This window comes from Sinorhizobium sp. 7-81, assembly GCF_030124405.1.
GTDB lineage: Bacteria > Pseudomonadota > Alphaproteobacteria > Rhizobiales > Rhizobiaceae > Sinorhizobium > Sinorhizobium psoraleae.
The window spans coordinates 150,398-206,493 of record NZ_JASKLT010000001.1 but is presented as its reverse complement, the minus strand read 5'-3'; the positions used below and the strand labels follow the sequence as shown (position 1 = coordinate 206,493).

The following is a 56,096-nucleotide window of genomic DNA, read 5'->3' as shown; positions in this document are numbered from 1 at the left end:
GCGTGCGCGCGATCCGACGTCACGGAATAAACCAAACAAGACAAACGTTTATGGAGCAGGGACAAACCGGAAAGCAAGTCTTTCGGAAAGTGAGGAAAAATGACGGGATTTCGGAATTTCGTTATGAGCTGCGCGCTGGCGGCCGCCTCTATGATCCCCCCTGTCGCGCCCGCCCAGGCCATGCCGCGTCCGGTGCTCGATATAGCAGTCGGGTCATCCGCAGATGTCCAGACCGTCACCCATCGCGGCCGGGGCTATTATCCGCGCTGGCGGGGTGGTTATTATGGCGGCTGGCCGGGCTATCATCCCGGCTATCGCCGGGCCGGCATCAGCTTCTATTTCGGGCCGGGCCCCGGATACTATCCGCGGCGCTACTACTACGGGAACCGGTATTATTACGGGACCCGCTATTACGGTCCGGGCTATTACCCCGGTTACTACCCCTACCGATATAATCGCGGCTACTATCCGTACCGATACCACGGCCCCGGTTATTACGGCCATCGGTATTACCGGCCTGGCTATTATGGGGGCTTCGCCCCTGGCTGGTAACGCTCGCTCGAACGAGGCGCGGCGGCAGCTTTCGCCGGGCCTCGTTGGTTTTTGAAGCTACGAACGGGCAGACTGCCGCGTCGGGCATCGCAGAAGCGCGGTCTCGAGGCGGGTCGTGACCGCCTTCGGAAGGCCGTAGCTGCGCATCGCGGCTGTCGCGCATGCCGCACATCCCGCGCTGTGCCGCTTCCTGAAGGCTGACATCATTAAGGCGCAGTTAACTTCGGCCGCCTATCGTTTCAGACCGGTACAATCAGATGGCGGATTGAAACGATGCTGCTTCCGACACAGCAGGCAAGCGCGACCGTCTCGACCACACTCGTGGGTTCGATCATCGAGGACATCGAAAAGCGTCGCGCAGAGGAAGAGGAAAAGGCGAAAGCCACCAAGGAGGACAAGATCCTCAAGGCGCGGATCAAATCGGACGAGGCGCAGAAGGCTGCCAACGACAAGATCAACAATCACTTCTTCAATCGCGCCGTGGTCGACGTCACCGAGCTCAAGCTGGAACTGATCGGCAAGCTGGGCGAACTCCTCGACCTCGAGCGCGCGGATGGTCAATCCGCCTATGCCTATGGCCGCCAACTCGAAGAGGCGCTCTCCGGCCTGCAACCCGAGCAGGTCCGCATGGTCGAGAAGACGCTCGGCCTCGACGCGCTCGACCTCTCGCTTGCGGCGTCCTGGCCGCGATCAAGAACCCCTATGGCACGGAAGACGACAAGCTTGAGGCCGCGCTGCAAACCAAGACGCATGATGGTGGCCTCACCGCCATCGAAACGGCGAAGGTCCTGCAGCGGTTGAAGGATGCCGCCAATCCGAAATCGCTTGAGGAACTGAAACTCGAACGGACCGAAAGCGATCCGACGCGCGTCGAGGATGAGGAAACCCATGCCGAGCGCGAAAAGGCGATCCGCGCGCTCGAGGCGAAGGACAATCTCGACGACGTCAAGGAGCTTCACGAGGCTGTAAAGAAGCGGAACGAGGTTGCCGCCGACATCGACGCCGGGAAGACCCCGCCAGACGGGCAAGGCGTCGATGCGACCGAGATGCTGACGGTTCTCGCCGCTGGGGCCGAGGTCGCCGAAACGCAGGCGCGAAACGACGGTAGCGACCACCGGCAGGCCACGCTGGAGAGCCAAGGCAGCGAGCGCGACAATGCCGGCATCACGGAGGAAGAAGCGAGCCTCATGGCAGCACTCCACGAGGACGGCTCACAGCAAACCCAGCGGGCGACGGAGGCCCGGGATTTGTTCGTTCTTCACGTCGACGAGGACGGCATCTACGATTTCATCAGGCGCAAGTTGGCTGGATCACAATGATGCTCGCATCGAGCCGATCGGCAATATGATTGCTTCTGACGCGCCTGGCCCGATCATCGCTTCCTGACGATCCCGACACGAGCCATGACCTCCTTCGGAATGCCGTAGCGGCGCACCGCATCTCGACTGTCGCGCAGGCCGCATATCTCGCGTTGTATCAGGAAAGCCCAGACGGCATCCGCCGCCTCGTCGAGAAGCCTCTGGCGGGCGGACGGCCCGTGCTTGCTGGCATCGTAGCCATTCAGCGCCGCAAGTGCCTTCTCCACCTTCAAGCCATGACGACCCAGCGCGTCCGCACGCTCCGCCATCAGCTCATATTCGAGCACGTTCACACCGCCTCTGGCGGTATCGAATCGGCTCAGCGATTGCGGTGGGCGAAATGTCATTGGCAGCTCCGTGAAGGCTACTGCATGATTCCTTAAATCGGATTCGATTTAAGGAAAAACATGCGGCAATTCAAAGTGCTACAGCGATCTTAACGCGTCCGGTCGGATGCGTGGCGCTGTAGGGGCAGCATGGACCGGCAATGGTCTTCACGCAAGTGGCCGGCGGCCCCCGGCTCGTTCGGCACTATGGTTAAGATTTCATAAACTTCTTCAGCTTAGTCTTTGCGATCATGCCCCGATTATCCACGGCCAGCCGTGGCTGGCCCGGCCGACCGGCCGTTGCGCGCATGAGGCGCTCTCCGACAGCAATCATGAAAGTCCGCCAGCATCGGGGTGACTGCAGCGACCTTTAAGCATCCGAAGCGGTGCGAGGCGCCGCTTGAAAGATATGACATTGCTGCGGCGAAGTGGAAACCAGAATGCTGCCCATTCTCACGATCAGAAACGCGGCCGGCCCACGCGACGAAAGCACCGTGCAGGCTCGCCATGCGGCGCTTCCATCAGGTCAGCGCGCCGAGGCAATCCAGAAAATTCTCGATGCGCTCGGCCGTCATCTGTCCGACAAGGAGGTTCTGTCCAGGGACGCGCTGGTGCGGCTGATGGAGGATCTCGCGCGCATCCTCAAATTTCCACCCTTGCCGCAGGAAAGCGGCCGCGATTTCGTCAAACGCCTGATCGGCTTTCTCGAATCCATGCCGATGCCGGAGCGACTGCTCCTGGAGCGGCAACTCGGCGGGCGTAGCCTCGCGCACCGCATCGCCGTCCTGACCGCGGTGTCGAACCGGGGCCAAGCATCCGCATCGATAGCCGCGGGCGGAATGCCCTCTTCACCTCAGCCGCAGGACGCGACCGCCATCCGCAACCTGCCGGTGCAAACCGCCGTTCCGCCCCAGTTCGCGGCGATAAAGGCGTCCGCATCGAGCGACCTCGTATTGCTTCAGTCGATCTTGAAGAAGACCTTCAGTGCCGACGAAGAAGGGGGGCCGGTCGAGGCGATGCTTGAAGGCGCAATGGACGAGATGCCTGAAGACGCGGCCGAGACGGGAGCTTCGAAGGCTTCGGAGCAACGCGCGCGCCCGCCCCAACTCTCAGCCGCTGCGAACAGGGAAGCGACGGCGGCGCTTGGGGGCGATCTCGCGCAGGATGAACTCGCCGCGTTCGATACGGCACTCCCGCTGCCGCAGCCAGAAAGCGAGGGAGCAGACACCGGAGGTGGGGCTGCGGAGACCCGGGGCTTGGCTGGCGAGCCAGTGAGTCCCGAGCCCGCTCCGTCCGATATGCCCCTCGCCGCCCAACCGGACGACACCGAACAAGTCGCACACAACACCGAGACGGGCTTGCTTGAGCAGGGGGCCGATGAAACCGGATACGATGACGGGCTCGAGGCGGACGGCACCTACGGCCGTCCCTTGCCCGACACGGAAGACGGCCGGCAGCAGACGCAGCCTCGGGCTTCGCGCGGAGAGCCAGGCGGCCAGTCCGCACGCTCCTTGGCCGACGCCATGAAGGTGATCATCCGCGACGGCATCGCCCTTCCGGAATTCGTCGACGAAGATGGAAGGCCGGCGGCGGAACCGGAAAGCGGCGACACTCGGCAGCAGCCGGCCGCGGCGCGATCTACGAGTGATCCGGCGGAACGTTCACGGGACGCCGGCATCCGCTCCCGTAACGGGACCGAAGCCCCATTGGCCGACCATGCCCCTACCGACGAGCCCGACAAGACAGCGCAACGTTCGCCGATGCAAGCTCGAGGTCAAAACCCCGGCAACGATCCGGCCATGCAGCAGATGCTCTCCAGGCTCGTCGAAACCGGACTCCCCCGGGAGGCGATACCCTTCGCCATGGTCCCTTATCCTCCCGCGAAGGCGGAGCTCGACGACGCAACGGACACGGCCGACCGGCGCGAACAGGCTGGCGACGGCGAGAGCGACACCGGAGCGGACGCAGAGGATGGCGAGGACGATCGCGAAGCGCCGGCAAAAGGATCCCCAGACGACGGAAATGGAGACCCGGGAGAGGAGCGCGGCGCAATCGACGCCTACGGCCTCTACAGAAAGCTCGGCGATCTCGGCTAGCTCCCTTTCTTCACCCGCTCAAAGAAAAAGCCCGCGGAGAGCGATCTCCGCGGGCTCGTTATTTCCAGTTCAGCAACGATTATTCGTTGGTCTGGCGGTTCTTCAGAGCGGCGCCCAGGATGTCACCGAGCGAAGCGCCGGAGTCGGACGAACCGAACTGAGCGACGGCTTCCTTCTCTTCCGCGATTTCCAGGGCCTTGATCGACAGCTGGATCTTGCGGTCCTTCTTGGAGAAGTTGGTGACGCGGGCGTCAACAACCTGGCCAACCGAGAAGCGCTCCGGACGCTGTTCGTCACGGTCACGCGACAGATCCGCACGACGGATGAACGCAGTGATGTCTTCGTGGTTGACGAGCTTCACTTCGATGCCACCATCGTTGACTGCGATGACTTCGGCCGAAACGACGGCGTTCTTGCGCAGTTCGCCGGAAGCGGCAGCTTCACCGACCGCATCCTTGCCGAGCTGCTTGATGCCGAGCGAGATGCGCTCCTTCTCGACGTCCACATCGAGAACGACAGCACGGACGACATCGCCCTTGTTGAATTCTTCGATGACCTGCTCGCCCGGACGGTTCCAGTCGAGGTCGGAGAGGTGGACCATGCCGTCGACATCGCCATCGAGGCCGATGAACAGACCGAATTCGGTCTTGTTCTTGACTTCGCCTTCGACTTCGGTGCCAGCCGGGTGGCTGTGCGCGAATGCCTGCCACGGGTTCTCGAGCGTCTGCTTGAGGCCGAGGGAGATACGACGCTTGGTCGGATCGACTTCGAGAACGACAACGTCGACTTCCTGGCTGGTGGACAGGATCTTGCCGGGATGAACGTTCTTCTTGGTCCAGGACATTTCCGAGATGTGGATCAGGCCTTCGATGCCCGGCTCCAGCTCGACGAACGCACCGTAGTCGGTGATGTTCGTGACGGTACCGGAGATCTTCTTGCCGACCGGATACTTCGCGCCGATGCCATCCCACGGATCGGACTCGAGCTGCTTCATGCCGAGCGAGATGCGGTGGGTTTCCTGGTTGATACGGATGATCTGAACCTTGACCTGCTGGCCGATGTTCAGGATTTCCGACGGATGGTTGACGCGACGCCATGCCATGTCGGTCACGTGCAGCAGGCCATCGATGCCGCCGAGATCGACGAACGCACCGTAATCGGTGATGTTCTTGACGACACCCTCGACAACCTGGCCTTCTTCGAGGTTCTGAACGATTTCAGAACGCTGCTCGGCACGGGACTCTTCCAGAACCGTACGGCGCGAAACCACGATGTTGCCGCGGCGCTTGTCCATCTTGAGGATTTCGAAGGGCTGCGGGTTGTGCATCAGCGGGGTCACGTCGCGGATCGGACGGATGTCGACCTGGCTGCGCGGCAGGAAGGCTACGGCGCCGTCGAGATCGACGGTGAAGCCGCCCTTGACCTGGTTGAAGATGATGCCTTCGACGCGTTCGCCGGCTTCGAACTTCACTTCCAGGCGCTGCCAGCTTTCCTCGCGGCGAGCCTTTTCGCGCGAAAGAACGGCTTCGCCGAGCGCGTTTTCGATACGCTCAACGTAGACTTCGACTTCGTCGCCGACCTTGAGCGAGCCGTCCTTGGCCTTGGCGCCGAATTCCTTCAGCGGTACGCGGCCTTCGACCTTCAGACCGACGTCGACGATGGCGACGTCCTTTTCGATCGCGGTGATGATGCCCTTGGCAACATAGCCTTCAGCAAGGTCCGTCTTGGCGAAGGACTCTTCGAGAAGCGCTGCGAAATCATCACGGGTGGGGTTGGTTGCAGACATAAAATCTCCTGATGCATCTCCTGAAGAGACGCACATGCGCCGGGGGTTAGCGTTAAACTGGCCTGAACCCAGTCCGCCCCATTTGAAGGAGCAATCCGGCGCGTGGACGGAATTTCAGGCTTTTCAAGAAGGCGATCCGGCAGGAGCCGATGATGGCTTTCTTCAAATCTTCTTTTGCAGGGCCGCGTCGATCAGCGTCTTCGCCCCCTGGAATGCCGCCTCTATACTCATTTCGGAAGTGTCAAGCAAGTGCGCATCCTCGGCAGGCCGCAAGGGGCTGTCGGCGCGGCCCATATCGCGCTCGTCGCGCTTTTTCACATCCTCGAAGATCGCGTCGTAGTCGGCCGAGCCACCGCCGGCAACGATCTCGTCGTAACGCCGTTTCGCCCTGACTTCGGGCGAAGCCGTCACATAGAGCTTCACGGCCGCGTCGGGGCAAACGACAGTGCCGATGTCGCGTCCGTCGAGCACGGTTCCGGGCTCCCGCCGCGAAAAGGCCCGCTGCGCCTCGACCAGCGCGCGGCGAACAGCCGGCATGACGGCGATCTTCGACGCCGCCTCGCCAATCGCGTGGGCGGACAGCACCGACCGGTCGAGACCGGCGAGTTCGACATTGCGCGCGATCTTCTCGGCAACCGCCTCGTCATCGAGCGGCAGCCCGGCATCGAGAAGCGCCTTGGCGGTGGCGCGATAGGTGAGCCCGGTGTCGAGATGGTGAAAACCATACTCCTCGGCAATCCGGCGCGAGAGCGTTCCCTTGCCGGCCGCCGCGGGTCCGTCGATGGCGATGGTGATCATGATTGGTCCTGCGCTCGAAAACTGTCGCAGTGCTGTAGATGAAAATAGCGGCGGATGCTACCGACGCGGACTCGTCATGCTTTCCAGCGAATACGGGCGACAACCGCCGACGCAATCCACGCCGCCAAAAGCGAGCTGGCAAGGAAAGCCCCTGCTGGTACTGTCGGTCCCATCGGGAGAGAACTGCGCTTGCCCCAATAGAACGCGACTCCCTCATTTAATTGTATCAACGTGAGGCCGCTTGCGAAAATGCCGAAGAGGGAAGCGCAGCCGAGTACCATCAGCATCAACACGGAGGCGCCTGCCACTTTTCGTCGAAGAACGGATGCCACCACAGACAATCTTTGTACGACCGATAGTGGCGGCTGCACTTTCGTATCGGAGGGCACAGCAGGCAAAGCATGCAACATTGCATGCCTTTTTCGGCGAACTCTCGCGATAAACAGCGCATTGAATGATAGCACTGCCATCAGGATAGCGATCGCCGTTCCGTTATTGATATCGCCGACCCACCGGTAGCCGTCCGTTAAAGCGAGAACTATCAGACTCACCAGGAAACTCACCAGCACATGCGTATTCTCGTTGCCGATTGCGGCAAACTGTTGAGCGGTCAAAACCACCGGCCTTGGCATGGTGCGCGACCAATAATGCACCGAGCCATCCTCCAACGTGTTCCAGCTTCGGGCATCACGCGGCGTCTTGTACGGCTCGGGCGCCTGCACTGATCGTCTTGCACCGGCAAGTATCCGCTTGATCCTGCGCTCGGCCGACCGGAAATAGGCGTAGAACAACGCCGCGCCGAGGAGGAACGCTCCGATGGGGACTGCGAACGAGACATGCCCATGGCCCGCGACCACACCGAGCGTTACGGCGGGAAGCAGCGTCACACACGACATCAGCGGGATCAGAAATCTGAATCGTAAGATCTGGCCGAGCGCGCGCTCATCAATGATGAAGGTCGGGTCGGATGGTGTGCGCTGGTAAAGGATCGCGCCGTCTTCCTGCCTTTCCCAGTTCAATCCGTGATCAAACATTCAAACTTCCCTTCAAACGTCGCCAGATCTCGCGCAGAAACAGGAGCAGCAACAGGACGATGCCGACCATCAGCAGCATCGGAAAGAGCGGACCATCCGAGGCTGTAGACAGTCTTTCGCTCGTTAAATGGTGCCACCACCACCGCGCCGCGCCGGACAAGCCGACGGAGTTCCAGCGGGCCCGCAGCGAATGGCAGTACCAGCGCCGCGGCGAGGCAGAGGGCTGAGACACCACCGATGTTGCTTACCCACCAATGGCCGTCGATCGCCTTAAGTCCGATCAACCCCGGAAGCGCTCCCAGGGCGAGCGAAAAGCACCATCCAATATCGGTCGCTCTCCCGCGTGGAAAGGCCCTCCAAGGGACTGCGGCGGAACCGCGGCGCTCCCCCTCGATCGGCGGCTTCTTCCAGATGATGGGACTGAATTTACGCCTGCGCTTCATCTTTCCGCCGACGCCGCTCCTTCGTCACCGCATAGAGATTGAGGGCGCTGAAAAGAGCTACGGCGGCAAGCTGATCCGGTTTGGCCAACTCTTGTGGTAGCTGACTTGACAGGCCGATCGTCACCTTCGCGAGCATACAGAGAGTAGCAACGAAGACTACGCCCCAAAAGAGGCTGTGGCCAAGCAGCTTTGCGTCCGAGACGTTCCGATAGGGATTGAAACCTATCTTCCTGAACTCAAATTCCGCCTTCGCCGGCTTGGCGTCGCGCAAAAGAAGGCGGAGTCTTCGTTTCACAGCCAGATGCACGGCAAGATTGGCGGCAATCAGCACGCCCGTGGCGGCTGCAGAGACGCCGATGCTCACCTTTCCTTCAAACCAAAATACCCAAAGCGGCAAAAGCGGAACGAGCGACATCGCGAAGACATGCTCGAAGGTTCTCAGCTTTCTGGCTGCCACCACGGTCTTCTCGGAAACATTTAGGGTTGGGGAACGCGTGTGCGTTCGCCAAAGATATGTTCCATCCGAAAGCTTCCGCCAGTTTGGGCCCTGGTCAGTGAGCGAGGTCACGCGCGCGGGTCCTTCAGCGATCCGAAGGCAGCTGAATCTAAGTCACGTAACAAGGCGTTTTCCCCCTTTGGATTCGAGGAATCCATAAGAGGGAAAGCTTAAGGTCGAGTACACGTATTTGGTGCAAATGTAACTTACTGCAGGGAAATCTCCGCGCCCAGCCCCGTCATCAGATCCATGAATTCCGGAAAGCTGGTTGCGATCATCGTCGCGTCGTCGACCGTCACCGGATGTTCGGAGGCGAGCCCCATGATGAGGAAGCTCATGGCGATGCGGTGGTCGAGATGGGTCTTGACCTCACCGCCAGAGGCATTGCCGAGGCCCTTGCCGCCGGGGCGGCCGCGCACCACCAGCGAGGCTTCGCCCTCGTCGCAGTCGACGCCGTTGAGCTTCAGGCCGTCGGCAACGGCGGAGAGGCGGTCGGATTCCTTGACGCGCAGTTCATCAAGGCCGTTCATCACGGTCGCGCCTTCGGCGAAAGCGGCAGCGACGGCGAGCACCGGATATTCGTCGATCATCGACGGCGCGCGCTCTTCCGGCACGGTGACGCCCTTCAGTTCCGAATGACGCACGCGGAGGTCGGCGACATCCTCGCCGCCGGCGAGCCGCGCATTCATGACTTCGATGTTGGCGCCCATTTCCTGCAGCGTCAGGATGAGGCCGGTGCGCGTCGGGTTCATCAAGACGTTCAGGATGGTGATGTCCGAGCCTGGCACGAGGAGGGCGGCCACCAGCGGGAAGGCGGTCGAGGACGGGTCACCGGGCACGTCGATCACCTGGCCCGTCAGCTTGCCGCGGCCTTCGAGGCGAATTGTGCGCACGCCGTCTGCGTCGGTTTCGACGGTCAGATTGGCACCGAATCCCTTGAGCATCTTTTCCGTATGATCGCGCGTCATCACCGGCTCGATGACCGTGGTGATGCCGGGCGTATTGAGGCCGGCGAGCAGCACGGCGGATTTCACCTGGGCCGAGGCCATCGGCACCCGATAGGTGATCGGGTTCGGGGTCTTCGGTCCATGCAGCGTGACCGGCAGCCGGTCGCCTTCTGCCGATTTCACCTGGACGCCCATTTCCCGCAGCGGATTCAGCACGCGGCCCATCGGCCGCTTGGTGAGCGAGGCATCGCCAATGAAGGTCGAGTCGAAATCATAGACGCCGACGAGGCCCATGGTCAGCCGGCAGCCGGTGCCGGCATTGCCGAAATCGAGAGGCGCCTCCGGGGCGAGCAGGGCGCCGTTGCCGACGCCGTCGATGATCCAGGTGTCACCCTCCTTGCGGATCTTCGCGCCCATCGCCTGCATGGCCTTGCCCGTGTTGATCACGTCTTCGCCCTCGAGCAGGCCGGTAATCCGCGTCTCGCCCGAAGCGAGACCGCCGAACATGAAGGAGCGGTGCGAAATCGACTTGTCGCCGGGAATGCGGACGGTGCCCTTGAGATCGGACGACTTGCGTGCGGTGGCGGGCTTCGGGCTCAAGCCATGCGACATGATATTTTCCTCTGACAATCCGGCTTCGACGGCCCGCAGATCGCCCACCCGGAATGCAGGCGCGGACGAACCGTCATCTGGCGCGCTCCCTAACATAAAGAGTGAAAGGGGTCATCTCCCGGCGCGAAGAAAATGAGGGGCCGGCCGGCGACGGAAGTTTGCCTTTGACAGATGCTGTCAAGACGATTATGGGGACCGGCTAATCATCATAAGCTTGATACCCTTTCCACCCGCCGGCTGACCGGCAAGAGCCGGCTCGTCCGGCCATTCAAGAGGCTTTGACTGTGGCAAAACCGGAACTTGGAACAAAGCGCATCGACCCGGAAACGGGGCGCAAATTCTACGATCTGAACCGTGATCCGATCGTTTCCCCCTATACCGGCAAGTCCTATCCGCTGTCCTTCTTCGAGGAGAGCTCCGTCGCCAAGGTGCTCGAGAAGGAAGAAGAGGAAGACGTAACGGAAGTCGACGCAGAGAACACCGAAGTCGAACTCGTTTCGCTCGAGGATGCCGACGACGAGGCATCGGGCGGCGACGACCTGCCGGATCTTGGCGATGACGACGTCGAAATCGACGGCGACGACGACGACACGTTCCTCGAAGCCGACGACGAAGACGATGACGACGATATGAGTGACCTCATCGGCGTCTCCGACGAGGATGAAGACGTCTGATAGTTTCGGGGACGTGGGCGGGGGAACCACCGCACGCATTTCCGCACTAAGCGTTTCAAAACACGCACGAAAGCTGCCCCGCCCGCTGCAACACCTCGCGGTCGGGGCGTTTCCCGGAACGAGAAATAAAATCGCACCGGCCTTGAATTTTCGGCTTGCCATCCGCGAAAAGCAGAAGTAATAAGCCGCCACTCGCCGGGCACAAAGCCCGACGATTTCCCGGAACCGGCATTGCCGGACCCTGATGGGGCTATAGCTCAGCTGGGAGAGCGCTTGCATGGCATGCAAGAGGTCAGCGGTTCGATCCCGCTTAGCTCCACCAAAATTCCTCTTACTAACTTAAGCAATTAGATTTTCGCGCAAGACCTTGCATTTCTTCGGGCAGCAGGAGCTCCGGACACAATTTGCCGAACGGCTGCGTCGTCCATGACGAGTGCCCAAATCCGTAGAGCCGCAGGGGCGGGCGTTGCGCGAGGAATGTGTTCGGATCTTGTTCGGGTGAGCCGAGGCGATCAGGGCGAGCTACACCGCCATCATCATGATCTGATCGATCACCCGCTCACGACGAGGGGGAGCGGTCAGAGGCCTGCCGCCAGCACAATCCCCGGCAGGCCTCGCCCGGAGCCGGAAATCTCACGTTCTCGCTAGTCTTTGCCGTACTTTCGTGCAGTCAACATCTGTATCAGCGACAGCTCGCCGCGGACGCCCTGCTGATACAAACTGAACAGCATCTTCCCGATGTCTAATCCCTGCTCGCTTTCGGGCTCCACATCGTTGATGCCGCATGCATGTGAATGAACCCTCTGGAGCATCGCAATTTCTTCGTCACCAATGGCCAGTTCTGAAAAGCGCAGATCCATTTCCACCTTGACCCTCCAATCAAAGTAGCTTTGTTGATGATCTGCAAAAATTGGTAATCACCCGGCACGATTCCAAGAGGGCGCTGTTTCAAATGACGAGCCATGGAATCGCGGGTCGCTTGTGCCGCGAATTTGCTGAATATTAACCAAGCGCCAGAACAGTCATCTCATGTTTCTTGCCTCCAAGATCTTCTGGCTCCTTGCCCAGCCGCTTTCGCTCGCTTTCTTCAGCGTCCTCATCGGCTTTCTGCTGGCGCTGCGGGGCCGCAGGCGCATCGGCGGTTTCTTCGGCTCGCTTGGGCTGACAGTGCTGTTCACCAGCCTGTTCACGACTGCCGGGTCCTATTTCCTGCAGATCCTCGAGGACCGGTTTACCCGCCCCTCGCCGGAACCCGCAGAACTCTCCTGCATCATCGTGCTTGGCGGCGCCTTCGAGAACGTGGTTATTGCCGGGCGCGGCGGGATCGAACTCAACCAGGCAGCGGAGCGCTTCGTCGAGACCGTCCGGCTTGCCAGGGCCCATCCTGGCGCGCGCATCCTCGTTTCCGGCGGGGACGGCTCCTTGAGCGGCGGCTATGCGGGCGACGCCGAGATCTCGAGGACTTTCTTCGAGGCGTTTGACATCGCCCCCGACCGCCTGATCCGCGAGGAGGAATCGCGGACCACCTTCGAGAATGCACGAAACACGAAGGATCTGCTGAACGCGAATGGGATGGAGCGTTGCGCGCTCGTCACCTCGGCCTACCACATGCCGCGCTCGATCGGCCTCTTTCGTTCGTTCGGCATCGACGTGATGCCTTGGCCGGCGGACTATCGAACGAGCGGCAACGTGCGGCTCGGTTTCGACTTCACCCAGCCCTCGCTCAATGCGCAACTGGCGACGACGGCGGCCAAGGAATGGACGGGACTGTTTGCCTACTATCTCCTCGGCCGGACGCAAACGATCCTGCCGCGATGACGCAGCGCCGGAGCAACGCTTGCTGCCCGCTGATTTGTTAGGAAGCTTGCGGTAAAAATCATGGAGCGCATCGATTCCGGATCGACGCGGCACAGAGCGGAGCATCCATGCCGATCCTCGAAATTCTTGACTATGCCGGTGTGGCCGTCTTCGCGGCGACCGGCGCGCTTTCGGCGTCCCGCAAGCAGCTCGATATCATCGGCTATCTCTTCCTGGCGTCGGTCACCGGGATCGGCGGCGGCACGATGCGCGACGTGATCCTGGGTGCCACGCCCGTGTTCTGGGTGCTCAACCCGACCTATCTGCTCGTTTGCGCCTCGGTGGGCCTGATCCTGTTCTTCACGGCCCATCTTTTCGACTCGCGCTATCGCATGCTGGTGTGGCTCGATGCGATCGGTCTTTCCGCCTATTGCGTCATGGGGGCAGCGAAGGGTCTGGCGGCGACGGGTTCGCCAACCGTCGCCCTTGTCACCGGCATGCTGACGGCGACCTTCGGCGGCATTCTCCGCGACCTGCTGGCGGGCGAGCCGTCCGTGTTGCTGAGGCCGGAGGTCTATGTCACCGCCGCGCTCGTCGGCGCCGGCGCCTTCGTGTTCGCCACAATGGTCGGCATGCCGCTCATCGCGACCTCGGCACTCGGCGTGCTCTCCGCCTTCGCGGTGCGCGGCGGCGCACTGAAATACGGCTGGACCTTGCCGACCGGCAGGGCAGGCCCGGGGCGCGACCCGAGCGACGTGATGTAGCAGGTAAAGGGTTAGCGGTCGGACTTGCGGCGCAGGCGGACCACGACGTCGACATGCGAGATCTCCATGCCTTCCGGAGGCTCCGGAAGATTGTCGATCTGGATGTTGCTCACCGGAATGTCGAGCACCTCATTCTGTCCTTCGATGAAGAAATGATGGTGATCGGAAACATTGGTGTCGAAGTAGGTCTTGGCGCTTTCGACCGCGAGCACGCGGATCATTCCCGCTTCGGTGAACTGGTGGAGCGTGTTGTAGACGGTCGCGAGTGAAACCGGAACGCCGGCTTCGACCGCCTCCTCGTGCAGTTCCTCGACGGTCAGATGACGGTCGCCCTTTGCGAAAATGAGGTCCGCAAGCGCGATACGCTGGCGCGTCGGGCGCAAACCCGAGTTGCGCAGCCTGTCCTGCGAACACATTTGTGGTGCTTTCGTCATGCGCAGCCGCTTCGGTATCCTGGCCAAATTCACAGATTATCTGTTTGCGATATAACTTCTGCTGGCGCCGCTTTCAATAGATTCCGAGCTTCCAGGAGCGCAAACGCCTGAAAATCGGCCCAAAGCGGGGGAAGGCTGGCATTTAACTCTGGTCGTGCCCACATTCATATTGTAAGCGACGGCGCAACGATATCGCCAATAAGAGCCGGATGAGAGAAAATGCGAAGCGGCATTCCGCCGGCATCCGTACTAACCTACTGCATGTTTCCTTAAATCGGAGCCGATTTAAGGATAAAACATTCAGCAACTCAAAGTGCTACAGTGCCCTTTGCGCGTCTGACAAGACGCGCGGCGCTGTAGGGGTCTCGCGGGAGCGCAAACTGCGACAGGCAGCATAGCCATTGGCGCAGGCCACGCTTCAATTTAACCCGAACTTGCACTAAAGCAGGTCGGAGAACATTCAGTCGATCGGGGAAACAACCATTCATGACGACCAGACAATCCAGCTTCAGCTATGAGGAAATCCTGACCTGCGGCCGAGGTGAAATGTTTGGCCCCGGCAATGCCCAGCTTCCGTTGCCGCCGATGCTGATGTTCAACCGCATCACCGATATCTCGGAAACCGGTGGCCCCCACGATAAGGGTTACGTCCGCGCCGAGTTCGACATCACGCCGGATCTCTGGTTCTTCCCCTGCCACTTCATGGGCGATCCCGTCATGCCCGGCTGCCTTGGTCTCGATGCCATGTGGCAGCTGACCGGCTTCTTCCTTGGCTGGCTCGGCGAGCCCGGCAAGGGCCGCGCGATCTCCACAGGCGAGGTAAAATTCACAGGCATGGTGACGCCGAAGAACAAGCTGGTCGAATACGGCATCGACTTCAAGCGCGTGATGCGGGGCCGCCTGGTGCTCGGCATTGCCGACGGCTGGATGAAGGCCGACGGCGAAGTGATCTACAAGGCCAGCGATCTCAGGGTCGGTCTTTTCCAGGAAAAGGCCGACTGAGCCGCAAAAGGCCAGGACGGGTTCAAGTTTAAGAAAAGGTCATTACCATGAGACGGGTTGTTGTCACGGGCCTCGGCATCGTTTCCTCGATCGGTAACAATGCCGACGAAGTCACCGCGTCGCTGCGCGATGCGAAGTCGGGCATCACGTTTTCCCCGGATTTCGCCGAGAATGGCTTCAAGTGCCAGGTCTGGGGCGCGCCGTCGCTCGACCCGACGGAACTCGTCGACCGGCGTGCCATGCGCTTCCTGTCCCAGGGAGGTGCCTGGAACCACGTGGCGATGAAGCAGGCAATCGCGGACTCCGGACTCGAGGCCGGCGACATCACCAACGAACGCACCGGCATCATCATGGGCTCGGGCGGTCCCTCGACGCGCACCATCGTCGAGGCTGCCGACGTCACCCGCAAAAACGTAAGCCCGAAGCGCATCGGCCCGTTCGCGGTCCCGAAGGCAATGTCGTCGACGGCGTCGGCCACGCTTGCGACCTGGTTCCAGATCCATGGCGTCAACTACTCGATCTCGTCGGCCTGCTCGACCTCGGCGCATTGCATCGGCAATGCCGCGGAAATGATCCAGTGGGGCAAGCAGGACGTGATGTTCGCCGGCGGCCACGAGGATCTCGACTGGACCATGTCCAACCTGTTCGATGCCATGGGCGCGATGTCCTCGAAGTTCAACGAGACGCCGTCGTCGGCCTCGCGCGCCTATGACGTCAACCGCGACGGTTTCGTGATTGCCGGCGGCGCCGGCGTGCTGGTGCTCGAGGAGCTGGAGCGTGCCAAGGCCCGCGGCGCCAAGATCTACGCCGAAATCGTCGGCTATGGCGCGACCTCCGACGGTTACGACATGGTCGCTCCCTCCGGGGAAGGCGCCGTGCGCTGCATGCGTCAGGCGCTCGCCACGGTGAAGGGCGACGTCGATTACATCAACACCCACGGAACCTCCACCCCGGTCGGCGACTCCAAGGAAATCGGCGCCATTCGCGAAGTGTTCGGCACCAATATGCCGCACATCCAGTCGACCAAGTCCCTGACGGGCCACTCCTTGGGTGCTGCCGGCGTTCAGGAATCGATCTATGGCCTATTGATGATGCAGGCCGGCTTCATCGGCGAAAGCGCGCATATCAGCGAGCTCGACCCCGAGTTCGAAGGCGTACCGATCGTTCGCAAGCGGATCGACAACGCGAAGATCGACACGGTTCTTTCGAACTCCTTCGGTTTCGGCGGCACGAACGCCACGCTCGTCTTCCAGCGCTACAACGGATAACACAATGAACGGACTGATGAACGGAAAGCGCGGCCTCATCATGGGTGTGGCCAACAACCATTCTATTGCCTGGGGAATCTCCAAGGCACTGGCCGCGCAGGGCGCCGAACTTGCTTTCACCTATCAGGGCGAAGCGCTCGGCAAGCGCGTGAAGCCGCTCGCCGCCGAGGTCGGTTCCGACTTCCTGCTACCCTGCGACGTCGAGGATATCGCCTCCGTCGACGCGGTCATTGCCGCCATCAAGGAGCGTTGGGGCCGGCTCGATTTCGTCGTCCACGCGATCGGTTTCTCCGACAAGAGCGAGCTGAAGGGTCTTTACGCGGACACCACGCGCGACAATTTCAGCCGCACCATGGTCATCTCCTGCTTCTCCTTCACCGAGATCGCCAGGCGCGCCGCCGAGCTGATGAGCGAAGGCGGCACGATGCTGACGCTGACCTATGGCGGCTCGACGCGGGTCATGCCGAACTACAACGTAATGGGTGTTGCCAAGGCGGCGCTCGAAGCCTCGGTGCGCTATCTCGCCGCCGACTACGGCACGCGCGGCATCCGCGTCAACGCGATCTCCGCCGGGCCGATCCGCACGCTCGCCGGCGCTGGCATCTCGGACGCACGCGCGATGCTTTCCTGGCAGCAGAAGAATTCGCCCTTGCGCCGCACCGTGACGATCGACGACGTCGGCAATTCCGCGCTATACCTTCTTTCGGACCTTTCGCGCGGCGTGACCGGCGAGATTCACTATGTGGATTCCGGCTACAACATCACCTCGATGCCGACACTCGAGGCGTTGCGCACGGCCGACGCGGAGTAAGATAGCTGATCCGGGTTGTCGCAACCCGGATCAGGCCGCTGTCCAAGCCCAAATCAATCCCAGCAGGATAGCCGCCAGCGCGAGGCCGACAATGGTGGACGTGCCGCGCATGTATTTCAGCCTTGCCGGCACCAGCGGCACGCGATAGAGACTGCGCAGGAACGGCAAGGGAACTTCCGCCGTAGCGCCATGTCCCTCGGCGTTCTTGATATCGCGCGCGATCACCTCTTCAACATCTTCCATCATAGGGGGTCGAGCGGGTCCAAATCCCATAGCCTGCTCCTCTACGGTCACCATGGCCGACATCAACATGGTGTGCCCGATCGTTCTTTCTGGCAACAGGAAAGCGGCGCGTCACAAGGAAGCGACACGCCATCCGGACAGACCGGATCAACCGCTAGCGTAACGCCTTAAATCGGAGTCAGACATACAGCAGCACTCCGCGCCCTTTGTGCACGCACGCCGCTGCAAAGCGGCGCAAGCCGACCTGAATTGCTCTACCGTTTTGCCCAGAGCACCTTGAAGCGCGCGTTGCGGCAGGTCTCGCCGCTCTCCTTGAAATTTTCCGCGAGAACCTGCTCATAGGGCAGGCCGCGATTGGCGACCAGCATCAGCTTGCCACCGTGCTTCAAAGCCTTGGCAGCGGACTTGATGATCGCGGCGCCGAGCGATGGTTCTGCGGCATGTCCCTCGTGGAAGGGCGGATTCATGACGATCAGGTCGTACTTGTCGCGCGTCTCCTCGGTTGTCAGGTCGTGCCAATAGAAGCGGGCCGGCGTCGAGGGTGCGTTCGCCATCATGTTGATGCGCGCCGCCTCCAGCGCTTCATAATCCGCCTCGAAGAGATCAATGCCCTTCAGCCCAGGCGAGGCATGGGCGAGCATCACCGACAGATAACCCCAACCGGCACCGAAATCCGCCGCATGGCCGGTAAGATCTTTGGGCAGGCGGGAGGCAAGAAGTTCGGAACCCGCATCTACGCGGTCGTGGGAGAACATGCCGGGCGACGCCTCGAACAGCCCATCGACACGCACCGGCACCTTGGCGAGCGCCGACGCGGCTTCCGAGACATCTTCAGGCCGCGTGAACCAGAAGGCAACGCCATGGTATTTCGGCAGAGAATCCCCGTCCCAGCCGAATTTGCCGATCTTCTTGCGCAGCGGCTGGATGCCGTCCTCCTTGCCGCCTGCCACCACGATCAGCGCGCCACCGCGGGTGCGCTTGAGCGCCTTGGCGATCCGGTCCTCGTTCTCGCCCTTGTGCTTGCCGCAGAGCACCAGTGCCGCGTCATAGCCCTCGCCCTCGGCAAGAGGCGTCACGTCGGCACGCGCCGCTTCCAGCGCGCGATAGAGAGACTTGAGCGGCTGCACGGCGGCGATCGACGCGGAAAAGTCCCGCGGCAGCCTGTAGCCCGCCTCCGCCCCGAGGAAAAGCACGCGCTCGCCCTCCCCCGGTGGATCGATGACACCGGTATCGAAGGGGTGGAACAGGGTTTTCAGTGCGTCGCGGCTCATGGGATCGAATCCGTTCTTTGCTTACAGAAAGGGGGCGCGAAGCCATCCGCTCCGCGCCCCCGAGCACCTTGGCGGGGCCGGCTTATTCAGCCGCTTCGCCGCCGTCCTTCTTCTCGGCCTTCTCGGCGACGACTTCCTTGCCGGTCGCCTGATCCACGACCTTCATGGAGAGGCGAACCTTGCCGCGCTCGTCGAAGCCCATCAGCTTGACCCAGACCTTGTCGCCTTCCTTGACGACATCGGTCGTCTTGGCGACGCGCTCGGAAGCGAGCTGCGAGATATGGACGAGGCCGTCACGGGCGCCGAAGAAGTTGACGAAAGCACCGAAATCGGCGGTCTTGACAACCGTGCCCTCATAGATCTGGCCGACTTCCGGCTCGGCGACGATCGAGTGGATCCACTTGCGCGCCGCTTCGATCTCCTTGGCGGAGGAGGATGCGATCTTGACCGTACCGTCGTCCTCAATGTTGATCTTGGCGCCGGTCTTTTCGACGATTTCGCGGATGACCTTGCCGCCCGAGCCGATGACTTCGCGGATCTTGTCGACCGGGATGTTCATCACTTCGATGCGCGGCGCGAATTCGCCAAGCTGCCCACGGCTCTCGGAGATGGCCTTGGCCATTTCGCCGAGAATGTGCAGACGGCCGCCCTTCGCCTGATTGAGCGCTACACCCATGATCTCTTCGGTGATGCCCTCGATCTTGATGTCCATCTGCAGCGAGGTGATACCGGCGTCGGTGCCTGCAACCTTGAAGTCCATGTCGCCGAGATGATCTTCGTCACCGAGAATGTCGGAGAGAACGGCGAAGCGGTCATCTTCCTTGATGAGGCCCATGGCGATACCGGCGACGGGCTTGGCAAGCGGGACGCCTGCATCCATCAGCGCCAGCGAGGTGCCGCAGACGGTGGCCATCGAGGAGGAGCCGTTGGACTCTGTGATTTCGGAAACGACGCGCAGCGTATAGGGGAACTGTTCCGCCGTCGGCAGCATCGGGTGGATGGCGCGCCAGGCGAGCTTGCCGTGACCGATTTCGCGACGGCCCGGAGACCCCATGCGGCCCGTTTCACCGACCGAGAAGGGCGGGAAGTTGTAGTGCAGCATGAAGTTTTCCTTGTACATGCCGGTCAAGGAATCGACATACTGCTCGTCTTCGCCAGTGCCGAGGGTCGCAACGACGATCGCCTGGGTTTCACCGCGGGTGAAGAGCGAGGAACCGTGCGTGCGCGGCAGGATGCCGACTTCGGCGACGATCGGGCGGACCGTGACGAGGTCGCGGCCATCGATACGGCTCTGCGTATCGAGAATGTTCCAGCGAACGATCTTGGCCTGCAGGTGCTTGAAGACCGAAGCGATCTCTTCGGCCGTGTGAGCAGGGTTCTCGATGCCTTCCGGCAGGAAGTGTTCCTTCACCTTGGCCTTGACGGCATCGACCGCGGCGTAGCGGGCGGCCTTCTCGGTGATCTTGTAGGCATTGCGCAGCTCGTCTTCGGCAATCGAGAGCATGGCGTTCTCAAGCGCGGAATGATCTTCCGGTTCGAATTCGCGCGGTTCCTTGGCAGCGACTTCGGCGAGCTTGATGATCGCGTCGATCACCGCCTGGAAGCCCTTCTGACCGAAGACAACAGCGCCGAGCATGATGTCTTCCGGCAACTCCTTGGCTTCCGATTCGACCATCAGCACGGCTTCCTGCGTGCCTGCGACGACGAGGTCGAGAGAGGATTCTTCCATCTCGTCCAGGTGCGGATTCAGCACATATTCGCCATTGATGTAGCCGACGCGGGCACCGCCGATCGGTCCCATGAACGGAATGCCGGAAAGCGTCAGCGCGGCGGAGGCGGCGACCATGGAAACGACGTCCGGATTGTTTTCCAGGTCATGCTGCATGACCGTGACGATCACCTGGGTGTCGTTCTTGTAGCCTTCCGGGAAGAGCGGGCGGATCGGCCGGTCGATCAGACGGGAAACGAGCGTTTCGTTTTCGCTCGGGCGGCCTTCACGCTTGAAATAACCGCCGGGAATCTTGCCGGCAGCATAGGTCTTTTCCTGGTAGTTGACGGTAAGCGGGAAGAAATCCTGCCCGGGCTTCGGCGCCTTGGCCGAAACGACGGTGGCAAGCACCACGGTTTCGCCGTAGGTCGCGAGAACGGCACCGTCAGCCTGACGCGCGATCTTGCCGGTTTCGAGCTTGAGCGGACGCCCTGCCCATTCGATTTCTACCTTGTGGGTCTCGAACATGTTCTGTCCTTCGTGTGCGGGAGACCTTCCGCGGCTGTTGCAGCGCGGATGATCTGAATGCCGCTTGGTGGTGGCGCATCACGGGCAAGACAACGGGAGGCTTCAAAAAGAACCGGCTCGTTACCGCTTTGCCGCGCTGCCCGTGTGGCAGCGCTCCGGCAAGCAGGCGCCGAAGCATCCTGCAATCCTGCCCCATGACGGGCCATCGGTTGATCCGCGATACCGGCCCATCCGGTCCGCTGGACGTTCTCTCCCGGTCCTGCGCCTCCGGCGCCCGAGGAGAGATAATCAAGGCGATCAAACGCCCTGCTGCATGCTTCCTTAAACCGACCGATCCAAGTACAAAACATGCAGCGATTTCAAAGTGCTACAGCGACCTTTGTGCGTCTGAAAAGACCCACGGCGCTGTAGAAAAAAAGCCGGCGGACCGCAAGCGGCCCGCCGGACAAAGTCGTTTAGCGACGGATGCCCAGGGCACCGATCAGCTTGGTGTAGCGCGCTTCGTCTTTCTTCTTCAGATAGTCGAGGAGCGAACGACGGCTGGAAACCATCGCGAGAAGACCACGGCGGGAATGGTTGTCCTTCTTGTGGCCCTTGAAGTGTTCGGTCAGGTTGTTGATCCGTTCCGTCAGGAGCGCAACCTGGACTTCCGGAGAACCGGTGTCGCCTTCAGCGGTCGCGAATTCCTTGATGAGCTGAGCCTTGCGCTCTGTTGTAATCGACATCGGATGATCCTTTCAGTTCGAGGATTTCGGGTCGCCGGCAGCCGGGATGTCGTCCAGCCGCGGCCGTTCATACGAAGAGGCAGCGCCTTTCGCTGGCGTGCCTATAAACGAAATGTATCGAAAAGGAAAGGGTCATGAAACCCGCGATACGAAGCGCACTCGCCATGCTTCAATTGCCGATTTGCCGCAGGAGCACGGGCTACAGCGCCGCACGTCTTATCCGACGCGCGAAGGACGTTCTGGCACTTCGAATTGCTGAATGTCTTCACCCTTAAACCGGCCAGGATCCAAGGAAACATGCAGGAGACCCAAGAGTTGAGGGCGTCGTCAATTTCCGGTTTCGGCCGCTCCGTCGTCCCTGCCGCCGCGCGGAATCCGGATGGTCCACTCGATGCCGTCGGGGTGCATGGTCCTTTCGAGTTCGGCTCCGAGCGCCATGCCGAGCATGCGCTCGAGCACGACCGTTCCAAAGCCCGTTCGCGCCGGCGCCTGCCCGGGTGCTCGCTTGGGCGGCGCGGCGATATTCGCCCCCTCCTCGCGCCAGCGAATGGCGATCATTCCATCCGACACTGACCAATCGAGCCTGATGACACCTGTCGCGTTGGCCAGTGCGCCGTGTTTGGTCGCGTTGGTCGCAAGTTCATGCAGCGCCATGCCGAGCATCTGCGCCACCTGTGTTTCCAACCGCAAGGCCGGACCGCTGAGGACGATGCGCTGCGGATCGTCGGGGGCAAACGGCTGCAGCTGGTTCTGCGCCAGTTCACGGAGATCCACGCCGAGGGCGGCGTTTGCGACCATCAGGTCGGTCGATCGGGCAAGGCCCGCTATACGTTTTCGAAATGCCTCGGCGAATTCCGATGCGTTCTCGGTGGAAGAGGCGGACTGGTTCAACATCGACTGAATGACGGTGAGCTGGTTCTTCGAGCGGTGCGCGACCTCTCTCATCAGAAAGCGGATTTCCCCTTCCGCCTTGCTGCGGGCCGCCGCCGCCCGGGCGAGAGCGCTCGATACGTCTTCGACCTCTGTGATTACGTATCGACGTGGCTTGATCGGCTCGCCGGCACCGAGACGTCGTGCGTCCATGGCAAGCAGCTTCACCCCGTGCGAGAGCAGGCGGGCGATGGTCAACGATCCCGCCACGGCGATGCTCGCGAAGATGATGCCGCCAAGCGACAGCCACAAGAACGACCACAATATCGGCGCGTCGACGACCGCACGCGGCGCCCAGGCGGCGATGCGCCAGCCGGTCACCACGGAAAATTCCGTCGCGACGCGATAGTCCGTGCCGTTTTCGCTGATATTGGCGACGCCGATGCTGATCGCCGGCAGCTTGTCCAGGAAGAACACTTCGCCCGATTTGACGGCGGCATCCGAAGAAACGATCACCTTGCCTTCGCCGTCCACCAATGCGGCATTCCAGCCGGGCGACAGCGTGTTGCGATTGACGGCCTTGGCCATGCCCGCGGCATTCTGCGTCAAGCCCAGCAGATAGCTCTCCCCTGTCGGTAAGCTCACCGGAAGATAGACGTTGAAGACCCATCGCCCGTCGGTATTGTCGAAGAACACGCCTGAGACGAGCGGACCCTTGTTCTTGAAGGCAAGTTCGATCGACTCCGGATCCGATGCCCGTCCAAGCGGTGCGCCAAAGGGAAGGCGCGTATTCAGTCTCTGATGGTGATTCCTGTCTATGACGACCAGATCGGAATCGCTGTCGGCCAAGGCGACCGAAGCCTGATCGTAGAAGACACGCATGTCGCGAAGCTCGATCGCACTCGATGCCGACAGCACCTTGAGCGTCGTCAGCATGCCCTCGATCTCGCGCTCGACGATGCGCGTCACTGAGCCCGTCGAGGCTTTCAGGAGCGATGTCACGACCTGCTCCTGCGCATCCACGCTGCGCTTCAGGATGACGAAAGCGAAGATGAACGAAGGCACGATCGCGATCAGCAGCAGCGAGATGAGGTAAAAGCTGAACGGCCGGCGCAGACGGTCCCGAACGAACGCCGCCGCAGCCTGCAGGCCGCCGCGCGAAGCTTCTCCCTGGTCTTTCCCTGACACCTCAGTCACCCGGGCCGCCTCTCACCGTCTGTTGTCGTGCCCCGGTGACCACGACAAGGTCCCGTGCACTCCACGCGTCGGCCATACAACCGCTACGGGTTGACGCGAATGGCGTAATCGCGATCTCGGATTGGCCTCGACTGCCACGAATGGCCATATCCGCAGCTTGCGCCGAACAGATCGAATCGTCACCCGCCGATCATGCGTCAGCGTTCCGCCAAACGCAAACCGTCTACAGCGGCGCGCGTCTTTTCAGACGCGCAAAGGACGCTGTAACACTTGGAATTGTTGCATGTTCAAGACGTGGCAAATACCCGCTTCGGTCGGAATTCGCCTTCGGCGACCTCGCCGATCGCCACGAGCTTGCCCCGCGCCGTCGCATAGGCCTCCGGAGTGGGCAGAGGTGCCTCGCGGCCGCGCAAGATGATCGGATTGCCCATTTTAAGGCGATGGGCCTGGTCATCGCTGACGGCAATGTGCGGCAATCCGGAAAGAGCTTGACCCGTCTCGATCAAGAAATCGTCCAGCGCCGCGAGCCGCTCGGCCTCGTCCTCGACCTTCTCCAGCGCAACGAGATCGGCAAGCGCCACCATGTCGTCCTCGCCGAAGGGGGCCACGAAAGTGCGGCGCAGCGAGGCGATATGACCGAAACAGCCGAGGTCGCGGCCCATATCGCGGGCAAGCGACCGGACATAGGTTCCCTTGCCGCATTCGATCTCGAAGTGCGCCAGATGCGGCGTGCATCCGATCAGTGAAAGCCGGAAGACCTCCACCTCGCGGGCCGGAATTTCGACCGCCTCCCCGTCGCGGGCGAGATCGTAGGCGCGTTCGCCGTCAATCTTGATCGCGGAGAATTGCGGCGGCACCTGGCTGATCACGCCGGTATATTTCGGCAGCAGCGCGCGGATCGCCTCTTCCGTCGGCCGTTCAGCAGACGAACGGGCGACTTCGCCCTCGAGATCGTCGGTTGTCCGCTCCTCGCCCCAAGCGACGGTGAACTCGTAGATCTTCCGGCCATCCATCACGTAAGGGACGGTTTTCGTCGCGTCGCCAAGCGCGATCGGCAGCATGCCGGAGGCCAGCGGATCAAGCGTGCCGGCATGGCCCGCCTTTTGCGCCTTGAACAGCCACTTGATCTTCGAAACGGCCTCGGTGGAACCAAAATCGAGCGGCTTGTCGAGAATAAGCCAGCCCGAGACCGGGCGCCCCTTGGGTTTGCGTGGTTTGGACATCGTTGCCTGTTCTATTCTTCGTCGTCGGCATCGGGATCGAGATCGCGGCTCACCTCGGGCGAGCGCAGCAGCGCATCGATCTTCTGATAGTTGTCGAAGCTCGTGTCGTCCCTGAAACGGACGTCCGGCATGTATTTCATCTGACGGAGCTGCGGTCCGAGCCGTCCGCGAATGAACTTCGCGTTGCGGTTCAATGCCTCGATCACCGCGCCATGATCGGTCATGCCGAGCGGAGTGACATAGGCGGTAGCGATCTTCAGATCCGGCGACATGCGAACCTCGGAAATGGAAATCACCGTCTTTTCGATCAACGGATCGCGCACCTCGCCACGCTGCAGGACCTGCGTGATCGCGGCGCGCACCTGTTCCCCGACGCGCAGCATGCGCTGGGAAGGAGCGGAGGATGTGGATTTGGTCATCATGCTTACCTCGGATCACGTCGTGGTCTTGGATTGAATTAGCTCAAAATCACAAACGGGATCGATATCTAATCAAACGCGGGATGCGGGCGGAGACCGCCCGCGCTTCTCGTCCCGCTCCAAAAAGCGCGAGCGCCGAAGCTCAGTCGGCGCTCGCACGATCTCAACCGGACGGATATCAGAGTGTGCGCGTCACATGTTCGACGCGGAAGCACTCGATCGTATCGCCGGCGCGGATGTCTTCGTAGTTCTCGAAGGCCATGCCGCATTCCTGGCCGGCCTGAACTTCCGAAACTTCGTCCTTGAAGCGCTTGAGCGTCTTGAGCTTGCCTTCGTGGATGACGACGTTGTCGCGCACCAGGCGGACGCCCACGCCACGCTCGACCTTGCCCTCGGTGACACGGCAACCCGCGACCTTGCCGACCTTGGTGATGTTGAACACCTCCAGGATCTCGGCATTGCCGAGGAAGGTTTCGCGCCGTTCGGGCGACAGCAGACCGGACATCGCCGCCTTCACGTCATCCACCAGATCGTAGATGATGTTGTAGTAGCGGATTTCGATGCCGGCGCGCTCGGCCGCATCGCGCGCCTGCTTGTTGGCGCGGACGTTGAAGCCGATGATCGCGGCGTTCGAGGCTTCGGCAAGCGAGATATCCGACTCGGTGATACCGCCCGCGCCCGAATGCACGATGCGCGCGCGCACCTCGTCGGTCCCGAGCTTCTCCAGAGCGCCGGCAATCGCTTCGATCGAGCCCTGCACGTCGCCCTTGATGACCAGCGGGAACTCCTTCATGCCGGAGGTTTGGAGCTGGGTCATCATCTGCTCGAGCGAACCGCGCGAGCCAGACTGGCGCGCAACCATCTTTTCACGCGCAAGCCGCTGGCGATATTCGGAAATCTCGCGCGCACGGCTTTCGTTCTCGACGACCGCGAACTTGTCGCCGGCGGCCGGCGTACCGGACAGACCGAGGACTTCAACCGGCGTCGACGGGCCGGCGGACTTCACATGCTCGCCCTTGTCGTTGACGAGAGCGCGCACGCGGCCCCACTGGTCGCCGGCGACGATGATCTGGCCGGGGGCAAGCGTACCCTTCTGGACGAGAACGGTGGCGACCGCACCGCGGCCGCGATCGAGCTCGGCTTCCACCACCGTTCCTTCGGCCGTCCGGTTCGGATTGGCCTTGAGGTCGAGGATTTCGGCCTGCAGCAGGATCGCCTCGAGCAGCTTGTCGAGGTTGGTGTGGTTCTTCGCCGAGACTTCGACGTCGAGAACTTCACCGCCCATCGATTCAACGAAGACTTCGTGCTGCAGCAGCTCGGTGCGAACCTTCTGCGGGTTTGCCGTCGGCTTGTCGATCTTGTTGATCGCCACGATGATCGGCACGTTGGCCGCCTTGGCGTGGTTGATCGACTCGATCGTCTGCGGCATCACGCTGTCATCAGCCGCCACGACGAGGACAGCAATGTCCGTCGCCTGGGCACCACGAGCACGCATGGCCGTGAAGGCGGCGTGGCCCGGAGTGTCGATGAAGGTGATCTTCTGACCGTTCTGCTCGACCTGATAGGCGCCGATGTGCTGGGTGATCCCACCCGCTTCGCCGGCAACCACGTTGGCGTGGCGGATCGCATCGAGCAGCGATGTCTTGCCGTGGTCGACGTGACCCATGATCGTGACGATCGGCGGACGTGAATCCATGTTCTCTTCGGTATCGGAGATGTTGAAAATGCCTTCCTCGACGTCGGATTCGGAAACGCGCTTGACCGTGTGCCCGAATTCGCCGGCGATGAGCTCGGCGAGATCGGCATCGATCAGGTCGCCCGGCTTCATCATCTGGCCTTCCTTCATCAGGAACTTGATGACGTCGACGGCGCGTTCGGACATGCGCTGCGACAGCTCCTGAATGGTGATCGTTTCCGGCAGAACGACTTCGCGCGAGATCTTCTCGCGGGTCTCCTGCATCTGGCTCCGCTTGAACTTTTCCTGCCGGCGACGCATCGCCGAGAGCGAACGTCCGCGCTGACCGCCGTCTTCGTCGACGGCAGCCGTCAATGTCAGCTTGCCCTGGCGACGGCCGTCATCGCCCTTGGGACGCGTGACCGGCTTTGCGGGTTCCGGACGCACGACCTTGCCTCGCACGGGACCGGCGCCGCGTGCACCGCGCTCCTCCACCTCCTCGTCACCCGCGCGACGGCCGCGAGGCGCGGCTGCGGCGGGCGCCGACGGCGCTGCGGGAGCCGGACGCGGTGGTTGCGGGCGATTGTCAGGACGGCGTTCCGCAGTGACGGTCGGTGCGGCAGCGGCCGGCTGCGCTTCCTCGACCTTTTCAGCGGCAACCGCCGGACGCGCGGCCTCTTCGGCGGCGCGGCGAGCAGCCTCTTCCCGCTCGCGGGCAGCACGCTCTTCTTCCTCGCGCCGACGGCGGGCTTCCTCTTCAGCGCGGCGCTTGGCTTCCTCGGCATCGCGAACCTGGGCTTCCGCCAAGGCGCGACGGCGGGCTTCCATCTCACCGGCGGAAAGATCGTTCAGCACAACGCCGACGCGCGGGCGGTTCTGCTCCTGGCGCGGCTGATGCGGTTGCGGCTGCGGCGCCGGGCGGCCGGACGGCTGCGGCGGCATGGGGCGCTGTTCCGGCGCACGCGCTGCAGGCGTGACGGGCGTAATCGGCCGTTCGTCTTCCGGACGGGAATGACGCCGCTTCTTGGTTTCAACCACTACCGCCTTGGTGCGGCCGCGGCCCATATCCTGACGCACTGTCCCCTGCTGAACCCCGGAGGGTTTCAGGGTCAGCGTCTTCTTGCCCGCTACGCTGATTGTCTTGTCGTCTTTGTTGTCGGTCATTCCGTTCCGTTCCTAGCGATCAGGGCCGGATACGAAACACCTGACCCTGTCTTCCAAATTGTCTCAAACAATGCTCGCGATGCCGGCCTTTGCCGGTGACGCGTGTCATTGCTGTGGCTTGCCAGCGCCGCCTTCGGCCCGGACCGGGACAGATCCTCGGTACTTTTCGAGCATGATTGCGCGCTTCACTACACCCTCACCCGCCTGCCCTGCAAGCGCTGCGGCATGGATAAAAGCATTACTTCCCAAAAGCCCGTCCATTTCTGCCCCCGTGAAGGGGCGGAATGCGGCTATTTCCTTTCCGTCTTCGGCGACGAAACTCATCGCCTTGCGGGCTTGATCGATCTTGCGCACCCCGTCGGCGGCGGCATCGATGGCGTGGAAGACGGCGAGCGCCGCGAGACCCCGCACCGCCTGTTCCGTCTTCGTCGCCCCGGAGATGAACTGGCCCGCCTTGCGCGCCATGTTCATCATTCCGGCAAGCTGCTCGGCGAGCAGCCTGTCGATATCGTCCGCCAGCGCGGCGTCGGCCTTGACGTCGGCCTTGAGAGCACGGGCGAAGAGCTTCTTCGCCACCGCCTTTTCGACAAGCGCCCGTTCCGCCTTGATCCAGCATCCGCGCCCGGGAAGCTGCCGCTTCAGGTCCGGCACGACGCGCCCGTCGGGACCGGCAACGAAGCGGATCAACTCGTCAGGCGACCCGCTCTCGCGGCTGACGATGCAGGTCCGGCTGCTGCCGCTCCGATCCTTCGGACCCTTGTCCGAAGGCAGGGTGTCAGCATCGGTTTCCGCAATCATCGTGATCAGGCGTCCTGCTCGGCGCCTTCGGCGACCTCGATCGGCTCTTCCGCCTCGCTCGCCAGATCCTCTTCGGTGATCCAGCCGGCGGCCAGACGCGCCTGGACGATCATCGCCTCGGCCTCTTCGCGGGTTACCTCGAACTTCGAGAAGATGCCCTCGAAGCGCTTGGTCTCGCCGTCCTTGCGCTCGGTCCAGCCGACAAGATCGTCGGCGGCGCAACCGGCGAAGTCCTCGACGGTCTTGATGCCCTCTTCGCCGAGCGCAACCAGCATCTGGCTGGTCAGCCCGTTGATCGTGCGCAGTTCATCGGCGACGCCGAGTTCCTTGCGCTTGGCGTCCATCTCCGCCTCGATCTTGTCCAGGTACTCGCGGGCGCGGGTCTGGATCTCGGTCGCTGTCTCATCGTCGAAACCATCGATCGACGAGATTTCGTCGAGCTCTACATAGGCGAGTTCGTCGACCTGGGCAAAGCCTTCGGAGGCGAGCACCTGGCCGACCATCTCGTCGACGTCAAGCGCTTCCATGAAGAGCTGGGTCCGCTCGTTGAATTCCTTCTGACGGCGTTCGCTTTCCTCCTGCTCGGTGAGGATATCGATATCCCAGCCGGTCAGTTGGGAGGCGAGGCGGACGTTCTGGCCGCGGCGGCCGATGGCAAGCGAAAGCTGCTCGTCCGGAACCACGACTTCGATGCGCTCGGCATCCTCGTCGAGAACCACCTTGGCGACTTCCGCCGGCTGCAGCGCGTTGACGATGAACGAGGCCGGATCCTGCGACCACGGAATGATGTCGATCTTCTCGCCCTGAAGCTCGCCGACGACGGCCTGAACGCGTGAGCCACGCATACCGACGCAGGCGCCGACCGGATCGATCGACGAGTCGTTGGAGACAACGGCGATCTTGGCGCGCGAGCCGGGATCGCGAGCAACCGACTTGATCTGGATGATGCCGTCGTAGATTTCCGGCACTTCCATCGTGAAGAGCTTGACCATGAACTGCGGATGCGTGCGCGACAGGAAGATCTGCGGGCCCCGCTGTTCGCGGCGGACATCGTAGACGAACGCGCGGACGCGGTCGCCGTAACGCATGTTTTCGCGCGGGATCATCTCGTCGCGGCGGATGATGCCTTCGCCACGGCCAAGATCGACGATGACGTTGCCGTATTCGACGCGCTTCACCGTGCCGTTGACGATCTCGCCGACGCGGTCCTTGAACTCCTCGTACTGGCGGTCACGCTCGGCTTCGCGAACCTTCTGCACGATCACCTGCTTGGCCGACTGCGCGGCGATGCGGCCGAAATCCATCGGAGGCAGCGGATCCGCGATGAAATCGCCGATCTTGGCGTCGGGATTGCGATCACGCGCAAGCTCCAGCGGGATCTGCGTCGAATAGTCGTCAGCCTTCTCGACCACTTCCAGAAGGCGCTGCAGACGGATTTCGCCGGTCTTCGAATTGATATCCGCACGAATGTTCGATTCCGAGCCATAACGCGAACGAGCCGCCTTCTGGATCGCATCCGCCATCGCGGCCAGAACGATCTCGCGGTCGATCACCTTTTCGCGTGCCACAGCATCTGCGATCTGCAGAAGTTCGAGCCGGTTAGCACTGACTGCCATGTCTTGTCTCCGTCTGGTTGCAGGGCCTTGAAGCGCGCCCTGCCTTATTCGATAGGTGAATCTTCGTCTTCGAAATTCTCGTTGGCGGCGCGCGCCGCCTTCGCCTTCTTGTCGGCCGTCAGCGCATCGCGGATCAGGTCGTCGGTCAGGATCAGGCGGGCATCCGAAAGCGCCGTGAACGGGATTGCGACAACCGCTTCCTCGCCATAGGCGGGCTGGTCCCGCTCGAGACGGAAGCCGTCCTCGTCCACCGACACGATCTTGCCGCGAAACCGCTTGCGACCGTCGACCATCACCGAAGTCTCACATTTCATCAGGTGGCCCTGCCAGCGGAAGAAATCGGACTTGCGCACCATCGGGCGGTCGATGCCCGGCGACGACACTTCCAGATGATACGCCTTGTCGATCGGATCTTCCACATCGAGAACAGGCGAAATGGCTTTGGAAACCTCTTCGCAATCCTCGACGGTCATGGTGCCGTCGTTGCGCTCCGCCATGATCTGCAGCGTCAAGCCGTTCTGGCCGGACATGCGGACGCGCACGAGGCGGAAGCCCATCTGCACGAGCACGGGCTCGATGATGTCTGCAACACGCTGATCGAGACCGGTTTCGGTGATCAACCGCGGTTCATTTGCGTTTTCAGCCGTTGTCTTATCGGACAAACGATCGTCTCCTCATCGGACCGGCTAATAAAAAAGAGCGGGTCCTGTCGGGCCCACTCTTCATCTAACCGATCAAGAATTTGAGGCTCATATACGCTTCATCGCCGCAAATTGCAAGGCTTGTGGCCGCGGCCCGGGGACGGCGGCCGAGAGCGGGGTCGCTTTCCCGTCCGATTGTAAATTTCAGCGGCTGGCACGCCACATTTCGCAGTCTATAAGGAAGCATCCGCTTCGCTACGCTTTGGTCAAACGAAAGAGAAGACGAGGTGACGAACCGCATGTCGCCCCTGGCCCCCTTCAAACACGACACGTTCCGGATCATCTGGATCGCCAGTCTTGCTTCCAATTTCGGCGGCCTGATCCAGGCGGTGGGCGCTGCCTGGCTGATGACCTCCATCTCGCAATCGGTGAATATGGTGGCGCTGGTGCAGGCCTCCACTGCGCTGCCGATCATGCTTTTCTCGCTGGTTTCCGGTGCGCTTGCCGACAATTTCGACCGGCGGCGGATCATGCTCATCGCACAGGGTTTCATGCTCAGCGTCTCGGCCGTGCTGACGGTCTGCGCCTATTTCGGCCTGATCACGCCGTGGCTCCTTCTGCTCTTCACTTTCCTGATCGGCTGCGGCACGGCGCTCAACAATCCATCCTGGCAGGCTTCGGTCGGCGACATGGTGCCGCGCGATGACCTGCCGGCGGCGGTGGCGCTGAACAGCATGGGCTTTAACATTACCCGCAGCGTCGGTCCGGCGATCGGCGGCGCGATCGTTGCAGCCGCAGGTGCCGCCGCAGCCTTCGCGGCCAACACACTCAGCTATTTCGCGATCCTCTTCGCCGTTGCCCGCTGGAAACGGGACATTCCGGAAAACCCCTTGCCGCGAGAAACACTCGGCCGGGCGGTTTCGGCCGGGCTTCGCTACGTCGCGATGTCGCCCAACATCGGCAAGGTCCTGCTGCGCGGATTCGTTTTCGGCCTGTCGGCAAGCGCCATCCTTGCCCTGCTGCCGCTTGTCGCCCGCGATCTGGTCGGCGGCGGTCCGCTCACCTACGGCATCATGCTGGGTGCATTCGGGCTCGGCGCGATCGGCGGCGCGCTCCTCAGCGCCAGGCTTCGCGAACACCTGTCAAGCGAAGCGATCGTGCGCTACGCCTTCGCCGGCTTTGCCGTAAGCGCGGCGGTTACGGCGATCAGCACTGAGGCGTGGCTGACCTCGCTCGGCCTCACCGTCTCCGGGGCCTGCTGGGTGCTGGCGCTGTCGCTGTTCAACACCACGGTTCAGCTCTCGACTCCGCGCTGGGTGGTCGGGCGGGCACTTTCCCTCTACCAGACCATGACCTTCGGCGGGATTGCCGGCGGCAGTTGGCTCTGGGGCGTTGCCGCCGAGCAATACGGCGCCGCCAACGCGCTCATCGGCTCCTGTCTCCTCATGCTTGCCGGAGCGGCCGTCGGCTTACGTTTCGCCCTGCCGGAATTCAGGTCGCTGAACCTCGACCCGCTCAACCGTTTCAACGAGCCGCCGCTCGAACTCGATCTCAAGCCGCGCAGCGGCCCGATCGTCGTCATGATCGACTACGAGATCCACGAACCTGACATTCCCGAATTCCTGACGACCATGGCGGAACGCCGGCGCATCCGCATCCGCGACGGCGCGGGGCACTGGGCGCTGATGCGCGACCTCGAAAACCCGACGACCTGGACCGAGACCTATCACGTGCCGACCTGGGTCGAATATGTCCGCCACAACCAGCGGCGCACGCAGGCCGACGCGGCGGTCGGCGACAAGCTGACGGCGCTGCACCGGGGCACCGCCCCGCCGCGCGTCCATCGGATGATCGAACGGCAGACGATCGTTCCGGAACACTATGAGCGCTACAAGCGGCCGGTCGAAATGCATTGACGGAGAACCGGAGCCGAATATCGGTTTCTACCGTGAGCTGCCTTTCGCCGATAGCACTCGCAATTTACGGTGGCCCCAAAGCGGTCCCACATCAAGGTGACGAACAAAGTCGCAAAGGTGGAAACGTGACAGCCCTCGTGCTAGGTCGACCTTGATCTGCACCGCGAACGTCAAATCACTGGAGAGCTGAGCCGAATGACCGATTGTCCGAGCTTTAAAGTGTCCAGGGGCATCTACGCAGACCCAGAGACTTTCGTTGTGGCCGAGGCGCTTGTTGTGGAGTCTGCAGTGATCGACGAAGAAGGATTAGTTGACGACCCGTGGGGCGTAGAAGCTATTCGGCTGAGCCTTATTCGTGAATACGGTGATCGGCTGCCAAAAGTCATCGTATACGTAAGAAGCCCCCACTAAAGGTTGGAACCGCACAAAATTAGCCGAAGTTCGATAGCCGCCTACAAAGGGTCAGGTTTTCAGACTCGATGGTCACCGCAGCTGCGATTTCAGCGAGGCGGCCGGGAAACAGGTGGCGGAGAGGCCGTTCTTCGCCTGCCAGTCGCCGAGCGACCGACGCGTCTTGTAGCCGGGCAGGCCATCCACCTTGCCGACGTCGTAGCCCTTGGAGACGAGCGCCTTCTGCATCGCCAGCACGTCGGAACGCAGCATGTTTCCGACAGCACCCCACTCTCCCCGAAAGGCGCCACCGCCGGAAGCGATGCGATCGGCCAGGTTGCCGATGAACAGCGCGTAGAGATCGGAATTGTTGTATTCCTTGATCACGTAGAAATTCGGCGTGACGATGAATTGCGGTCCATGGATCCCGGCCGGCACCAGCATCATGCCAGACGCCGAACGCTCCGCCGGCGGAAAAGCCTTGCCGGAGATGCGGGCGATGCCCATGCCGGCCCAGTCGGTGATCGGGCGCGCCAGGTCCGGCCCTTCCTGGGCGCAGGAAACGCCCTCGGGGATCAGGACTTCAAAGCCCCAGTCACGACCGCCCTGCCAGCCCTTCTTCGAAAGGTAGTTGGCGATCGAAGCCAGGCTGTCCGGCACCGAATTCCAGATGTCGCGGCGTCCGTCGCCGTCGAAATCCACGGCATATTTCAGGAAGCTCGACGGCAGGAATTGCGGCTGGCCCATGGCGCCGGCCCAGGAGCCGCGCATCTGCGTCTCCCGGACGTCGCCGCTTTCGAGAATGTGCAGCGCGGCAATCAGTTCGCGCCGAAAAAGCTCGGGCCGCGTCGACATGAAGGCCTTGGTCGCCAGGACGTCCATGATCGGATGCGGGATCTTCGCCCGCCCGAAGCCGGATTCCCGACCCCAGATGGCCAGCACGATCGGCCCGGGGACGCCGTATGTGCGTTCGATGCGCTTCAAGGTCGAGGCGTGGGTGGAGGCGAGGCTTCGGCCGGTCGCCGCCAATCCCTGCAGTCGCTTCTCCGAAAAGTAGGAGCCCGGCGACGAAAACTCCGCCTGGCTCTGCTTGCGCTCCTTCGCCTTCGGGAAACCGGGAGGCGCAAGATCGGGCAGATCCCAATTGAGCGTCACATCGGCAAAGGCCGCCTTGAAGGATGTCACCGAGATGCCGGATTTCTGCGCCTCGGGCCAGAGGTCGTTCTGCAGCCATTGCCGGAACTGCCCCTCCACGTCGGCTTTCGAAGCCGCGAAGGAAATACCGGCAAAGGAGGTCAGGGAAAGGATCAAGGCAGAAAGGAGTTTCAGCATCTGGCTTCCTGAAATGAGGTGTCGCGCACGAGGCGCGCAGCGTCAGATTGTGGTGCGCGCCCGCAAGGCGGCCGTCAACGTTCCCTCGTCAAGATAGTCGAGCTCGCCGCCGACGGGAACGCCGTGGGCAAGACGGGTGATCTTCAAATCCATGCCTTCGAGCTGGTCGGTGATGTAGTGGGCCGTCGTCTGCCCCTCGACCGTCGCATTGACGGCGATGATCAGCTCGCGCACGCCGCCCTTCGCCACACGATCCACCAGGCCCTTGATGTTGAGGTCGTCCGGTCCGATGCCGTCCAGCGGCGAGAGCGTGCCGCCGAGCACGTGATAGGCGGCATTCATCGCTCCTGCGCGCTCCAGCGCCCAGAGGTCGGCGACATCCTCGACGACGATGATAACCGACTGGTCGCGCCGCTCGTCGGTGCAGACCGTGCAGGGATCGATCGTGTCGACATTGCCGCAGCAGGAGCAGATGCGGACCTTGCGATGCGCCTCGCCCATCGCTTCGGCCAGCGGTCCGAGCAGTTGCTCCTTCTTCTTGACGAGGTGCAGCGCCGCCCGGCGGGCGGAACGGGGGCCGAGGCCCGGCACTTTCGCCAGAAGCTGGATGAGTTTTTCGATTTCGGGGCCGGTGACTCGCTTTGCCATGCCGGGCTTTTAGCTCAATTCATTGGCGAACGGAATCGATTTGACGCCGATCAGCGCACGGCGATTGCGACCGCAGCGCCGGCCATCGTGCCGGCGCTGGCGCGGTTGGCGATCCGGACAGCACGGCGGCTTCTCAGGAACTGGCGCGCCTTGGCGGCCATCACCACCCAGCCGAGATCGATCGCGACGAGCACGACGAACATTGTCGCCACCAGTTCCGTCCAGCCGAGGAAAGTGACCGAACCGAGATCGATGATCGACGGCAGCAGCGCCACGTAGAACATCATGATCTTGGGATTGCCAAGCGTGACTGTGAGGCCGGCGAAGAAGAGCTTCGACGCCGACCGGGTTTCCGGCAGGTTGTCGCCCGGCAGTTCCGGCTCAGCCGACCACATCTTCCAGGCGAGGAACAGAAGATAGGCCACACCCGCCCATTTGATTGCGACGAACATCCAGTGGAAGGTCTCGGCGATCGCCGCAAGGCCGGCAACGGCGAAGGAAAGCCAGATCGCCTCGCCAATCCACATGGCGGCGAGGAAGGGAAGCACGTCGCGCGCCCCCTTGGAAAGCACACGGGCGACAAGCGCCGCGATGCTCGGCCCCGGTGATCCGGCTGCAATCAGCAACGCTCCCGCAAAGACGAGCAGTGACGCAAGACTCACGGCCTGTTCCTCCCTCCTGCATTCCCTAAATCGCAGCCGATTCAAGGACACATGCAGCAATTCAAAGTGTTACAATGTTCCTTGCGCGCCTGATTAGGGCGGGCGGCGCTGTGGGCCGGCAAGGTAGCACGCTTTTTGCTTGTGCCACCACCCGCTCGGCGGAGTACCGTAGCCGCATACTTAGAAGAGCCGCTTAATCAGAAGGGCAGCTTCATGCCGGGCGGAATCGGCAGGCCAGCGGTCAATTCGCGGGTCTTTTCCGCCTGTACGGCCTCGGCCTTGTCCTTGGCATCCTTGTGCGCGGCGACGATCAGATCCTCGAGGATCTCGACATCGTCTTCCTTGAAGAGGGAAGGATCGATCTTCAGGCTCTTCATATGGCCCTTACCATCGAGACGGACGGTAACGAGGCCACCGCCGGATGTCCCGTCGATTTCGAGCGCGGCGATCTCCGCCTGCAGCTTCTCCATCTTGGCCTGCATTTCCTTGACCTTGCCCATCATGCCCATGATGTCGCGCATCGTCGTCTCCTGTCCTTCGTATTCTCTTCCAAGAAGCTACTGCGTGTCCTAGAATCGGAGCCGACTCAAAACATGCAGCGATTTCAAAGTGCTACAGCGACCTTTGTGCGTCTGAAAAGAGGCACGGCGCTGTAGTGGATTATTCGATGTCGTCGCCCGGGACGATATCGCCGTCTTCCGATTCGGCCGCTGCCGGAGCGACACTTTCGATTTCCTGTTCCGCCGCGCGGATGCGCACGTCGGTGATCCTGGCGCCCGGAAAGCGCGCGAGAATTGCCGCGACATCCGGGTCCTGGCGGGCGTCGTTGACCCGCTGCTCCTGCGCGCGCTGCTCCGCCTCGATCAATGTCGGCTCGCCCGTCTCGCGGCTGTAGCTGACGACCCAATGAATGCCGGTCCATTCCTTGAGCTTGACGGCGAGCTCGCCGAGCAGCGTTTTCGGCGCGTCGTCCGGCACGTTGACGTCGAGTCGGCCGGGCTCGATATGGACGAGCCTCAGGAAACCGCGCACCAGCGTCTTCAGCTTGATGTCCCTGTTCTTCCCGCAGAGATCGGCGATGTCGCTGATGGAGTTGACCGGAACCTTCGGCTGCGGCTTTGCGGCGCTCACCGGCGCAGGCCGCTCCTCGATGCGGCCGACACTCATCGGCTGAGGCGCTGCATCCGGCACGGCACGCAGCATGGTGGCGCCATTGCCCGACGATCGGTGAACGGGCGCTGCCTCAACGGAACGCGCCTGCGTGGAGAGGCCTGCCTGGGCCTGATTTCCGCCGCCATTGCTGCGTGGCATGGGGCGATCGCCGGCTCCCTCGCCGTCCGAAAGCTCAAGCAGCCGGCGTGCAGCGTCTTCCGGCGACGGCAGATGGGCAGCATGGGCGAGCCTGATCAGCACCATTTCCGCGGCACCCGCCGGGCGCGACGAGCTTTCCGCCTCCGGGATGCCCTTCAAAAGCATCTGCCAGATGCGCGAAAGTGCGGTCACCGCGACGTTCCCCGCGAATTCGGCGCCGCGCACGCGCTCGATCTCGCTCAGCGACTGGTCACTGGCTGCGTCGGGAACATATTTCATCCGCGTAACGAGATGGGTGAAGTCGGCAAGGTCGGTAAGCACGACAGTCGGATTGGCGCCCGCCTCGTATTGCGCAGCGAACTCCTGAAGCGCCGCCGTCACGTCGCCTTTGACGATATGCTCGAAAAGATCGACGATGCGGGCACGGTCGGCAAGTCCGAGCATGGAACGCACGGTTTCAAGCTCCACCGAGCCTCCGCCGTGGGCGATCGCCTGGTCCAGCAGGGAAAGGCCGTCGCGTGCCGAGCCTTCGGCCGCACGCGCGACCATGGCCAGCGCCTCGGGATCGAAAGGCACGCCTTCCTTGGCCAGGATCGTGGAGAAGAGACCGACGAGGTCCGACGCCCCGATGCGGCGCAGGTCGAAGCGCTGGCAGCGCGACAGAACAGTAATCGGAACCTTACGGATTTCGGTGGTCGCGAAGATGAACTTCACATGCTCCGGCGGCTCCTCGAGCGTCTTCAACAGGCCATTGAAGGCCTGCGTCGAGAGCATGTGCACTTCGTCGATGATATAGACCTTATAGCGGGCGGAAACCGGGCGGTAGCGCACCTGCTCGATGATCTCGCGGATATCGTCGATGCCTGTGTGCGACGCGGCGTCCATCTCGATCACGTCGACATGGCGGCCGTCCATGATCGCCTGGCAATGCTCGCCCGGCACGCGCAGATCAATCGTCGGCTTGTCGATCTCGGCGGTCTTGTAGTTGAGCGCGCGCGCCAGGATCCGGGCGGTCGTCGTTTTGCCGACGCCGCGGACACCCGTCAGCATATAGGCCTGTGCGATCCGGCCGGTCTCGAAAGCGTTGGTGAGCGTACGCACCATCGGCTCCTGCCCGACCATTAAATCGGAAAAGTCCTTGGGCCGATATTTACGCGCCAGAACACGGTAGGCGGCTGGCTTTTGTTCGGATGAAAAAGACGTTTCGTCGCTCATCGACCCTGCCGCTGCTCGAACTCTTGTCCCGACAGGACGGAGACACGAAGATAAGGTGGGAGGCTGGCACGATGACCCGTGCCGGGGCTCGTTAGGGCTGCTTCCTTCCGGACCTGACCCGGTTGGCGAGTGGCTCGTCCACCACCAACCTCCCGACTTTCATATCGGCAATATCGAAAGCAAATGCAAGCCAAGCCTTCAAAAAACTGGTATCGATATGCAAAACAAGGGCGAATCCGCGCCCTGGATCACGATGATTCTGGGTCGAAAACGGCCCAAAATCATAAACGTGCTTGGTTCTAAAGAGTTGACGCGGGATGCGGGCGGAAAACCGAACACACTTTCCTCATCCCGCTCCAGCCGAGGATATTCTGTTGACGACCTTTCCTCTCGACGAGCGACTTCAGCGCGACGGCATACCGATCGCCTCGATCGGTCTTTGCCAATTGCGGCTGATGAATGACCGCCGTTGGCCGTGGCTGATCCTCATTCCCCAGCGCTCCGACATTTCAGAGACTTTCGAGCTGACGCCGCTCGACCAGACGATGCTGACCTTCGAGACCAACATGGTGGCAGCCGCGCTGAAAAAGGTCACAGGCGCCGACAAGATCAATATCGGCGCGCTCGGCAATATCGTCCGGCAGCTTCATGTGCATATCATAGCCCGCCGGGAAGGCGATCCGAACTGGCCAGGGCCGGTGTGGGGCTTCGGCAAGGCCGAGCCGTGGCCGGCGGACGAGCATCAGGCATTCGCAGCACGCATTCTGGAAAATCTCTGAAGATGACGAAAACAATTTTTGACCTTCGAAGCCCGCATCCGGAGCCGAGCACCCTCGTCGCCTTTGCGGAAAACCACCTGGACCGGCAATCCGAGCACCGCCCAGACGATTGCGTCGAGGTGGCGTCGAGGCATCCGGGCGCGCATTTCCTCGCCTTTTCCGGCGCGAAGCTGATCGTCAAGCACGACGAGAAGATCATCGATCCGCTCTTCGCACCCTATGAACTCGAAGGTCTGGAGCCGGCGCTCGACGAGGCGATCCTGCTCGGATACCTGCCGAATGGCGAGCCGCGGCTGGCCGTGCCGTCAGGGCTGACCGAGGAAACGCTGCCCGGGCCGTTCAAGATTGCCGACGCGCGCACGCTCTACCGGCAGCAGATGCTGCCTGAAGAATTGCTCGGCCAGTTCGCACAGGGATCGAGCCTGATCGTGTGGAACGCCAACAACCGCTTTTGCGGCCGCTGCGGCGGGCCGATGGACGGCGCGGCGGGCGGTTACCGGCGCGTGTGCACGGCTTGCAACCACATGGTCTTTCCCCGCACCGATCCTGTCGTCATCATGCTGGCGATCGATCTCGAGCGCGATCTCTGCCTGCTTGGCCGCAGCCCGCATTTCGTGCCGGGTATGTATTCCTGCCTCGCGGGCTTCGTCGAGCCGGGCGAGACGATCGAGAACGCCGTGCGCCGCGAAACGCGAGAGGAGTCCGGCATCCGCATCGGCCGGGTGCGCTATCATGCCTCGCAGCCCTGGCCGTTGCCGCATTCGCTGATGATCGGCTGCTACGCCGAAGCGAAATCGACCGTGATCAAGCGCGACGAACAGGAACTCGAAGACGTCCGCTGGTTCACGCGGGCGGAGACCGAAGCGATGCTCGAACGCACGACTGGCGTGGCCGACACCGGCGACGAGCACATTCCGCCGCCCAAGGGCGCCATCGCCCATCAGTTGATGCGCGACTGGCTTGCCTGGCCGGAACGGAGCTGAATCGCGGGCGCGGATGCGACTACTGCTTCGTCACCCTCGATCCGGACGGAAATCGCCGGTGTCTGGCTTAACGACGAATGACAAGCCCGGAAGGGCACGGCGGTTTCTGAGGTATGAAAACACTCACACCCCGCGTGGGAGGCCGGCGGGGTGTGGAAGACTTGCAGCGCCGTGCGTCCTTTCAGACGCACAAAGTCGCTTTGAATGCTGCATGTTTCCATCCTGAAATCGGTTCCGATTTAAGGAAACATCCAGAGCGCCGCCCGCCTGCCTTGGCGCGCGGCATTTGTATTAGCGGCCGTAAACGGCAGCGTGAATCTGAGAACGGGAAATACCGATGTCGCTCAGCACATGATCGTCGAGAGCGTTCAGCTCGCGGACAGCGCGGCGCATCTTTGCGTATTCCATGATCTTCTGGCGGATCTTCATCTTTGACACTCCATATTTTGATGAAGGTCAAATAGGCATTTGCCTAAGATTTAAGTAGTTCCATGATTGCAAATTAGGCATGCACCAGACGCGTAGCCAGTTAACGAAATTTCGCCATCTTTCCGTCCGCGGGCCCTCGATTGCCAAAATCCTGGCGCAGTCCGGATCATGACAATTCAAGGGGGCAGGCATCGAGCCAGCTCGACGCTCCGAAATCGCCTGACGGCGCGGTGGTCCGCTTAGAGTACGCCGCGCATCGGATGCGCCCGGTAGGTGCCGAGGATGCGCACCTTCTCCGAGAAAAAGCGCAGCTCGTCCATCGCATGACGGACGGGCGTGTCGTCCGGGTGGCCCTCGATATCGGCGTAGAACTGGGTGGCGACGAACTTGCCGCCGAGCTGATAGCTCTCGAGCTTCGTCATGTTGATGCCGTTGGTGGCAAAGCCGCCCATCGCCTTGTAGAGCGCGGCTGGAATATTGCGCACGTTGAAAACGAAGGTGGTGATGATCAGTTCATCGTCCGAGGTCCGCGCGATCCGCTGCTCTTCCCGCGAAAGCACGACGAATCGTGTGACGTTGCTGTCGGTGTCCTCGACGTTCTCGGCGATGATGTCGAGTCCGTAGAGGTCGGCGGCGAGGCGCGGAGCCAGGGCCGCCATGGAGCGGTCGCCGGTTTCCGCTACCAGCTTTGCCGCACCTGCCGTGTCACCCGCGACCACCGGCTTCCAGCCGTTGGCGCGAACGATCTTGCGGCACTGGCCAAGGGCATGGATATGGCTGTGCACCGTACGGATCTCTTCGCGGGAGACGCCGGGCAGCACCATCAATTGAAAGCGAATCGGCATGAAATATTCGCCAACGATGTGCAGGCGCGATTCCGGCAGCAGGTGATGGATGTCGGCGACACGCCCGGCGATGGTGTTTTCGATCGGGATCATGGCGAGATCGGCGTCGCCGTTCTCCACCGCCACGAAGGCATCCTCGAAGGTCTGGCACGGCAGCGGTTCCATCGATGGGAACATGTCGCGGCAAGCCATATCGGAATTGGCACCGAAGTCGCCCTGGAAGGAAATCCTGTTGGTCTTGACGGTCACTTTTCGAATTCCTTCTCAGGCTTTGACGGAGAGAATGCGGCGGGCCTTTTCGAGATCTTCCGGCGTGTCGACACCGAGGGGGACCGAGTTGACGACCTCGACGTCGATGCGCATCCCTGCCTCCAGCGCCCGCAATTGTTCGAGCGACTCGCGCTTTTCGAGGACCGAAGGTTTCAGCGACACGAAGGTTTCAAGCGCCTTGCGCCGATAGGCGTAGAGGCCGATGTGATGGTAGAGCGGCCCGGGGCCGTGCGGTGCGGTCGCGCGGGTGAAATAGAGGGCGCGCAGACGGCTCTCGGAAATCGGCGAGCCGACAACCTTCACGACATTGGGATTGGTCTTTTCATGCTCATCGATGATCTCGACGGTGAGCGTCGCGATATCGGTCGCGGCGTTTTCGAGCGGCTTGAGCGCCGCGCGGATCGGGCCGGGCTCGATCGTCGGCAGGTCGCCCTGAACGTTGATCAGAATCTCGGCATTCCCGTCGGGGTCCGCCTTCAGCAGGGCTTCATGAATACGGTCCGAGCCGGACTGATGGTCGACCCGCGTCATGATCGCCTCGAAACCGGCATCGCTGACCGCTTCGAACACGTCGCGGTGGTCAACGGCGACGACGATTCGCCCGACGTCCGCTTCGGCCGCCCGCTTGGCCACCTGCACTATCATCGGCAAGCCGCAAATGTCGGCGAGAGGCTTGCCGGGCAGGCGTGTGGACGCCATCCGCGCAGGAATGAGCACGAGAGCTTTGGCAGAATTTCCGCGATTCATCGTCTAGCCTTAAAAAACCCCGCTGAAAGTGTCAAAAAGTCTCACTTCAGGGGCCATAATCTCTGTTGCAACGCAGAGCCAAAAGACATAGGTTCCGCGCGATTTCAAGATGGGCCGGGTTTTTGTTGACGCCGGTGGCAAAGGGAGCGTTTGCAGATGAATTCATATGTGAACATGGGCGTGGGTGCCTTGCTGGGTACGGTCTTCGTTCTGATGTCTGTATCCATTGCATCGGAAGGCATTTTCCATTCCGAAGCTCCCGAAAAGGAAGGCTTCGCCATCGTCGCGGAGGAAACCGCGACGGAAGCTGGTGGTGCGGGCGGCGAAGAAGCGCAGTCCGAACCGATCGCAGCGCTGCTTGCCAAGGCCGATGCTTCTGCCGGCGAAGCCGTGTTCAAGAAATGCGCGAGCTGTCACACCATTGAGAAGGGCGGAGCGAACAAGGTCGGCCCGAATCTCTGGGGCGTGATCAACCGCCCGGTCGCATCGCATGAGGGCTTCAGCTATTCCGCCGGCATGCAGACCTTTGCCGAAGGCGGCAAGGTCGTATGGGACTATGACCACCTGAGCTTCTTCCTCGAAGCACCGAAGAAACATGTCCCGGGTACGGCCATGGGCTTTGCCGGTCTCAAGAAAGGCGACGAGCGCGCCAACCTGATCGCCTGGCTGCGCGAACAGGCCGATAGCCCTGCACCGCTTCCGGACCCGGCAGCAGCCGGCGATTCCGGCTCCAGCGAAGCAAAGCCCGCGGAAGGTCAGACCGCTCAGGAAGGTCAGGCCCCGGCACCCGCACCGGCGAACTAACTCTCTGAAACGACGCAGTTCGGGGCGGAAAGCCGTTACGGAATTGCTCCAAGTCGCCAGACGAGAGATCTGATTTTGGAAGCCCGGCCTTTGGCCGGGCTTTTTCTTTTCCGGGTCACATCAGCAGATAGGCCCAGGCCGAAACGCTCAGCACGCCCAGCGCCGTCGTCAACGTGATCGTCGACGAGGCGAGCGCATGACCGACGTTGAAATGATTGGCGATCAGCCAGGCATTGACACCGGTCGGCACGGAGGAGGTCAGAACGAGCGCGGCCGTCCAGCTCTCGTTGAGCCCCAGCAGATGACAGGCGCCAAAGACGACCCCCGGCAGCACAAGCAGCTTCAGCGTGCTGGTGACGGCCGCAAGGCCGGTATTTCCGGCCAGACCATATTTGTCGAGCGCCATGCCGATCGACACGAGCGCGGCTGGCGCCGCCGTGCCGGCGAGCTGGTCGACGACGACCTTCGCCGGTCCGCCAAGCGGCTGCTCCAGGAGGTGAAAGAGTGCGCCAAAGGCGAGACCGATCACCAAGGGATTGCGAACGAGATTGCGCGCAACGCCGGCAAGCAGCTTCAAGGGGCTTTGCCCCGGCCTGCCGCTCGTTTTCCGGTCCGCGCGCTCCATCAACACCGTGCCGGCGATCATCATGACGGGCAGATGGACGGAGAGCAGGATCGACAACGCCACGACCCCATCCTCGCCGACCACGCGCGACACCAGGGGCAGCCCTATGAACACGGTGTTGGCGAAGGCCGACGACACACCCGCGAGCACTCCCATGCGCGCATCGCGGCCGAAGGCAAAGGTCGCCGCCAGATGGCCGACCGTCCAGGTTACGGCGACCCCGGAAAAATAGGCAACCCAGAGCGGCCAGGGCGATCCCTCCTTGAAATCGGCCTCGGCGATCGTGCGGAACAAAAGAACCGGCACCGCGACGCGAAAGACGAAGTCGCCGAGCGCATCGCCGACGGCCGGTTTCAGATAACCGAGCTTCACGACCAGCCAGCCGGTCAGAATCAGAACGAAGATCGGGAGAACATTCAAGAAAATATCGGACATGGTGAGCCTTGGGTGGGTGCTAGAGGCATAGACCCGTTCGATCGATCGAGGCAAGGGCGCATTCGTGAGGGCACACTCTCAAGGGCGCATTCCGGGACAGGCCGCGGCGCCGGCTCCGAGAGATATTGCAGGCGGAACATTCCGCCGGCGCAAGCGTTCCGAAAGACCACGGGAAAACGCTGATGGCGACAGATAAGTCCTTCTATTCGCATCGCGACGACGATCCGCATCTGACGGATGACGATCTGGCCGAGAAGGTACTGCGCTTCATTCGCTACGCAACCTTCGTGGACACGAGCGGGATTTCCGTCATGGCGCTTGGCGGCATGGTCGTGCTTTCCGGCAATGTCGCCGAAGAGGCAGACATTGCCTGCGCCGGAGAGGCCGCCGCCTCGGTCATCGGCGTCACGAGCGTCGAGAACCGGCTGACGGTGCGGCCGGACGAAACAGCCGACTGAGCACAACGGCCGCCAGACAGGTCGATACGAAAAAGGCAACCTTTTGGTTGCCTTTTTCGTATCGACCTGCGAAGATACTGGCAACCTGGAGGTTGCATCATGACGGATCGCATTCAAAAGAGTATCGAAATGGACGCGCCAGTCGAAAAGGTTTGGCATGCGCTCACGGACCACACGGCATTCGGCGAATGGTTCCGGGTAAGGCTCGACGGGCCCTTCGCCGTCGGAAAGGAAACAACCGGCGAAATGACCTATCCCGGTCATGAGGGCACAAAGTGGAGGTCGGTGACGGAGCGGATGGAGGCGCCGACACTGTTTTCCTTCCGATGGCCGCATGCGGAGAATCCCGACGCCGATCTCTCGACGTCACCCACCACGCTCGTGGAATTCCGCCTCGAACCCACGGCGAAGGGCACGCGCCTGACCATCGTCGAGTCCGGTTTCGAGACGCTGCCGGAGGATCGCCGCATGGAAGCGTTGCGCGGCAATGAAGGCGGCTGGGAGATTCAGGCGGGAAACATCAAGGCCTATGTCGAAGCCTGAGCTTGGCGATCCCGGCCCCGCCGAGGTCTTCGCCGCGCTCGGCGACCCGACGCGCCTTTCGCTTCTCACGAAGCTCAGCGATGGCCAAACGCGGTCGATCGCCACGCTTTCGGCCGACACGAAGCTGACGCGGCAGGCAGTGACCAAACACCTACACGTGCTGGAACGCGCCGGTCTTGTGGCAAGTGTCCGCGTCGGCCGCGAAAGCCAGTTCGGCTACCGCCCCGAGCTGGTAGCCGAGGCACGGTCGTATCTCGACAGAGTTTCCGCCCAATGGGACGAGGCCCTGGCGCGGCTCAAGGCGCTGGTCGAGCGATGATGGCGTCGGTGACCACTGCTCGCGTTTGGTCGCTGAATTCGAGCGGCATCCGGCTAAACCGTTGCCGGGCAGGCAATTAGCCGGGCGTGCGTCTGTTCGCATCGTACAGGCTCTTCCGGTCAAGTCCTGAACATCGTATACACCACCTTTTAGGACATGCAGGAGAATCCCGATGCATCGTCTCGGTTTCGTGGTCTTTCCCGGATTTCAGGTCATGAGCCTGTCCGTCCTGACGGTGTTCGAGGTGACGAACATCCATCTTGGCACACCCGCTTACGCGATCACATTGCTTTCGGAGAAAGGCGGACCGATGCGCTCGTCGGCGGGCTTCAGCGTCGACACAGAGGCATTCGGCGATGCGACGTTCGACACGGTCGTTTTCGGTGCCGGAACCGAGATCGAGCCTTCGTCGCCCGGCCTTGTGGCCTTGGTCCAGCATTCGATGGAAACGGCGCGCCGTATCGCCGCGCCCTGCACCGGCGCCTTCGTCCTCGCGGATGCGGGCGTTCTCAAGGGACGACGGGTAACCACCCACTGGTACTTCGCCCGCGACCTGCAAAATCGCTTCCCGGATCTGAAGGTGGAGGAAGACCGGATCTACCTGATAGACGGGCCGGTCTGGACCTCGGCGGGAATGACCGCGGGCATCGACCTTGCGCTCGCCATGGTCGAGAAGGATCACGGTCAGGACGTGGCGCGCGCCGTCGCGCGGAAACTGGTCGTCTATCATCGAAGGGCCGGGGGCCAGTCGCAATTTTCGACGCTGCTCGAACTCGATCCGAAGTCGGATCGGATCCAGAGCGCGCTCAGCCATGCCCGGCGGAATCTGCGGAACACGCTGTCGGTGGAGGAGCTCGCCGATGCCGCCCGCCTCAGCCCGCGTCAGTTCAGCCGCGCATTTCGTGCGGAAACGGGCCAGTCGCCGGCAAAGGCCGTCGAGCATCTCCGTGTCGAGGCTGCACGCGTCATGATGGAAGAAGGGCGTCATTCCATGGATGTGATCGCTCGCGAGGCCGGCTTTGCCGACCGGGAGCGAATGCGCCGGGCCTTTCTCCGGGTCCTGGGGCAGCCGCCCCAGACCGTCCGCCGCAATGCCAGGGCGATGGCCTGACTCAGAACCGCGTCGCCAGCCATCGAGCGAGGGAGCGTCGGCCCGTTCGGCGTCAGTCGCTCTGTCCCCTAGCGATTGAGGAACCAGAGGATCGCCGAAAGCACAATGCTGAAAAGCAGCCCGGTTGTGATGGGAATATAAACCGTAAAGTTCTCTCGCTGGATCAGAATATCGCCGGGCAGCCGGCCCAGGCCAATGCGCGTCAGCCACGGCCAGAGAATACCGACCGCGACGATAACAAGTCCGACAATGATCAGGATCCGGGACATGGCGCAGGCATGTTGTGTTTTGCGAATTCAACCGTCCGGCATGATGTTTGACTTCGCATCATATGACAATGCGATATGGCAACGCGCTCGTATTGCGGCAGCGACGGCGAGCCGATCTCTCCGCTGTCAGTCAGCCGTCGGGTATGTCTATTGATGCGAAGCCACGCGCCAGGCGCTGGTCCCGGATGAAGCGCCCCAGATGCTCGTTCCCCACCCGCGTAATGAGTCCTGGCTTCAGGCCAAGCCGGGCAGCACCGCAGGCGCTGTTGGGCGGTGGCAACAGTGATCGGGGTGCTTATCTCTATCTCGCGCATGCTGTGACGGCGAATGCTCAGTTGAACGACAACACTCAGACTTGGCGGGGGCGCCGCTGGCAAGTAATTACGTCATGCAAGTCGCTCGTACACACCCACTGCGGCCGCTTCGGCCTCGTTGAAAGAGCACGCGAAGAACCGGTTCTGCAGAAATGCGCAGCAGGCGAGGAATGGAGCAAAATGACCACGAATGTTTTGGCAGCCAGCGGCGGCGTTAAGCAAGTGATCTGCATCAATTGGGGAACGAAGTATGGAGCCCCATTCATAAACAGGCTTTACGCGATGGTGGCTCGCAACATTACGCCGCCATTCACCTTCACTTGCTTTACCGACAACCGCGCGGGTTTGCGCCCCGAAATACTCTGCGAAGACTTGCCACCGCTCGACGTGGAGAACATGCCTACAAATACCAGAGGCATCTGGCCAAAGGCCCGACTCTGGGGGGCAACGCTGGGAAAGCTGAGAGGTCCAGTTCTTTTTCTCGATCTGGATCTCGTGATCGTTTCCTCGCTCGACGCATTTTTTGACATTGGCAAGGCGGATGACATCGTCATGGCGAGAAATCAAACGACGCCCTTTGAGCGCCTCGGGCAAACGTCGCTCTTCCGCTTTCCCGTTGGGAAGCTCGTGCCGCTGCAGGAAAAATTTCGATCAGATCCACAGGGTGTAGCCGACGAGTACCGTTACGAGCAGCGTTTCGTAAGCCGCAACGCCCCCGGGGGCATAACATTCTTCCCACGAAAATGGGTTCTCCATTTTCGCCAGGACTGCCGTTGGCCATTCCCACTCAACTACTTTCTTGCCCCACGTCTGCCGAGCGATGCACGTGTCGTTATTTTCCCGCGAGGCCTGCATCCACAGCATGCGATCGAGGGGCGATATGGAACCAAGGGTCCCCGCAAGACGGCGTTCAAACACATAGCGGGCATCTTCGATACGAAACAACGAAAGAACAAGGGCGCGCTGCAATATCTCCGACACTATATTCGTCCGACGCCTTGGGTGGCCGAGCACTGGCGCGAATAAGCGTGCGGCTCCTTTCGGACGCACAAAGGACACTGTAGCACTTTGCAGCACCGTCCTACGGGCGGTTGAGCTGCGAACGGATTACCGAGGCGATCCGGCGCGTTTCGTCGAGAGGCTCGTAGCTGTAGGATTCGAGCTTTCCTTCGAACGGCCGCGTTAGCCGCAGTGTCTCATGCAGGTCCCGGTGATAGCGCTCGAACTTGTCCAGCCGCGGGCCTACAACGGGACTTAAGTCAAGTGTAAAGACCGGCTTGCCCGTCGCCAGAGCCTCACAGGGCATTGTGATCGAGTCCTTCGCGATCAAGAACGCGTCGGCGGCGGCCATGTAGTCGAGATATGGGTTCTCGCTTCGCCTGTCCCACACGGCGATGTTTTCGCTGTTGAGTGCCGACAGGGCCTGCTGCGTGTGGTCTTCAGATCTGCGCGAGACCGACACAACGATGCGCCAACCCTCTTTCTCCAATTGTTCGATGGCGCTTTTTATATTCTGGTGGGTTCTGTCGTCGTATACATATGCGCCATTCGAGCCGCCTACGAAGACGGCGGCTATTGGGCGTCCGTCCGGCGAGAGTCGTCTGCGCGCGGCATCCCTGAGAGGCGCCAATCGCGCCCAGGTAATCTGATGCGGTACTCCGACCATTGAATGATAGTTCGGTCGCTCGTTCAATTCGTCGACCCAATCGTGACGAGAGACGAAAACGAGATCATATCCTTCGATGCGCGGACGTTGGAGGTGCACAGTCAGAGGTTTGCCGCCATAGGCCGCCTTAATATCAAGAACTGCCGGCTCAGCCCGAAAACCGCAGGAGATTACCAACTCGGGACGCTGTTCCTTTTTGCGAAAGAGTCTGGGTTCGAACAGCTTCCTCAGACCGCGGGCCCGACTGATCAATTTGACCACGGGTTCCCGGTGAAACTCTTTTCCAACGCCAAGGCACTGCGTAAGCGTTCCCGCCTTGCTTTCCGCCACCGCCCATACGCAGGTCGTGTTCGACGTTGTCATCGCTTTATCTTGCAAGCCTGAACTCCGATCTGACGCTTACTTCGTTGCGCGCGGCTCAAATCACTGACCGAGGTCAATCCCATTTTGGTCGATGAATTCGAGCATGCTGCGGTCTTCGACGACGTTGGATTCAATATACTTGATGGTGGTAGCGACCTTGTTGCGGTATTTCTCTGCAGATCCGTCGAAAGACCAGCCTCTGTCTGTCTTTTCCTTCAGCTCCTCGATCGACTTCGCGTAATAGTGGTTGAGCTGTACGAACTCCGCAGAGTAAAATTCGGCAGCCTTCCGCTTCTTCTTTGGTACCACTTTCCCCGCATCATTTGCGGTTCTGTCGCCGTAGGGACGTGTTTGGAAGTGATGCACGCCCACTTTCGTGACCTCGACCGGATCGACAATGCACTTGAAATTACTTGCGTCGAGGTTCTGCTGCATCGGATCAGCGACCCGCATTTTGTAATTGAGGCATACAGGCCCTGCCGGTCGCGAGATGTGACCGCCATGGCCGAACATGTGCCAAGGCAAGGAGATGTTCGGAAACCCACCCGCTCCTCGTAGGGCTTCCTCCAACGTCCGACCTTTCTTGGGAAGCAAGAATTCATCGACGTCGATAAACGCCATCCGATCATATCTGCCGCCAAAGTTTAGAATCGCATGTGCGAAGGCAATCGTCTGCCCGTTCAAAAACTCACCACTTTCCTCGTCCCGCATGCGCAATTTCCAAGGGACGACGGTCAGTTGCTCGGGCTTCAGCGTCCGCTGAAGCACATCGAGCGTGCCATCAGTCGAGCCGTCTTCGTAGACATGAAAATGTCGAACGCCGACAGCTTGGTGAAAACGCACCCACTCCTCGATGTAGCTAGCTTCATTTTTCACGCAGGCGACAATCGCAATGCCGTGTCGGTTCAACTCTGCTGCCGGAGGCGTGATAGCAAGTTCTCTTGTAAGATGCCGTTTAGCCTTCAGTCCAAACATCTACGCCCCTTGGTTGCTAAACATGGAGTGGCTCATTTGTTGGCCGCATCTTAAGTCGGCGCAGAAGGAAGGGGAACTTTCAGCGCCGTTGAACATGCATTTTCCCGACTTATGAAGCGTGCCTGCTTTGATTTGGAATACATCACCCTTTATAGATGGGGCGAGCCGAACTTGGAATCCGAGCCTCGGAAATATCGAGAAGGCGCGCTGAAAGCACGCTAAGGTTGGGATGGGTTGTGAATGGACTTTCCCGCTTCCGGAACGACGGAGAAGTTGACGACAACGGAGCAATGGCGTGCACTGTTTTCCGCGTTCTCACACATCATTCTCGTCGCCAACAGCGACCAGGTTAGCGTTAAGGAACTTCAGGCCGAATATCCGCGGACGGCTCTCTTTGTATTCTTCAACAAGGTCTACAAGGTTCTTGATGAACAATTTGCCGGCCGCTCGCTGCTGATATCACGCGCCCAGCCGAGAGGCGCCAACATCGTCTACCGACAAGAGGTCGCTGACGTCGTCAAGCTGTTCGCGCCCCAAGCGTTTCTAGGTATCATGAACATCCGCCTGGCGGCGAGCGAGAGATTGAACACTAGCTCGGATTACCTGGGGACGCCCACCGGCCATTTGGATTTGACGGGCTTCTGCGCTGACTTTTACCCGCAGGATAAAGTCCCCACAAGCGGCTTCGCCATCGCCCTGTGGCTGGTGGACCAAGCCCTTCCGGCCGAGATCGTTCTGGCAGGGTTCTCGGCAAAGCGCAGCGAAAAGTGGCGGGTGGTGGCTGTTCATGACTGGACTTTCGAGCAGGTCTTCTTGCGCCTCTTTGCAAGAGTGGGCAAGCTGACGATGCATGGTGGTATCACGACAAACAGTTACACATCGCTCGCTTCGCGTTTCCCGGAATTGCCCGCTGCTGAAATCTCCTCGACGATCGCTGAAGTCTTGTCATCGCGACTGAGCCAGACCGATGCGCAAGTCGACAAGTTGATTTCTTTGACAAACGTATTGCGATCCATTGACGAATATTTACGGCGGCTGAAGCCGAAGTTTCTAAGAAAAACGAAGGTGTAGTAGCATTACATTGCCAAGTGCCGATTTCTGGTGAGGATAAATGGGGTCATCGATCTCCGATGCGCGCAAGCGCATATACCGAAATCTGAAGTACCGCATAATGCGTCCGGATCCGCCGGCTGCCCCCTTTCGATTCGATAGTCCCGTCGTGGTCGTCGGGTCCGCTCCCGTGTCCCATAAGCCGGCCGGATTGGACGAGAGCTTCAGGATCATTACCGTGAACGGCTCTCAATCAGTCATCAGCAAGTGGGGCGTCGATGCGCCCGACATAACCATGATGATGTTCAACCAGGTCGAAGGAACCACTCCGAATGCGGTTGAAGTCAGACGTGTGCTAAAGGGGCAGCGCACCGGAACGCTCTATGTATTTCTCTGGCGAAAGGACGACCGCGCGCGGCTGGAGGAAGGCTTGCGGGCGTTCGATTATCAATACGACCGGCTGGAGATCGTTGATCGGTATGAGCGGATGGCGTTGCTGGACCGCGTGGCTAAGTTGCGTTCCCTTGAGATGGATGCAGATTCCAAATGCTCAAACGGAATGAACGCGGTTCTCTTTGCCCTTTATAACGGAGCCCCCGCCGTCATCATTACTGGAATAAACCCGAACTCAGCCGGCCATGCCTACAATTCAGCGGGTTTGACACGACTTCATGTCCAGATGGATAAAGTCCTCGTTTCGAAGCTAATTAGTCAAGGCCGCCCGATTTACACGGCGGATCCGCCGGTTTCGGAAGAGCTCGGCATTCCGTTGTGGAGCGATCTAGGCCGCTGAAGTTTTTTGATACTCACGCTGTTCTCATACTTGCCTGCTCAACGCCTGCGATAGAGAAATCAATGCGTTCAAACCGCCCCTTTTCCCGTTCTTGCATCAAGATCGCCGTTCGTCTGCTATTAGGACGCTCCAAGGCACATGTGCAGGACTGGTTTCCCGGCCTCAAGCTCGAGCGTGCGACGGCAGAGCGAAATGGCATGATCCAGTATCGGGGCAAGTTGGTGGGACATCTCACGAACCACTCACGCGCTTTGCAGGCAAAATCATCGAGCGTTCTTATCGTCGGCTCCGGTCCTTCGATCGCGCAATGCGACCTCACCCGCGCAGATGAGTCTTCCTGCGTTCTCTTGAACGGCGCGGTGCATCTTTTTCCCGCCGTAATAGCAAAGCCCCTGGCGGTTGCAATTGAAGACGAGCGGTTCGTATGGAGACACTTCGATCTTATGAAGCGGGTCCCGGCCGGATGCGTGTGTCTCTTGTCAGTGAGCGTCATAAGGGCGATCTGTGAATTGGACAGCGCATGGTTGCGAGACAAAACGGTCATATTGATCGATAACCTGCGAAAGCCATATGGGCTGCCACGCCGGGACATCATGGAACTGCGCAAGCTGTCCCATGTGAGGTTGAGCGAGGACGGTGCGATAGGGTTTTCTGAGAATCCCTCCGCCGGTGTCTTCCAGGCAGGCTCAGTGGCCGTTTCAGCTACACAATTTGCCGTCGCTTGGAAGCCTCGCGCGATCGGGTTCGTGGGGATCGATATCAGTAATGCCGATGAGCCCAGATACTATGAAACAACCGATAGAGCCTATTCGGGAATCATCACGGCCCAAAAGTGGATTATCGACCACTTGGTAATGGCTCGGAGCATAGCCGTCGAACGCGGCATCGAGATCGCAAATTACTCGCCTGTCTCGGCGCTTATCGAGGTGGGGTTTGGCTACAACGCCACATTTGCCAAAGGCACGCGAGGCGGCGGGTCGTCTCCACCGCCCCGATGAAAATGGCTCATGGTGTCGCGCGATTAAGCCGAGCGCTGCATTACATGAAGAACGCGATCACGTGCAGCGAACCATTCCTCGGCGTAGTCATCGTTCTTGTATTCATCGAAGTAAGGCCCGCCATCTGTGAAATGGACAAGCTTTGCATCCGGCGAATATTCGTACTCGTTGACGAGCCAGTTCCAGTTCGCCGGCAGCTCGCCGATCAGGTCGTCGGAATCCAGCCATTTGAACTGATGCAACTCCAACCCAGTAGCGGTATTGACGTAATCCAGATCCAGCTTTCGGCACTTTGCGTTGTTGAACAGGATGACGCTCGACCAGTTCTTCTTTTCGTACTTGGTTTGGACTTGCCCCAGGAACTTCGTTTCGACTTTCGGAACGTAGTTGTGTTTTACACACATCGCCGCGTAGCGATCGTCTCTCAGCTCCCACAACTGGGCGATATCAGTTCGCATCAGCATGTCGCAGTCGACGAAAAGCGACCAACCCTCGTAGTTGCTCAGATAAGGCACGAGGAATCGCGAAAAGGAAAATTCGGTAGATTGGAGAGGATTCCGCTCGCGCGTAAAAATCCTCTCGACGTTGCTCAGAGATATCGGCGTGAACGAGACCGGGATGGAGCTCTTTTCCAGAATACTTTGGCAAAGAACATGATAGGCAACGACTTCCTTGCTATCGAAGCCGATGTAAATATGAGCACTTTGCGTCATCACACCTCCGATTATAGGTAGGCTTCAAAACTTCCTGGGTCTGGCTTGTTCCTCTAAGCGGCGAAACGACTTGAACTGACTTTTGATTTGCGTCTCAACCCCGGTTTAGCCAAAAAAGGCGGCGGCGTGAAGCCTGGGACAGCGGATAACGTTCATCTCGCCGGCATACACCACTTCCATGTGGCAGTGTCTCGTCCTGTAGATGAAGCGAAATCTTGTGCTTTGTAGTTCGCAGCCATAGGAGGGCGTCTGGCAAATTCCTCCAACTTCGCCTAGTAGCTTGTCGCTTGCCCGCTGGATTACGACCAGTGTGGGCGAGGACGATGGGAGGGGGAATGCGCAGTCTCCTGGTTCGACGACCGAACCTCTTATACGTTCTGATTGCCGGTTATTGCCTGCTGAGCATCGTCTTGAAAATTCTGCGCCCGGATTCGCTCGAAATCGACGAGTCCGAACAAGCTCTGCTCTCTCAATATCTGCTTCTCGGATACGGAGCCCAGCCACCCTTCTACAACTGGCTTCAATATGGAGTCGTGGCCCTATTTGGAATCTCCGTCGCATCGCTGACTGTCGTAAAAACCGGACTTCTGTTCCTCTTTCTTCTGTTCTACGGCTTTACCGCGCGTGTACTCGCGAGCAGTGAGCTCGCCCCGACGGTGGCGGTGCTGGTCGTCCTGACGCTGCCACCAGTTTTCCTTCTGTCGCAGCGCGACCTGTCCCATACCGTCGCAGCATTATTTGCGGTGTCGCTCTTCCTTTATGCCTTTTTTCGAGCTCTAAAGAGACCGCCCCGGCTTGGCCGCTACTTGCTTGTCGGCGTTGCCGTAGGGCTCGGGGCGATTTCGAAATACAACTTCGTTATACTCCCCGTCGCGGCATTGCTTGCCATTTTGCCGGAAGCGATGCTGCGCAAGCATTTGTTTGACTGGCGTGTACTCGCTTCGGCTGCGGTTTGCGCGTTGATTGTGGCACCCCATGTCTTCTGGATCGTCAACAACATTGGCCATGCCACTGGCGTGACTGTCGCTGAGATGAAGGAGGGAGCGGACAGTGCGCTGCTGCCGCACGCCATCCAGGGGCTTGTTTCCCTCGCAGTTGCAACACTCAAGGGCGTCGCGCTGACTCTTGGCGTCTTCGGGTCGATCTTCTATGCGGACATCGGGAAGATCCTGCGCGCCGAGAGTCTCTGGACGAGGGTCGTCGGCAGGATGCTTGTTGCCTGCTTCCTCATGGTGGCGGTTATCGTCGTCGCAATGGATGCGACCCACATTCGTCCGAAGTGGCTGGCGCTTTTTACGGCACTTCTCCCGCTTTATCTCACGCTAAAAATCGATGCCGCGGGTCTGGATCCTGCCCGGCGCCTTCCCGCGCTTCTCTCGATAGCGGGCGTGCTCTCCGTCGGCGCCATCCTGATGCTGTGGGCAAGGGTCTTCATCGGGCCGATGATCGGCGACTATTCCTTCGCGCACACGCCCTATAACGGCTTTGCCACCGCTGTGCGCGCTGAGACCGGTGCGCCACCAGTGGCTATTGTCGTCGACGACCGGATCGTGGCGGGCAACTTCAGAATTCAGTTTCCAGACACTCCGATTATCCTGACAGGATTTTCCCAAGGGGCAGAGAAACGGCTTCCGGCAGGACGAATTCTGGCTGCTTGGTCGGCAGAGGGTAAAGGGCTCGAAGCGATTCCGCCTCGCATTTCGGTCCTGCTGGAATCCATGCCCACCAGAATGGCCGATTCGAAGCCTACGATCGTCTCAGTTCCCTACAACGCCGGGCGCCCGGGCGACGTATACACCTTTGCCTATGTTTGGGCGGACCTCCGGTGAAGCCGGTCGGGGCCGGCCGAGCCGTCCA

At 61.0% G+C, this 56,096-nt stretch carries 56 protein-coding genes, 1 tRNA gene, 1 other RNA gene and 1 pseudogene (1 of these 59 cut by a window edge); 25 read left to right on the top strand and 34 right to left on the bottom strand.

The annotated features are described in order from the left end of the window. Window positions 1-99 precede the first annotated feature (99 nt). The 3 genes and pseudogenes from QN224_RS00970 to QN224_RS00960 form a co-directional block, all read left to right on the top strand. Window positions 100-549, top strand: a pseudogene (locus QN224_RS00970) (hypothetical protein); the annotation flags it as partial. Window positions 550-825: 276 nt separating this feature from the next. Next, window positions 826-1,353, top strand: coding sequence for a hypothetical protein (locus QN224_RS00965; protein ID WP_283975202.1), 528 nt, complete (start codon window positions 826-828; stop codon window positions 1,351-1,353). Continuing rightward, the gene (locus tag QN224_RS00960) at window positions 1,350-1,871 is read left to right on the top strand and encodes a hypothetical protein (protein WP_283975201.1); all 522 of its coding nucleotides are present in this window, start codon (window positions 1,350-1,352) and stop codon (window positions 1,869-1,871) included. The genes QN224_RS00965 and QN224_RS00960 overlap by 4 nt, the downstream gene beginning before the upstream one ends. Window positions 1,872-1,924: 53 nt before the next feature. On the opposite strand, the gene QN224_RS00955 is transcribed toward QN224_RS00960, so the two are convergent. Next, window positions 1,925-2,257 carry a DUF6665 family protein gene (locus tag QN224_RS00955; protein ID WP_283975200.1) on the bottom strand — a complete coding sequence of 111 codons (333 nt, stop codon included), beginning with the start codon at window positions 2,255-2,257 and terminating at the stop codon, window positions 1,925-1,927. A 419-nt stretch (window positions 2,258-2,676) separates the two neighbouring features. Between QN224_RS00955 and QN224_RS00950 the strand changes: the two genes are divergently transcribed. Beyond that, entirely contained in the window at window positions 2,677-4,332 is a 1,656-nt protein-coding gene (locus QN224_RS00950; protein WP_283975199.1) for a hypothetical protein, read from the top strand. A 79-nt stretch (window positions 4,333-4,411) separates the two neighbouring features. On the opposite strand, the gene rpsA is transcribed toward QN224_RS00950, so the two are convergent. From rpsA to QN224_RS00935, 3 genes are all read right to left on the bottom strand, one after another. Further along, the gene (gene rpsA, locus QN224_RS00945) at window positions 4,412-6,118 is read right to left on the bottom strand and encodes a 30S ribosomal protein S1 (protein WP_173511255.1); all 1,707 of its coding nucleotides are present in this window, start codon (window positions 6,116-6,118) and stop codon (window positions 4,412-4,414) included. A gap of 162 nt (window positions 6,119-6,280) precedes the next feature. Then, entirely contained in the window at window positions 6,281-6,919 is a 639-nt protein-coding gene (cmk, locus tag QN224_RS00940; RefSeq protein ID WP_283976074.1) for a (d)CMP kinase, read from the bottom strand. A 71-nt stretch (window positions 6,920-6,990) separates the two neighbouring features. Continuing rightward, window positions 6,991-7,950 (bottom strand): hypothetical protein, encoded by a 960-nt coding sequence (locus tag QN224_RS00935; protein ID WP_283975198.1) that lies wholly within the window; start codon window positions 7,948-7,950, stop codon window positions 6,991-6,993. 59 nt (window positions 7,951-8,009) lie between these two features. Here QN224_RS00935 and QN224_RS00930 point away from each other — a divergent pair, with 59 nt between their 5' ends. After that, window positions 8,010-8,177, top strand: coding sequence for a hypothetical protein (locus QN224_RS00930; RefSeq protein ID WP_283975197.1), 168 nt, complete (start codon window positions 8,010-8,012; stop codon window positions 8,175-8,177). 199 nt (window positions 8,178-8,376) lie between these two features. On the opposite strand, the gene QN224_RS00925 is transcribed toward QN224_RS00930, so the two are convergent. Further along, window positions 8,377-8,961, bottom strand: coding sequence for a hypothetical protein (locus QN224_RS00925; RefSeq protein ID WP_283975196.1), 585 nt, complete (start codon window positions 8,959-8,961; stop codon window positions 8,377-8,379). Window positions 8,962-9,095: 134 nt separating this feature from the next. After that, window positions 9,096-10,448 (bottom strand): 3-phosphoshikimate 1-carboxyvinyltransferase, encoded by a 1,353-nt coding sequence (gene aroA, locus QN224_RS00920; protein ID WP_283975195.1) that lies wholly within the window; start codon window positions 10,446-10,448, stop codon window positions 9,096-9,098. Window positions 10,449-10,732: 284 nt separating this feature from the next. Between aroA and QN224_RS00915 the strand changes: the two genes are divergently transcribed. Together QN224_RS00915 and QN224_RS00910 are read left to right on the top strand one after the other, a co-directional pair. Further along, the gene (locus tag QN224_RS00915) at window positions 10,733-11,122 is read left to right on the top strand and encodes a TIGR02300 family protein (RefSeq protein ID WP_026186625.1); all 390 of its coding nucleotides are present in this window, start codon (window positions 10,733-10,735) and stop codon (window positions 11,120-11,122) included. 246 nt (window positions 11,123-11,368) lie between these two features. Beyond that, window positions 11,369-11,444, top strand: a tRNA-Ala gene (locus QN224_RS00910). 322 nt (window positions 11,445-11,766) lie between these two features. On the opposite strand, the gene QN224_RS00905 is transcribed toward QN224_RS00910, so the two are convergent. Beyond that, window positions 11,767-11,982 carry a hypothetical protein gene (locus tag QN224_RS00905; protein WP_283976073.1) on the bottom strand — a complete coding sequence of 72 codons (216 nt, stop codon included), beginning with the start codon at window positions 11,980-11,982 and terminating at the stop codon, window positions 11,767-11,769. Window positions 11,983-12,151: 169 nt separating this feature from the next. Between QN224_RS00905 and QN224_RS00900 the strand changes: the two genes are divergently transcribed. Both QN224_RS00900 and QN224_RS00895 read left to right on the top strand, forming a co-directional pair. After that, window positions 12,152-12,940 (top strand): YdcF family protein, encoded by a 789-nt coding sequence (locus tag QN224_RS00900; RefSeq protein ID WP_283975194.1) that lies wholly within the window; start codon window positions 12,152-12,154, stop codon window positions 12,938-12,940. 107 nt (window positions 12,941-13,047) lie between these two features. Then, window positions 13,048-13,683: a trimeric intracellular cation channel family protein gene (locus tag QN224_RS00895; RefSeq protein ID WP_283975193.1), complete on the top strand. Its 636-nt coding sequence runs from the start codon at window positions 13,048-13,050 to the stop codon at window positions 13,681-13,683. Window positions 13,684-13,694: 11 nt separating this feature from the next. Here the strand turns inward: QN224_RS00895 and irrA are convergent, their stop codons facing one another. Beyond that, the gene (gene irrA / locus QN224_RS00890) at window positions 13,695-14,117 is read right to left on the bottom strand and encodes an iron response transcriptional regulator IrrA (RefSeq protein WP_283975192.1); all 423 of its coding nucleotides are present in this window, start codon (window positions 14,115-14,117) and stop codon (window positions 13,695-13,697) included. 486 nt (window positions 14,118-14,603) lie between these two features. On the opposite strand from irrA, the gene fabA reads away from it, so the two are divergent. The 3 genes from fabA to fabI are packed head-to-tail and all read left to right on the top strand — an operon-like array spanning window position 14,604 to window position 17,198. Then, complete coding sequence (gene fabA / locus QN224_RS00885) at window positions 14,604-15,119, top strand: 3-hydroxyacyl-[acyl-carrier-protein] dehydratase FabA (RefSeq protein WP_173511264.1); 516 nt, start codon at window positions 14,604-14,606, stop codon at window positions 15,117-15,119. Between the two features lie 47 nt (window positions 15,120-15,166). After that, window positions 15,167-16,387 (top strand): beta-ketoacyl-ACP synthase I, encoded by a 1,221-nt coding sequence (gene fabB, locus QN224_RS00880; RefSeq protein WP_269279416.1) that lies wholly within the window; start codon window positions 15,167-15,169, stop codon window positions 16,385-16,387. Window positions 16,388-16,391: 4 nt separating this feature from the next. After that, window positions 16,392-17,198: an enoyl-ACP reductase FabI gene (fabI, locus tag QN224_RS00875; RefSeq protein WP_173511266.1), complete on the top strand. Its 807-nt coding sequence runs from the start codon at window positions 16,392-16,394 to the stop codon at window positions 17,196-17,198. 30 nt (window positions 17,199-17,228) lie between these two features. Here fabI and QN224_RS00870 read toward each other — a convergent pair whose 3' ends face one another. The 11 genes from QN224_RS00870 to rimP form a co-directional block, all read right to left on the bottom strand. Further along, entirely contained in the window at window positions 17,229-17,471 is a 243-nt protein-coding gene (locus QN224_RS00870; RefSeq protein ID WP_283975191.1) for a hypothetical protein, read from the bottom strand. Window positions 17,472-17,695: 224 nt separating this feature from the next. Continuing rightward, window positions 17,696-18,712 carry a class I SAM-dependent methyltransferase gene (locus QN224_RS00865; RefSeq protein ID WP_283975190.1) on the bottom strand — a complete coding sequence of 339 codons (1,017 nt, stop codon included), beginning with the start codon at window positions 18,710-18,712 and terminating at the stop codon, window positions 17,696-17,698. Between the two features lie 82 nt (window positions 18,713-18,794). Then, on the bottom strand, window positions 18,795-20,948 hold the full coding sequence (pnp, locus tag QN224_RS00860) for a polyribonucleotide nucleotidyltransferase (protein ID WP_283975189.1): 2,154 nt from the start codon (window positions 20,946-20,948) through the stop codon (window positions 18,795-18,797). A gap of 455 nt (window positions 20,949-21,403) precedes the next feature. Next, the gene (rpsO, locus tag QN224_RS00855) at window positions 21,404-21,673 is read right to left on the bottom strand and encodes a 30S ribosomal protein S15 (RefSeq protein ID WP_173511270.1); all 270 of its coding nucleotides are present in this window, start codon (window positions 21,671-21,673) and stop codon (window positions 21,404-21,406) included. A 327-nt stretch (window positions 21,674-22,000) separates the two neighbouring features. After that, window positions 22,001-23,740 (bottom strand): sensor histidine kinase, encoded by a 1,740-nt coding sequence (locus QN224_RS00850; RefSeq protein WP_283975188.1) that lies wholly within the window; start codon window positions 23,738-23,740, stop codon window positions 22,001-22,003. 287 nt (window positions 23,741-24,027) lie between these two features. Next, window positions 24,028-24,963 carry a tRNA pseudouridine(55) synthase TruB gene (truB, locus tag QN224_RS00845; protein WP_173511272.1) on the bottom strand — a complete coding sequence of 312 codons (936 nt, stop codon included), beginning with the start codon at window positions 24,961-24,963 and terminating at the stop codon, window positions 24,028-24,030. 11 nt (window positions 24,964-24,974) lie between these two features. Continuing rightward, window positions 24,975-25,382, bottom strand: a complete 408-nt coding sequence (gene rbfA, locus QN224_RS00840) for a 30S ribosome-binding factor RbfA (protein WP_173511273.1) — start codon at window positions 25,380-25,382, stop codon at window positions 24,975-24,977. Window positions 25,383-25,560: 178 nt separating this feature from the next. Further along, window positions 25,561-28,221, bottom strand: coding sequence for a translation initiation factor IF-2 (gene infB, locus QN224_RS00835; protein WP_173511274.1), 2,661 nt, complete (start codon window positions 28,219-28,221; stop codon window positions 25,561-25,563). A 105-nt stretch (window positions 28,222-28,326) separates the two neighbouring features. Continuing rightward, window positions 28,327-29,019: an RNA-binding protein gene (locus QN224_RS00830; protein WP_283975187.1), complete on the bottom strand. Its 693-nt coding sequence runs from the start codon at window positions 29,017-29,019 to the stop codon at window positions 28,327-28,329. A 5-nt stretch (window positions 29,020-29,024) separates the two neighbouring features. Further along, complete coding sequence (gene nusA, locus QN224_RS00825) at window positions 29,025-30,635, bottom strand: transcription termination factor NusA (RefSeq protein WP_173511276.1); 1,611 nt, start codon at window positions 30,633-30,635, stop codon at window positions 29,025-29,027. Between the two features lie 44 nt (window positions 30,636-30,679). Beyond that, on the bottom strand, window positions 30,680-31,297 hold the full coding sequence (gene rimP / locus QN224_RS00820) for a ribosome maturation factor RimP (RefSeq protein ID WP_283975186.1): 618 nt from the start codon (window positions 31,295-31,297) through the stop codon (window positions 30,680-30,682). A 278-nt stretch (window positions 31,298-31,575) separates the two neighbouring features. Here rimP and QN224_RS00815 point away from each other — a divergent pair, with 278 nt between their 5' ends. Beyond that, on the top strand, window positions 31,576-33,192 hold the full coding sequence (locus tag QN224_RS00815) for an MFS transporter (protein WP_283975185.1): 1,617 nt from the start codon (window positions 31,576-31,578) through the stop codon (window positions 33,190-33,192). A gap of 483 nt (window positions 33,193-33,675) precedes the next feature. Here the strand turns inward: QN224_RS00815 and QN224_RS00810 are convergent, their stop codons facing one another. From QN224_RS00810 to ffs, 6 genes are all read right to left on the bottom strand, one after another. Next, window positions 33,676-34,914: a lytic murein transglycosylase gene (locus tag QN224_RS00810; RefSeq protein WP_283975184.1), complete on the bottom strand. Its 1,239-nt coding sequence runs from the start codon at window positions 34,912-34,914 to the stop codon at window positions 33,676-33,678. A gap of 42 nt (window positions 34,915-34,956) precedes the next feature. Then, window positions 34,957-35,562 carry a recombination mediator RecR gene (gene recR, locus QN224_RS00805; protein WP_283975183.1) on the bottom strand — a complete coding sequence of 202 codons (606 nt, stop codon included), beginning with the start codon at window positions 35,560-35,562 and terminating at the stop codon, window positions 34,957-34,959. A 50-nt stretch (window positions 35,563-35,612) separates the two neighbouring features. Then, window positions 35,613-36,224 (bottom strand): LysE family translocator, encoded by a 612-nt coding sequence (locus QN224_RS00800; RefSeq protein WP_269279467.1) that lies wholly within the window; start codon window positions 36,222-36,224, stop codon window positions 35,613-35,615. A 197-nt stretch (window positions 36,225-36,421) separates the two neighbouring features. Then, window positions 36,422-36,745 (bottom strand): YbaB/EbfC family nucleoid-associated protein, encoded by a 324-nt coding sequence (locus tag QN224_RS00795; RefSeq protein WP_173511283.1) that lies wholly within the window; start codon window positions 36,743-36,745, stop codon window positions 36,422-36,424. A 139-nt stretch (window positions 36,746-36,884) separates the two neighbouring features. After that, a complete protein-coding gene (locus tag QN224_RS00790) occupies window positions 36,885-38,750 on the bottom strand; it encodes a DNA polymerase III subunit gamma/tau (RefSeq protein ID WP_283975182.1) in 1,866 nt (621 codons plus the stop codon). A 55-nt stretch (window positions 38,751-38,805) separates the two neighbouring features. Then, window positions 38,806-38,903: signal recognition particle sRNA small type (gene ffs, locus QN224_RS00785), an RNA gene on the bottom strand. Between the two features lie 164 nt (window positions 38,904-39,067). Between ffs and QN224_RS00780 the strand changes: the two genes are divergently transcribed. Then, the gene (locus QN224_RS00780) at window positions 39,068-39,529 is read left to right on the top strand and encodes an HIT family protein (RefSeq protein WP_283975181.1); all 462 of its coding nucleotides are present in this window, start codon (window positions 39,068-39,070) and stop codon (window positions 39,527-39,529) included. 2 nt (window positions 39,530-39,531) lie between these two features. After that, window positions 39,532-40,512: an NAD(+) diphosphatase gene (gene nudC / locus QN224_RS00775; RefSeq protein ID WP_283975180.1), complete on the top strand. Its 981-nt coding sequence runs from the start codon at window positions 39,532-39,534 to the stop codon at window positions 40,510-40,512. Between the two features lie 291 nt (window positions 40,513-40,803). On the opposite strand, the gene QN224_RS00770 is transcribed toward nudC, so the two are convergent. From QN224_RS00770 to QN224_RS00760, 3 genes are all read right to left on the bottom strand, one after another. After that, on the bottom strand, window positions 40,804-40,941 hold the full coding sequence (locus tag QN224_RS00770) for a DUF1127 domain-containing protein (protein ID WP_173511287.1): 138 nt from the start codon (window positions 40,939-40,941) through the stop codon (window positions 40,804-40,806). Window positions 40,942-41,180: 239 nt separating this feature from the next. Beyond that, window positions 41,181-42,035: a prephenate dehydratase gene (locus QN224_RS00765; protein WP_173511288.1), complete on the bottom strand. Its 855-nt coding sequence runs from the start codon at window positions 42,033-42,035 to the stop codon at window positions 41,181-41,183. 15 nt (window positions 42,036-42,050) lie between these two features. Next, window positions 42,051-42,803, bottom strand: coding sequence for a 3-deoxy-manno-octulosonate cytidylyltransferase (locus QN224_RS00760; protein ID WP_283975179.1), 753 nt, complete (start codon window positions 42,801-42,803; stop codon window positions 42,051-42,053). Window positions 42,804-42,959: 156 nt separating this feature from the next. Here QN224_RS00760 and QN224_RS00755 point away from each other — a divergent pair, with 156 nt between their 5' ends. Then, complete coding sequence (locus QN224_RS00755; protein ID WP_269279487.1) at window positions 42,960-43,607, top strand: cytochrome c family protein; 648 nt, start codon at window positions 42,960-42,962, stop codon at window positions 43,605-43,607. A gap of 115 nt (window positions 43,608-43,722) precedes the next feature. Here QN224_RS00755 and QN224_RS00750 read toward each other — a convergent pair whose 3' ends face one another. After that, a complete protein-coding gene (locus QN224_RS00750) occupies window positions 43,723-44,667 on the bottom strand; it encodes an AEC family transporter (RefSeq protein WP_283975178.1) in 945 nt (314 codons plus the stop codon). A 182-nt stretch (window positions 44,668-44,849) separates the two neighbouring features. On the opposite strand from QN224_RS00750, the gene QN224_RS00745 reads away from it, so the two are divergent. From QN224_RS00745 to QN224_RS00730, 4 genes are all read left to right on the top strand, one after another. Next, window positions 44,850-45,125, top strand: coding sequence for a BON domain-containing protein (locus QN224_RS00745; RefSeq protein WP_283975177.1), 276 nt, complete (start codon window positions 44,850-44,852; stop codon window positions 45,123-45,125). A gap of 99 nt (window positions 45,126-45,224) precedes the next feature. Further along, the gene (locus QN224_RS00740) at window positions 45,225-45,668 is read left to right on the top strand and encodes an SRPBCC family protein (protein ID WP_283975176.1); all 444 of its coding nucleotides are present in this window, start codon (window positions 45,225-45,227) and stop codon (window positions 45,666-45,668) included. Then, on the top strand, window positions 45,655-45,987 hold the full coding sequence (locus QN224_RS00735; protein WP_269279496.1) for a helix-turn-helix transcriptional regulator: 333 nt from the start codon (window positions 45,655-45,657) through the stop codon (window positions 45,985-45,987). Before QN224_RS00740 ends, QN224_RS00735 begins: the two co-directional genes overlap by 14 nt. Window positions 45,988-46,159: 172 nt before the next feature. Continuing rightward, a complete protein-coding gene (locus QN224_RS00730; RefSeq protein ID WP_283975175.1) occupies window positions 46,160-47,098 on the top strand; it encodes a GlxA family transcriptional regulator in 939 nt (312 codons plus the stop codon). A gap of 68 nt (window positions 47,099-47,166) precedes the next feature. Here the strand turns inward: QN224_RS00730 and QN224_RS00725 are convergent, their stop codons facing one another. Next, window positions 47,167-47,367, bottom strand: coding sequence for a DUF2905 domain-containing protein (locus tag QN224_RS00725; protein ID WP_283975174.1), 201 nt, complete (start codon window positions 47,365-47,367; stop codon window positions 47,167-47,169). A gap of 494 nt (window positions 47,368-47,861) precedes the next feature. Between QN224_RS00725 and QN224_RS00720 the strand changes: the two genes are divergently transcribed. After that, window positions 47,862-48,707, top strand: a complete 846-nt coding sequence (locus QN224_RS00720) for a glycosyl transferase (RefSeq protein WP_283975173.1) — start codon at window positions 47,862-47,864, stop codon at window positions 48,705-48,707. Window positions 48,708-48,762: 55 nt separating this feature from the next. Here QN224_RS00720 and QN224_RS00715 read toward each other — a convergent pair whose 3' ends face one another. Then, window positions 48,763-49,710 carry a mitochondrial fission ELM1 family protein gene (locus tag QN224_RS00715; RefSeq protein WP_283975172.1) on the bottom strand — a complete coding sequence of 316 codons (948 nt, stop codon included), beginning with the start codon at window positions 49,708-49,710 and terminating at the stop codon, window positions 48,763-48,765. Between the two features lie 60 nt (window positions 49,711-49,770). Further along, complete coding sequence (locus tag QN224_RS00710) at window positions 49,771-50,685, bottom strand: glycosyltransferase family 92 protein (protein ID WP_283975171.1); 915 nt, start codon at window positions 50,683-50,685, stop codon at window positions 49,771-49,773. Window positions 50,686-50,925: 240 nt separating this feature from the next. Between QN224_RS00710 and QN224_RS00705 the strand changes: the two genes are divergently transcribed. From QN224_RS00705 to QN224_RS00695, 3 genes are all read left to right on the top strand, one after another. Further along, entirely contained in the window at window positions 50,926-51,756 is an 831-nt protein-coding gene (locus QN224_RS00705; protein ID WP_173511300.1) for a 3-deoxy-manno-octulosonate cytidylyltransferase, read from the top strand. A 40-nt stretch (window positions 51,757-51,796) separates the two neighbouring features. After that, a complete protein-coding gene (locus QN224_RS00700; protein WP_283975170.1) occupies window positions 51,797-52,528 on the top strand; it encodes a membrane-anchored protein in 732 nt (243 codons plus the stop codon). Between the two features lie 62 nt (window positions 52,529-52,590). Next, on the top strand, window positions 52,591-53,526 hold the full coding sequence (locus QN224_RS00695; RefSeq protein ID WP_173511302.1) for a glycosyl transferase: 936 nt from the start codon (window positions 52,591-52,593) through the stop codon (window positions 53,524-53,526). Window positions 53,527-53,549: 23 nt separating this feature from the next. Here the strand turns inward: QN224_RS00695 and QN224_RS00690 are convergent, their stop codons facing one another. Further along, the gene (locus QN224_RS00690) at window positions 53,550-54,239 is read right to left on the bottom strand and encodes a glycosyltransferase (RefSeq protein ID WP_173511303.1); all 690 of its coding nucleotides are present in this window, start codon (window positions 54,237-54,239) and stop codon (window positions 53,550-53,552) included. A 335-nt stretch (window positions 54,240-54,574) separates the two neighbouring features. On the opposite strand from QN224_RS00690, the gene QN224_RS00685 reads away from it, so the two are divergent. Then, window positions 54,575-56,068: a glycosyltransferase family 39 protein gene (locus QN224_RS00685; protein WP_283975169.1), complete on the top strand. Its 1,494-nt coding sequence runs from the start codon at window positions 54,575-54,577 to the stop codon at window positions 56,066-56,068. Here the strand turns inward: QN224_RS00685 and QN224_RS00680 are convergent. Continuing rightward, window positions 56,044-56,096 carry the end of a hypothetical protein gene (locus QN224_RS00680; protein ID WP_283975168.1) on the bottom strand. Its footprint extends 685 nt past the window's final position, so 53 of the gene's 738 nt are visible here — the last part of the coding sequence; its start codon lies beyond the right edge, outside the window; its stop codon occupies window positions 56,044-56,046. The two genes, QN224_RS00685 and QN224_RS00680, sit on opposite strands and share 25 nt — an antisense overlap.

Bases quoted from the DNA above. Each gene is read 5' to 3' on its own strand.
- nudC (WP_283975180.1), top strand. From the start codon at position 39,532: ATGACGAAAACAATTTTTGACCTTCGAAGCCCGCATCCGGAGCCGAGC.
- QN224_RS00815 (WP_283975185.1), top strand. From the start codon at position 31,576: ATGTCGCCCCTGGCCCCCTTCAAACACGACACGTTCCGGATCATCTGG.
- fabB (WP_269279416.1), top strand. From the start codon at position 15,167: ATGAGACGGGTTGTTGTCACGGGCCTCGGCATCGTTTCCTCGATCGGT.
- QN224_RS00715 (WP_283975172.1), bottom strand. From the start codon at position 49,710: ATGACAACGTCGAACACGACCTGCGTATGGGCGGTGGCGGAAAGCAAG.
- QN224_RS00950 (WP_283975199.1), top strand. From the start codon at position 2,677: ATGCTGCCCATTCTCACGATCAGAAACGCGGCCGGCCCACGCGACGAA.
- QN224_RS00685 (WP_283975169.1), top strand. From the start codon at position 54,575: ATGCGCAGTCTCCTGGTTCGACGACCGAACCTCTTATACGTTCTGATT.
- QN224_RS00965 (WP_283975202.1), top strand. From the start codon at position 826: ATGCTGCTTCCGACACAGCAGGCAAGCGCGACCGTCTCGACCACACTC.
- QN224_RS00700 (WP_283975170.1), top strand. From the start codon at position 51,797: ATGGGGTCATCGATCTCCGATGCGCGCAAGCGCATATACCGAAATCTG.
- QN224_RS00790 (WP_283975182.1), bottom strand. From the start codon at position 38,750: ATGAGCGACGAAACGTCTTTTTCATCCGAACAAAAGCCAGCCGCCTAC.
- rpsO (WP_173511270.1), bottom strand. From the start codon at position 21,673: ATGTCGATTACAACAGAGCGCAAGGCTCAGCTCATCAAGGAATTCGCG.
- truB (WP_173511272.1), bottom strand. From the start codon at position 24,963: ATGTCCAAACCACGCAAACCCAAGGGGCGCCCGGTCTCGGGCTGGCTT.
- infB (WP_173511274.1), bottom strand. From the start codon at position 28,221: ATGACCGACAACAAAGACGACAAGACAATCAGCGTAGCGGGCAAGAAG.
- recR (WP_283975183.1), bottom strand. From the start codon at position 35,562: ATGGCAAAGCGAGTCACCGGCCCCGAAATCGAAAAACTCATCCAGCTT.
- QN224_RS00865 (WP_283975190.1), bottom strand. From the start codon at position 18,712: ATGAGCCGCGACGCACTGAAAACCCTGTTCCACCCCTTCGATACCGGT.
- QN224_RS00740 (WP_283975176.1), top strand. From the start codon at position 45,225: ATGACGGATCGCATTCAAAAGAGTATCGAAATGGACGCGCCAGTCGAA.
- QN224_RS00830 (WP_283975187.1), bottom strand. From the start codon at position 29,019: ATGATTGCGGAAACCGATGCTGACACCCTGCCTTCGGACAAGGGTCCG.
- QN224_RS00750 (WP_283975178.1), bottom strand. From the start codon at position 44,667: ATGTCCGATATTTTCTTGAATGTTCTCCCGATCTTCGTTCTGATTCTG.
- irrA (WP_283975192.1), bottom strand. From the start codon at position 14,117: ATGACGAAAGCACCACAAATGTGTTCGCAGGACAGGCTGCGCAACTCG.
- QN224_RS00720 (WP_283975173.1), top strand. From the start codon at position 47,862: ATGACCACGAATGTTTTGGCAGCCAGCGGCGGCGTTAAGCAAGTGATC.
- nusA (WP_173511276.1), bottom strand. From the start codon at position 30,635: ATGGCAGTCAGTGCTAACCGGCTCGAACTTCTGCAGATCGCAGATGCT.
- QN224_RS00705 (WP_173511300.1), top strand. From the start codon at position 50,926: ATGGACTTTCCCGCTTCCGGAACGACGGAGAAGTTGACGACAACGGAG.
- QN224_RS00900 (WP_283975194.1), top strand. From the start codon at position 12,152: ATGTTTCTTGCCTCCAAGATCTTCTGGCTCCTTGCCCAGCCGCTTTCG.
- QN224_RS00755 (WP_269279487.1), top strand. From the start codon at position 42,960: ATGAATTCATATGTGAACATGGGCGTGGGTGCCTTGCTGGGTACGGTC.
- QN224_RS00710 (WP_283975171.1), bottom strand. From the start codon at position 50,685: ATGTTTGGACTGAAGGCTAAACGGCATCTTACAAGAGAACTTGCTATC.
- pnp (WP_283975189.1), bottom strand. From the start codon at position 20,948: ATGTTCGAGACCCACAAGGTAGAAATCGAATGGGCAGGGCGTCCGCTC.
- QN224_RS00695 (WP_173511302.1), top strand. From the start codon at position 52,591: ATGCGTTCAAACCGCCCCTTTTCCCGTTCTTGCATCAAGATCGCCGTT.
- aroA (WP_283975195.1), bottom strand. From the start codon at position 10,448: ATGTCGCATGGCTTGAGCCCGAAGCCCGCCACCGCACGCAAGTCGTCC.
- QN224_RS00810 (WP_283975184.1), bottom strand. From the start codon at position 34,914: ATGCTGAAACTCCTTTCTGCCTTGATCCTTTCCCTGACCTCCTTTGCC.
- rbfA (WP_173511273.1), bottom strand. From the start codon at position 25,382: ATGACCAAATCCACATCCTCCGCTCCTTCCCAGCGCATGCTGCGCGTC.
- QN224_RS00895 (WP_283975193.1), top strand. From the start codon at position 13,048: ATGCCGATCCTCGAAATTCTTGACTATGCCGGTGTGGCCGTCTTCGCG.
- QN224_RS00725 (WP_283975174.1), bottom strand. From the start codon at position 47,367: ATGTCCCGGATCCTGATCATTGTCGGACTTGTTATCGTCGCGGTCGGT.
- QN224_RS00730 (WP_283975175.1), top strand. From the start codon at position 46,160: ATGCATCGTCTCGGTTTCGTGGTCTTTCCCGGATTTCAGGTCATGAGC.
- QN224_RS00690 (WP_173511303.1), bottom strand. From the start codon at position 54,239: ATGACGCAAAGTGCTCATATTTACATCGGCTTCGATAGCAAGGAAGTC.
- QN224_RS00795 (WP_173511283.1), bottom strand. From the start codon at position 36,745: ATGCGCGACATCATGGGCATGATGGGCAAGGTCAAGGAAATGCAGGCC.
- QN224_RS00930 (WP_283975197.1), top strand. From the start codon at position 8,010: ATGCCGACCATCAGCAGCATCGGAAAGAGCGGACCATCCGAGGCTGTA.
- QN224_RS00745 (WP_283975177.1), top strand. From the start codon at position 44,850: ATGGCGACAGATAAGTCCTTCTATTCGCATCGCGACGACGATCCGCAT.
- QN224_RS00870 (WP_283975191.1), bottom strand. From the start codon at position 17,471: ATGGGATTTGGACCCGCTCGACCCCCTATGATGGAAGATGTTGAAGAG.
- fabA (WP_173511264.1), top strand. From the start codon at position 14,604: ATGACGACCAGACAATCCAGCTTCAGCTATGAGGAAATCCTGACCTGC.
- QN224_RS00955 (WP_283975200.1), bottom strand. From the start codon at position 2,257: ATGACATTTCGCCCACCGCAATCGCTGAGCCGATTCGATACCGCCAGA.
- QN224_RS00760 (WP_283975179.1), bottom strand. From the start codon at position 42,803: ATGAATCGCGGAAATTCTGCCAAAGCTCTCGTGCTCATTCCTGCGCGG.
- QN224_RS00780 (WP_283975181.1), top strand. From the start codon at position 39,068: ATGCGGGCGGAAAACCGAACACACTTTCCTCATCCCGCTCCAGCCGAG.
- QN224_RS00735 (WP_269279496.1), top strand. From the start codon at position 45,655: ATGTCGAAGCCTGAGCTTGGCGATCCCGGCCCCGCCGAGGTCTTCGCC.
- rpsA (WP_173511255.1), bottom strand. From the start codon at position 6,118: ATGTCTGCAACCAACCCCACCCGTGATGATTTCGCAGCGCTTCTCGAA.
- QN224_RS00770 (WP_173511287.1), bottom strand. From the start codon at position 40,941: ATGAAGATCCGCCAGAAGATCATGGAATACGCAAAGATGCGCCGCGCT.
- QN224_RS00935 (WP_283975198.1), bottom strand. From the start codon at position 7,950: ATGTTTGATCACGGATTGAACTGGGAAAGGCAGGAAGACGGCGCGATC.
- fabI (WP_173511266.1), top strand. From the start codon at position 16,392: ATGAACGGACTGATGAACGGAAAGCGCGGCCTCATCATGGGTGTGGCC.
- QN224_RS00905 (WP_283976073.1), bottom strand. From the start codon at position 11,982: ATGGATCTGCGCTTTTCAGAACTGGCCATTGGTGACGAAGAAATTGCG.